Source organism: Rhodanobacter sp. OR87, from assembly GCF_000473345.1.
GTDB classification, from domain to species: Bacteria; Pseudomonadota; Gammaproteobacteria; order Xanthomonadales; family Rhodanobacteraceae; genus Rhodanobacter; species Rhodanobacter denitrificans.
Genome location: NZ_AXBJ01000008.1, coordinates 110,957 through 160,007, shown reverse-complemented (window position 1 = coordinate 160,007; position 49,051 = coordinate 110,957). Strand labels below are relative to the sequence as shown.

Genomic DNA, 49,051 nt, shown 5'->3' with positions numbered 1-49,051 from the left:
ACCAAAGCCCCCGAGCGTTGCCGTTGGGGGAGTGAGGCTGATAAAGACGAAGGCCTCCCCGGATGGGGAGGCCTTCTAAGGATAAAGCCCCTGGCGGTGACCTACTCTTGCATGGCAAAGCCACACTACCATCGGCGCATGCGCGTTTCACTTCTGAGTTCGGGATGGGATCAGGTGGGACCACGCCGCTATGGCCGCCAGGGAAGGGGTGGGAGCAGCGCTGACGCGCCGGCTCCGCATTTTTGAAGAGTCCGCCACGGATGGCGGGGTTTTGACTCTTCTTTTCGTGAGAGGGATCTCACGTGAGATAAATCGTAAACGAGTGACAAGCGTCGAGGTGAATTCGATATTTGGCAAGTGCCTTGGAACGATCGCTCTTTCGAAGGCTCCGGCCATGGATGGCCGGTAGCTTCGCAGAGGGACCTGCGTAAAACAAAGCCACTTGGGGTTATATGGTCAAGCCGCACGGCTCATTAGTATCAGTTAGCTGAACGCATTGCTGCGCTTCCACACCTGACCTATCAACCACCTGGTCTTGATGGTGCCTTAAGGAGAGTCAAGCTCTCGGGAGATCTCATCTTGGGGCGTGCTTCCCGCTTAGATGCTTTCAGCGGTTATCACTTCCGTTCATAGCTACCGGGCAATGCCTCTGGCGAGACAACCCGAACACCAGCGGAACGTCCACTCCGGTCCTCTCGTACTAGGAGCAGCCCCCCTCAAATCTCCAACGCCCACGACAGATAGGGACCGAACTGTCTCACGACGTTCTGAACCCAGCTCGCGTACCACTTTAAATGGCGAACAGCCATACCCTTGGGACCGGCTACAGCCCCAGGATGTGATGAGCCGACATCGAGGTGCCAAACACCGCCGTCGATATGAACTCTTGGGCGGTATCAGCCTGTTATCCCCGGAGTACCTTTTATCCGTTGAGCGATGGCCCTTCCATACAGAACCACCGGATCACTAAGACCTACTTTCGTACCTGCTTGATCCGTCGATCTCGCAGTCAAGCACGCTTATGCCTTTGCACACAGTGCGCGATGTCCGACCGCGCTGAGCGTACCTTCGTGCTCCTCCGTTACTCTTTGGGAGGAGACCGCCCCAGTCAAACTACCCACCATACACGGTCCCTGACCCGGATTACGGGCCGAGGTTAGAACGTCAAGCACTTCAGGGTGGTATTTCAAGGATGGCTCCATGCAAACTGGCGTCTGCACTTCAAAGCCTCCCACCTATCCTACACAGAAGAACTCAACGTTCAGTGTAAAGCTATAGTAAAGGTTCACGGGGTCTTTCCGTCTTGCCGCGGGAACGCTGCATCTTCACAGCGAATTCAATTTCACTGAGTCTCGGGTGGAGACAGCGCCGCTGTCGTTACGCCATTCGTGCAGGTCGGAACTTACCCGACAAGGAATTTCGCTACCTTAGGACCGTTATAGTTACGGCCGCCGTTTACTGGGGCTTCGATCAAGAGCTTCGCCTTGCGGCTGACCCCATCAATTAACCTTCCAGCACCGGGCAGGCGTCACACCCTATACGTCCACTTTCGTGTTTGCAGAGTGCTGTGTTTTTGATAAACAGTCGCAGCGGCCAGGTTACTGCGACCCTTCAATGCTCAGTCACGCACGTGACCACATCGAAGGGCGCACCTTCTCCCGAAGTTACGGTGCCATTTTGCCTAGTTCCTTCACCCGAGTTCTCTCAAGCGCCTTGGGATTCTCACCCTGCCTACCAGTGTCGGTTTACGGTACGGTTTTTCTACAGCTGAAGCTTAGTGGCTTTTCCTGGAAGCGTAGTATCGGTCACTTCGCCCAAAAGGGCTCGTCTCGGTGCTCGGCATAAAGGATCCCGGATTTGCCTAAGATCCATGCCTACCGCCTTTCCCCGGGACAACCAACGCCCGGTAGACCTAACTTTCTCCGTCCCCACATCGCACTGTAGAAAAGTGCTGGAATATTAACCAGCTTCCCATCGACTACGCATTTCTGCCTCGCCTTAGGGGCCGACTCACCCTGCGCCGATGAACGTTGCGCGAGGAAACCTTGGGCTTTCGGCGTGGGGGCTTTTCACCCCCATTATCGTTACTCATGTCAGCATTCGCACTTCCGATACCTCCAGCAGACTTTACAATCCACCTTCACAGGCTTACGGAACGCTCCTCTACCGCGTGCACTTGCGTGCACACCCCGAGCTTCGGTGCATAGCTTAGCCCCGTTAAATCTTCCGCGCAGACCGACTCGACCAGTGAGCTATTACGCTTTCTTTAAAGGATGGCTGCTTCTAAGCCAACCTCCTGGCTGTCTATGCCTTTCCACATCGTTTTCCACTTAGCTATGACTTTGGGACCTTAGCTGCGGGTCTGGGTTGTTTCCCTTTTCACGACGGACGTTAGCACCCGCCGTGTGTCTCCCGGATAGTCTGTCCTGGTATTCGGAGTTTGCCATGGTTTGGTAAGTCGCGATGACCCCCTAGCCATAACAGTGCTCTACCCCCAGGAAGATTCGTCCGAGGCGCTACCTAAATAGCTTTCGAGGAGAACCAGCTATCTCCGAGTTTGTTTAGCCTTTCACTCCTATCCTCAGCTCATCCCCATCTATTGCAACAGATGTGGGTTCGGTCCTCCAGTGCGTGTTACCGCACCTTCAACCTGGCCAAGGATAGATCACTCGGTTTCGGGTCTACTGCCAGAGACTATGCGCCCTATTCAGACTCGATTTCTCTTCGCCTCCCCTATACGGTTAAGCTTGCCACTGACAGTAAGTCGCTGACCCATTATACAAAAGGTACGCAGTCACCCTTGCGGGCTTCCACTGCTTGTACGTATACGGTTTCAGGGTCTATTTCACTCCCCTCTCCGGGGTTCTTTTCGCCTTTCCCTCACGGTACTAGTTCGCTATCGGTCAGTCAGGAGTATTTAGCCTTGGAGGATGGTCCCCCCATGTTCAGACAAGGTTTCACGTGCCCCGCCTTACTCAATTTCACACAAAGTGCCCTTTCGTCGACTGGGCTATCACCATCTATGGCCGGCCTTTCCATGCCGTTTGACTAGAACACAATGTGCTTTTGGGCTAGTCCCCGTTCGCTCGTCGCTACTCAGGGAATCTCGGTTGATTTCTTTTCCTCCGGGTACTTAGATATTTCAGTTCCCCGGGTTCGCCCTGCATGGCTATGTATTCACCATGCAGTACTCCTTGCGGAGTGGGTTTCCCCATTCGGACATTGCCGGATCAAAGCTTGTTGCCAGCTCCCCGACACTTTTCGCAGGCTGCCACGTCCTTCATCGCCTCTGACTGCCAAGGCATCCACCGTATACGCTTAGTCGCTTGACCATATAACCCCAAGTCGCCTCGGGGCATGCACCCTCCTCAGGTGCAGCCAAGTTACTTCGTTTTCGTGCCTTAACACTTGCCTCGGTTCGGTTCGAACCAAGACGCTTGTCACTCGTTTACTTGTTTTCAAAGAACGTCACACCGGCCTCAATGCCGGATGACTTCAAATCTTGTGTGTGCTGATACTTCACGCGGCGCTTGAGTGGTGGAGCCAGTCGGGATCGAACCGACGACCCCCTGCTTGCAAAGCAGGTGCTCTCCCAGCTGAGCTATGGCCCCATGGTGGGTCTGGGTGGACTCGAACCACCGGCCTCACCCTTATCAGGGGTGCGCTCTAACCACCTGAGCTACAGACCCATGAAAGGTGAACCCCAGAACCCGCGAGCCAAGCTACCTGGTCCCGCTTGACGTGGCCGTAAGCCTCGTTCGAAGCGGCTGTTGTGAAGAGTCCGGCCATGGATGGCCGGTCTTGATGTCTGCTCTTCGCAACAGGGACGTTGCGTAAAGCAAACCCTTCGCGTGAAGTACAGGTGTCTTGTGTGGACGTCTTGCGTGAAGACTCACGCCGTCGTTTCTTGAAAGGAGGTGATCCAGCCGCACCTTCCGATACGGCTACCTTGTTACGACTTCACCCCAGTCATGGACCACTCCGTGGGCGTCGTCCCCCTTGCGGTTAGACTAACGCCTTCTGGAGCAACCCACTCCCATGGTGTGACGGGCGGTGTGTACAAGGCCCGGGAACGTATTCACCGCGGCATAGCTGATCCGCGATTACTAGCGATTCCGACTTCATGGAGTCGAGTTGCAGACTCCAATCCGGACTGGGATCGGCTTTCTGGGATTGGCTCCACCTCGCGGTCTTGCAACCCTCTGTACCGACCATTGTAGTACGTGTGTAGCCCTGGCCGTAAGGGCCATGATGACTTGACGTCATCCCCACCTTCCTCCGGTTTGTCACCGGCAGTCTCCTTAGAGTTCCCACCATTACGTGCTGGCAACTAAGGACAAGGGTTGCGCTCGTTGCGGGACTTAACCCAACATCTCACGACACGAGCTGACGACAGCCATGCAGCACCTGTGTTCCGATTCCCGAAGGCACTCCCGCATCTCTGCAGGATTCCGGACATGTCAAGGCCAGGTAAGGTTCTTCGCGTTGCATCGAATTAAACCACATACTCCACCGCTTGTGCGGGCCCCCGTCAATTCCTTTGAGTTTCAGTCTTGCGACCGTACTCCCCAGGCGGCGAACTTAACGCGTTAGCTTCGACACTGATCTCCGAGTTGAGACCAACATCCAGTTCGCATCGTTTAGGGCGTGGACTACCAGGGTATCTAATCCTGTTTGCTCCCCACGCTTTCGTGCTTCAGCGTCAGTGTTGTCCCAGATGGCCGCCTTCGCCACTGATGTTCCTCCCGATCTCTACGCATTTCACCGCTACACCGGGAATTCCACCATCCTCTGACACACTCTAGCCACCCAGTATCCATCGCCATTCCCAGGTTGAGCCCGGGGATTTCACGACAGACTTAAGTAACCGCCTACGCACCCTTTACGCCCAGTAATTCCGATTAACGCTTGCACCCTTCGTATTACCGCGGCTGCTGGCACGAAGTTAGCCGGTGCTTATTCCTCAGGTACCGTCAGCCCCATAGGGTATTAACCCGTGGTATTTCGCTCCTGATAAAAGTGCTTTACAACCCGAAGGCCTTCTTCACACACGCGGCATTGCTGGATCAGGCTTGCGCCCATTGTCCAATATTCCCCACTGCTGCCTCCCGTAGGAGTCTGGGCCGTGTCTCAGTCCCAGTGTGGCTGATCATCCTCTCAGACCAGCTAGCGATCGTCGCCTTGGTGGGCCATTACCCCGCCAACTAGCTAATCGCACATCGGTTCGTCCTGCCGCGCGAGGCCCGAAGGTCCCCCGCTTTCTCCCGTAGGACGTATGCGGTATTAGTCCCGGTTTCCCGAGGTTATCCCCCACGTCAGGGTAGATCCCGATGCATTACTCACCCGTCCGCCACTCGCCACCCAAGGAGCAAGCTCCTCTGTGCTGCCGTTCGACTTGCATGTGTTAGGCATGCCGCCAGCGTTCAATCTGAGCCAGGATCAAACTCTTCACTTAAGTTTTCGATCAACCGAAGTCGATCTATCTTTCTGAAGCGTATGTTCCCAACCAATCAAAACTCATTACTGACTTTTTACTTGGTGGGACGCTTGCATTGCTTGGACAGGTCGCAACCCTCCAGCACAAGACGTCCACACAATTCACCTGCGCACACTGTCAAAGATCTTCACCTTGCCGACCACCGTTTCGGTGATCGCCCCGTGACCTTTCGTCCCGGGTGAGCCGCCCATTCTACATCGCTTTTTACGACCGTCAACACCCTCAGCCAACAAATTTTTCAGCGTGGGGTAGTGCGGAAGCCTTCGCGAAAGGGCGCCTCGTCGAAGGGGCGAGAATCATAGCGCCGAGCCGCACGTCTGGGAAGGGGGCGCGTGTACTTTTCTCGCGAAACGCTGCCGACTGGAGCGCTAGACTGCCCGCCACGTCTTCCCCTCTGCAACGAACCGCCACGATGACACGATGGATCGCTCCGATGCTGTTCCTGCTGGCCGGCTGTTCCGGCTCCGCTCCGGCGCAGCCCGGGATACCGGCGGTCGAGCTGCATGGGCAGCGTTTTTTGGTGGAGCGCGCCACCGACGATGCCGGTCGCCAGCGCGGCCTGATGATGCGCACCACGCTGGCGCCCGATCACGGCATGCTGTTCGTGTTTCCCCACACCGGGCCACAGGCGTTCTGGATGAAGAACACGCTGATACCGCTGGACATCCTGTATTTCGATACGGAGCGCCGACTGGTCTCGATGCAGCTGGATGTGCCGCCATGCAAGGCCGATCCCTGCCCGACCTATCCCAGCGACGCGCCGGCGATCTACGTGCTGGAGCTGTCTGCCGGCACGGCGCAGCGCATCGGGGCGAAGCCGGGCGACGTGTTGAAGATCGACGGCGAGATCGGGCCCGTGCGCTGAACGGCTTCACGCGGCGCGTCGAGCATGCCGACACGATAGGGAATCAGGTTTTCGGGACGCAGGTTTTCCAGTGCGTCCCAGTCGTCTTCGAACGGAATGAACTGTTGCATGGGATGTTCCCCGTATGGCGCGCTGCGTAGTCAGGCGCAGGAACATCAGAACAGGCGGCCCGGCCAATGCACTGACGGGATCGGGCCGTTTGCAGGCAGGAATCGGCGTTCAGTCGATCTCGATCATCTCGAAATCATCCTTGGTGGTACCGCAGTCCGGGCAGGTCCAGGTGTCGGGCACGTCCTCCCAGCGGGTACCGGCGGGAATGCCTTCCTCCGGCACGCCCGCGGCTTCGTCGTAAATGTAGCCGCAGACGACGCACATCCATTTGCGCAAGGCGGTTTCGGTGGAACTCTGGCTCATGATCGGGTTTCTTCGGGTCGCCTGGGGAATGGAGCATTCTCGCAACTCGACCGACAATACGAAAGCGCGGCGATACCGCCGCACCTCTGTCCTGACCCCCGAGGCAACGAAGATGCCGACACTCCTACCGGGCCGCGGCCTGTACGCCATCACCGACGGGCCGCGCGCCGATCTGCTTGACGTCGTCGCACAGGCGCTGGCCGGTGGCGTGAAGCTGCTGCAGTACCGCGATCTGAGCAACGACACGGCGCGCCGCCGCGCCGAGGCAACGGCGCTCGCGCAGCTGTGCCGCGCCCACCGCGTGCCGCTGATCATCGACCACGACATCGCGCTGGCCCAGGCGGTCGGCGCCGATGGCGTGCACCTGGGCCGGGACGACGACGACCCCGCTGCCGTGCGCGCGATGCTGGGCGCGCAGGCGATCATCGGCATGTCGTGTTACGGCTCGCTGCCGCGCGCACAGGCCGCTGCGCGTGCCGGCGCCAGCTACGTGTCGTTCGGTGCGTTCTTTCCTTCGCCGACCAAGCCGCTGGCGCCACGCGTCCCGATCGACCTGCTGAGGCAAAGCGCCGCGCTGGGCGTGCCGCGGGTGGCGATCGGCGGGATCACGCCGGACAATGGCGCCTCGCTGGTCGAGGCCGGCGCCGAGTACCTGGCGGCCATCACTGCCCTGTTCGCCGCCCCCGACGTGCGCGCCGCCGCACAGCGTTTCGCCGACCTGTACCCCTCCGATCGAGAATCCGCACGATGAGCAACCACGAACTCTTCCAGCGCGCCCAGAAGCTGATGCCTGGCGGCGTGAACTCACCGGTGCGCGCGTTCAAGTCGGTGGGCGGCGAGCCGTTCTTCACCGCGCGGGCAGACGGCGCCTGCCTGTGGGATGTGGAAGGCACGCGCTACATCGACTACGTCGGCTCGTGGGGTCCGATGATCGTGGGCCACAACCACCCGGCGGTGCGCGAAGCGGTCGAGCGCGCGGTGAAGGACGGCCTGTCGTTCGGCACGCCCTGTCCGGCCGAAGTGACGATGGCCGAGACCATCACCCGGCTGATTCCGTCGGTCGAGATGGTGCGCATGGTCAACTCCGGCACCGAGGCCACGATGTCGGCGATCCGCCTCGCGCGCGGCGCCACCGGCCGCAGCAAGATCGTGAAGTTCGAGGGCTGCTACCACGGCCACGGCGACAGCTTCCTGGTCAAGGCCGGCTCCGGCGCACTGACCTTCGGCGTGCCGACCTCGCCGGGCGTGCCGAAGGCGAATGCCGACCTCACCCTGACCCTGCCGTACAACGACCTCGACGCCGCGAAGGCATTGTTCGCCGAACAGGGCAACGAAATCGCCGGCCTGATCATCGAGCCGGTCGCCGGCAACATGAACTGCATCCCGCCAGTCGACGGCTACCTGCAAGGCCTGCGCGAACTGTGCACGCGCCACGGCGCGCTGCTGATCTTCGACGAGGTGATGACCGGTTTTCGCGTGGCGCTCGGCGGCGCGCAGGCGCATTACGGCGTGGCGCCGGACCTCACCACGTTCGGCAAGATCATCGGCGGCGGCATGCCGGTGGGCGCCTACGGCGGCCGCCGCGAGCTGATGGAGCAGATCGCTCCGGCCGGACCGATCTACCAGGCCGGCACGCTCTCCGGCAACCCGGTGGCGATGGCGGCGGGCCTGGCGATGCTGGAGCTGATCCAGGCGCCCGGCTTCCACGACCAGCTGGCCGCGCGCACCCGCCTGCTCTGCGACGGCCTGCAGTCGGTGGCCGACGGCGAGGGGGTGGCATTCAGCAGCAACCGCGTCGGTGGCATGTTCGGCCTGTTCTTCAGCGCCGAAGAAGTGCGCAGCTACGCGCAGGCCACCGCGGCGGACACGGCACTGTTCAACCGCTTCTTCCACGGCATGCTGAAGCGCGGGGTGTACCTGGCGCCTTCGGCGTTCGAAGCCGGCTTCCTGTCCAGCGCGCACACCGACCAGCACATCGCCGACACGCTGGAAGCCGCGCGCGGCGCCCTGCGCGACGCGAAGGGCTGATTACCAGCTGCCGGTATTGGGCATCGACGCCCACGGCTCGCGCGGCGGCAGGTGGCCTTCCTGCAGCAGCTCGATCGAGATCAGGTCGGGCGAACGCACGAAGGCCATGTGGCCGTCACGCGGCGGGCGGTGGATGGTGCAACCCATCGCCTGCAGACGCGCGCAGGTGGCGTAGATGTCCTCCACGCGGAAGGCCAGGTGGCCGAAGTTGCGCGCGCTGCCGTAGTCCTCGGTCGAGCCCCAGTTCCAGGTGAGCTCGATCTCGGCCTCGGGGCTGTCCGGCGCGGCGAGGAACACCAGCGTGTACTTGCCCGCGGGGTTTTCCTGGCGGCGCACCTCGCGCAGGCCGAGGCCTTCGCAGTAGAAACGCAGCGAGGCGTCAAGGTCGCGCACGCGCACCATGCTGTGCAGGTATTTCATCCAGGATGCTCCTGATGGGCGGGCTCAGCCTGCCGCAAAATCGCTCAACGCCGCGTGCAGGCGCGCGAGGCCGTCGGCCAGTTCCTCGTCAGTGATGGTCAGCGGCGGCACGAAGCGCAGCACGTCCGGCCCGGCCTGCAGCAGCAGCAAGCCGCGGGTGGCGGCGTGATCGAGGACCGCGCCGGCCTTGCCCTTGTACGCATCGGCCAGCACCGCGCCGATCATCAGCCCGCGGCCGCGCACTTCGGCAAACAACTGCAGCTCGTGATTGATCCGCGCCAACCCCGCGCGCAGGTCGTTCGCCTGCCGTTCCACGTTCATCAGCACCGCCGGCGAAGACAGCTTGGCCAGCGCGACACGCGCCACCGCGGCGGCCATCGGGTTGCCGCCGAAGGTGGTGCCGTGGGCGCCGTACTGCATCACCTCGGCCACCTTCGGCCCGGCCAGCATCGCGCCGATCGGGAAGCCGCCGCCGAGCGCCTTGGCCAAGGTCACGATGTCCGGCCTGACGTTCTCGTGGGCATGCGCGAACAGCGTGCCGGTGCGGCCCATGCCACACTGGATCTCGTCCAGCACCAGCAGCGCGTCATGCTGGTCGCACAGCTCGCGCACGCGCTTCAGGAAACCCGGCGCGGCGGGCAGCACGCCGCCTTCGCCCTGCACCGGCTCCAGCATCACCGCCGCGACGTCGCCTGCGGCGAAGGTCGCCTCCAGCGCCTGCGCGTCGTTGAAATCGAGGTGGCGGAAACCCGCCGGCAGCGGCTCGTAGCCCTGCTGGTACTTCGCCTGCGCGGTGGCAGTGACGGTGGCCAATGTGCGGCCGTGGAACGAGCCATTGAAGGTGACGATGACGCGCCGCTCCGGCGCCCGGCCCTGCGTCGCCGCCCACTTGCGCACCAGCTTGATTGCCGCCTCGTTCGCCTCGGCGCCGGAGTTGCACAGGAACACGCGCTCGGCGAACCCCGAGGCGTGCACCAGTTCCTCGGCCAGCCGTAGCGGGGGCTCGGTGTAGAACACGTTGCTGCTGTGCCACAGCTTGTGCGCCTGCGCGGTCAGCGCAGCGAGCAGGTCCGGATCCTGGTGGCCAAGCGCGTTGACCGCGATGCCGGCGCCGAAATCCACGTAGTCGCGCCCTTCGGTATCCCACACCCGCGCACCCTTGCCGTGGTCGAGCACCAGCTCGCGCGGCTTGTACACCGGCAGCCAGTAACGCTTGCCGAGTTCAACCAGGCCGGGAGGGTGTTTGTACATGGTGATTCTCGGGAGCGCCGCGTGGCGCAGGTGAAAGCGCAGGCGCGCATCGTAGAACCACGCTGCACTGCACACAATCGCAAAGAACGCTGTAACACTGCTGCACGAACTGTATCGCCGCCGTTACACCCGCCGCCGCGCAGCACCAGTCCGCGCTCCCGCGCGCAACCGAGGGCAGCCATCGCACCACGCTGTATCCGAAGTGACACGTCGCTCCGCTGCTGGTCCTGGATCGCAAGGCACAAAACGCGTCGCCACGGCCCTTCTTCGGCATGGCACGGGGATTGCTCGCGATTCGTGAGAATACGATGGGGAACGCCTTGGCCTCCGAGCCGCCGGCATCATCGACGACCGGTTACTGGCCCTGGCTGCGACGATCCCGTGACGCGAATAGCCGCGCAAGCGGCGAACGAGGGCGGTAACCCGGCGACCCTGTAGCCGGGCAGCAAAGGAACCCCCCGGCCCGTCCCCTGCGGGTCGGGGGGATTTCCTTCGCCCAACCCGCAACCGACGGAACCCGCGTTGCGCACCCGGCGCCCTACACGTTCTGGGCTGCCGCCGGCGGGCCGCGCCGCTGCATGCCGGCTGCCGGCCGGCCACCGTGCGGCGACGCGAGCTTGCGCAGGTGCTCCAGCTCCAGCCCGAGCTTCCGGCACAGGCGATACACGGTGACCCGCGAGACGTCGAGCCGGCGCGCGCATTCGCTGATGTTGTACCCGCTCTCGCGCAGACAGTTCAGCACCGCCTCGCGCTCGGCCGACACGCGGGTAAGGTCGAGGCTGCCGTGGGCGCCGAACGCCGCCGGCGCCACCTCCAGGTCCAGGTCGGCGGCACCGATCAGGCTGCCTTCGGCGACCACCGCCGCCCGCTGCACGCGGTTGAGCAACTCGCGCACGTTGCCGGGCCAGGCGAACGCGCGCATCGCCCGCCGCGCATCGCGGCCGAACGCGTGGGCACGGCAGGGGTGCCGCGCGCAGAACGCGTCGAGGAAATGCTGCGCGAGCCACTCGACGTCGCCGCCGCGCTCGCGCAACGCCGGCATGCGCAGGCGCAGCACGTTGAGCCGGTAGTACAGATCCTCGCGGAAGCGTCCCTGCGCGACAGCGGCCTCCAGGTCGACGTGGGTAGCAGCCAGCACGCGCACGTCCAGTCGTATCGGCTGGGTCGAGCCCACGCGCACCAGCGTGCCCTCCTGCAGCAGCCGCAACAGGCTGGTCTGGGCGTCCGGCGGCAGGTCGCCCACCTCGTCCAGGAACACGATGCCGCCGGCGGCCGCCTCAAAGTGACCGATGCGCCGCGCGATCGCTCCGGTGAAGGCGCCGCGCTCGTGACCGAACAGCTCGGACTGCACCAGGTTCGATGGCAGCGCGCCACAGTTGATCGCCACGAACGGCCGTTCGCGGCGCGCGGACAGGCCGTGCAGCGCGCGGGCCGCCACCTCCTTGCCGCTGCCGGTTTCGCCGGTGATCAGCACCGGAAGATCCACCGGCGCGTACTTGCACAGGCTGGTCGCGATGGCGCGCATCGCCGCACTGTGCGCCCCCGGGATGCCGGGCACGTCCGTGCCTTCCGCCGGCTGCGCCTGGCCATCGGCGATCTTCGCCAGCACGTCGAGCAGACACCCGCAATCGAACGGCACGGTGAGGAAGGCCGTGCTGGCCCGCAGGATGCGTTCCGCCCCGGGCGCGTCCGCCGCGGGGTCGCGGGGAACCAGGGCAAGCCACGGCAGCCACGGATAGTCGGCCATCAGCCGATCCATCGCCTGCACCGTCTGCGCACCGCCGCAGCGCAGGTCGGCCAGCGCCACCACGATGTCGTCGCGGCGCGTGCCGACGCCCTCCTGCAACTGCGCGTCGCCGATCCGCACCAGCCAGCCCTCCTCGACCAGCGCGGCGCACTCACCGTCGGTCGGGCTGCCGAACCAGACCACGCAACGCCTGGGCATCTGTCTATTGTTCATCTTGTGGCCCCTTGCCCCACGCCGACGTACGTCCGGGACGCGGCACGTCGTGGGTAGTTGGCCGATCCCGCGACTACGGTCGCCGCATCCTGCGTCCCCGATACTCCGAAAACATGATGCAAGTCACGGAATATACGCGCAGGAAAACGCGCGGATTGTGAAGAAGCGGGCACTGCTCGCCGCTGCCTGCAGTCCGTGCATCAGCCATGCCTCGCGGCGTGCCGGCAATGCACCGGCGCAATCGCAGGACCTGCGCCCGTCGATCCTCAACCCAGGAACAGGTCCGGCAGCAAGCGGGCGCCTGGCTGCACGGCGTAGCAGTCGAAATCGGCGACCCCGGCTTCGCGCAGGATCTCCTCGTCGATCGCGAAATGGCCGGTGTAACCGCGTGCCGGGCGGGTCAGGATGACATGGGCGGCGTCGGCCACGATCTCCGGCTTGCGGCAGTACTCGGCCCTCACGCCGTCGATCATGCCGATCGCCGCGGTGGCGATCACTGTACGCGGCCACAGCGCGTTCACCGCGATGCCCAGCGGGGCGAATTCCGGGCTCATGCCCAGCACGCACAGGCTCATGCCCATCTTGGCGATGGTGTAGGCGGTGTGCGGCGCGAACCATTTCGGGTCGAGGCTGGGTGGCGGCGACAGCATCAGCACGTGCGGATTGGCCGCCTTCTTCAGGTACGGCAGGCAGGCCTGGGTGACCAGGAAGGTGCCGCGGGTATTGACCTGGTGCATCAGGTCGAAGCGCTTCATCGGCGTGCCTTCGGTGCCGGCCAGCCAGATCGCGCTGGCGTTGTTGACCACGATGTCGATGCCGCCGAAACGTTCGGCCGCCTGCGCCGCGGCAGCCACCACCTGGGCCTCCTCGCGGATGTCCACCTGCAGCGCCAGCGCCCTGCCGCCGGCCGCCTCGACCGCCGCCGCGGCGGTATGGATGGTGCCGGGCAACTTCGGATTCGGCACGCCGCTCTTGGCCGCGATCACGATGTTGGCGCCGTCTCGCGCCGCGCGCAGCGCGATCGCCAGGCCGATGCCGCGCGAAGCGCCGCTGATGAACAAGGTTTTGCCGGCAAGGTCGGCCATGTGCGTCACTCCGTCAGGAAGGTGCCCAGTGTAGAACCCGCCCGGTCAGGGCTTCTGGAAGCGCGGCAGGATGTCGCGCAGCTCGGCCAGCCGCTGCGTCGGGTCGTGCAGTTCGAGCATGCGTTGCTGCTCGCCGGTATCCAGCGGCAGCAGTTCGGCCAGCCGGAAACCCAGCCAGCTGGCGTCGTCGTAGGCGCTGCGCGGCGCATCGCGCCAGTGCGGCGCCATGGTCTCGATCAACCGTTCCAGGATGGTCTGCAGCAGGGCAAACTCCACCGGCACCGGTTGTGCCGGCTCGCCCGACCAGAGCTCCACGTCGCCGCGCAGCAGGCCGTCGGAACGCACTCGGCTGCGCACCACCCGGAAACGCGAACCGCCTTCGGCGACGATGCCGAGCAGGCCGTCGTCGTCGCGATGGAAATCGCTGATCCGCGCGATCGTGCCGATCGCCGCCGGCACCGCCGGCTCGCCGGTTTCCCGTCCCTCGAGGATCAGGCACACGCCAAAGCCGGTGCCATGGCGCGTGCATTCACGCACCAGATCGAGATAGCGCGGCTCGAAGATGCGCAACTGCAGCTGGCCCCCGGGAAACAGCACGGAACCCAGCGGAAACAGCGGTATCTCGACGAGTGGCGGCTGCGCGTGGACGACCATGCGGCGAGTGTACCCAGAAGCCGCGGCGGCCACGACCCGATCAGGCCTGCCGCAGGCTCTCCACGAAGCGGCGCGGCGCCGCCTCGAAACCGCCGTTGGACATGAAGATCACCTGGTCGCCCGCCCGGACCTGTGCGCGCAGCGCGGCGATCAATGCATCGACGGTCGGTGCCGTGCCGCCGCGCCCGCCGAGTGCCGCGGTGACGCGACCGGCATCCCACGGCAACTCGGAGCGATGCAGGAACACCACCGCATCGGCGTCGGCCAGCGACGGCGCCAGCGCCTCCGCATGCGCGCCCTGCCGCATCGAGTTGGAGCGAGGCTCCAGCGCCACCAGGATGCGCGCGTCGCCGACCTTCGCGCGCAGCCCGGCCAGAGTGGTGGCGATCGCGGTGGGGTGGTGGGCGAAGTCGTCGTACACGCGCACGCCGTTCACTTCGCCGACCAGTTCCATCCGTCGCTTCACGCTCTCGAAGCTGGCGAACGCCGGCAGCAGCGCACGCGGATCGGCGCCTGCGGCCGTCGCCGCGGCGAGCGCGGCCAGCGCGTTCATCACGCTGTGGTGGCCCAGCAGCGACCAGCGCACCTCGCCGAGCCGCTCGCCGCCGCGGTGCACCGCGAAGGCCGAGCCGTCCGCCTCGATCAGCGTGGCCTGCCAGTCGCCGCGGCCGATGCCAAAAGTCTCCACCGGCGTCCAGCAGCCCATCGCCAGCACCTCGGCGAGGCGCTCGTCATGCGCGTTGACGATCAGCCGGCCGTTGCCCGGCACGGTGCGCACCAGGTGATGGAACTGGCGCTGGATCGCGGCCACGTCGGGGAAGATGTCCGCGTGGTCGTACTCGAGGTTGTTGAGGATCGCGATGCGCGGGCGGTAGTGCACGAACTTCGAGCGCTTGTCGAAGAACGCGGTGTCGTACTCGTCCGCTTCAATCACAAATGGCGCCGCCACCGGCGGCACGACACTCCGTTCTGCCGCCGGCGACCCTTGGGGAGTCCCCTTGCGGATGAGAAGGTGGCGCGCAGCGCCGGATGAGGGTCCGGGGCTCGCGTAGGCCTGCTTGCCCCCCAGCCGCGCGGAGACACCAAAATTGCCCGGCACACCGCCGACCAGAAACCCCGGCGCCATCCCCGCACTCTCCAGCAAATGCGCCAGCAGGCTGGTGGTGGTGGTCTTGCCGTGGGTGCCGGCCACGGCCAGCACGTCGCGCTCGGCCAGCACCGTCTCGCCCAGCCACTGCGGGCCGGAGATGTAGCGCAGGCGCGCGTCGAGCATGTACTCGACGGCCGGATTGCCGCGGCTCATCGCGTTGCCGACCACGGCCAGATCGGGGGCCGGCTGCAGGTGTTCGGCGGCGTAGCCGCTCATCAGACCGATGCCGAGCGCCTCCAGCTGGGTGCTCATCGGCGGGTAGACGTTGGCGTCGGAACCTTCGACCGCATGGCCCAGCTCGCGCGCGAGCGCGGCGACGCCGCCCATGAAGGTACCGCAGATGCCGAGGATGTGCAGACGCATGGCGGGCGCTTCCCTCTCCGGGCGCGGGAAGCGGACTCAGCCGTTCGCGGCGGCGGCTTCGTTCTGCAGCGCGCGTTCGATCCGCGCGGTGACCTCGGCCAGTTCACCGACGCCGTCCACCACCTGCAGCTTGCCGCGGCCGGCATAGAAATCCGCTACCGGCGCGGTCTGCTCGGCATAGATGGCCAGGCGCTTGCGCACGGTGTCCGGGTTGTCGTCGGCGCGGCCCTCCGCCTTGAAGCGGATTTCGCAGCGGCCGATGATCGCCTGGTTCGGCACCTCCAGCTTCACCACCGCGTCCAGCGGCTGGCCGAGCTTGGCCAGCAGGTGGTCGAGCGCGTCGGCCTGGGCCAGGTTGCGCGGGTAGCCGTCGAGGATGAAGCCGGCCTTCGCGTCGGCCTGGGCCAGGCGCTCTTCCAGCATGCCGAGCAGGATGTCGTCGGAGACCAGCTGGCCGGCGTCCATCACCGCCTTGGCCTTGAGCCCCATCGCGGTGCCCGCGGCGACGGCGGCGCGCAGCATGTCGCCGGTCGAGATATGCGGAACGCCCAGCGCCGTTTTCAGCCGGGCCGCCTGCGTACCTTTGCCCGAACCGGGCGCACCAAGTAGGACGAGTCGCATAATGCTCCACGAGTTCGGCGGGCCGCCGCACGCTGCAGCAGCCCGCCCGATGCACGAAATTGCCGTCAAATTAGCCGCTGCACCGGGTGCCGTCAAACAGCGACCTTCGTCGCACCCGGCCAAGTATTTGTTGCATAAAAAGATTTGCCGGCACCGTCGCCACGCTTCCACTGCCCGATCGAGGATCCCATGAGCCCGAGCCGCCATTCCCCCGCCGTCACCGGCAACCTGCTGTACGCCCAGTCCGGCGGCGTCACCGCGGTGATCAACGCCACCGCCGCCGGCGTGATCGAGGCCGCCCGCGGCAAGGGCGTGAAGGTGTATGCCGCGCGCAACGGCATCCTCGGCGCGCTGCGCGAGGAGCTGATCGACACCTCGAAGGAATCGGCCGCCGCGATCGCCGCGCTGCGCCACACCCCCGGCGGCGCGTTCGGCTCGTGCCGCTACAAGCTGAAATCGCTGGAGGACAACCGCGCCGAATACGAGCGGCTGATCGAGGTGTTCCGCGCCCACGACATCCGCTGGTTCCTCTACAACGGCGGCAACGATTCGGCCGATACCGCGCTGAAGATCTCGCAGCTGGGCAAGACGATGGGCTACGACATCCGCTGCATCGGCGTGCCGAAGACGGTGGACAACGACCTCGCCGTCACCGACTGCTGCCCCGGCTTCGGCTCGGTGGCGAAGTACACCGCGATCTCCACGCTGGAGGCCAGCCTTGACGTGGCCTCGATGGCCGAGACCTCGACCAAGGTGTTCATCCTCGAAGTGATGGGCCGCCACGCCGGCTGGATCGCCGCGGCCGCCGGACTGGCCGGCGAAGGTGCGGACGCGCCGCCGCACATCATCCTGTTCCCCGAGAACGCGTTCGACGAAGCGGCGTTCCTGGCAAAGGTGAAGGCCACCGTCGAGCGCGTGGGCTGGTGCACCGTGGTCGCCTCCGAAGGCGTGCGCAACGCGGCCGGCCAGTTTCTCGCCGAGGCGGGCACGCGCGACGCGTTCGGCCACAGCCAGCTCGGCGGCGTGGCGCCGGTGCTGGCCGCGCTGGTCAAGGAAAGGCTCGGCTACAAATATCACTGGGCGCTGCCCGACTACCTGCAGCGCTCGGCACGGCATGCCGCCTCGCAGGTCGATGCCGAACAGGCTTACGCGGTCGGCAAGGCCGCGGTCGACTACGCGCTGGTCGGCATGAACGCGGTGATGCCGGTGATCGTGCGCACGTCCGACGCGCCGTACCGCTGGAAGATCGAGCCGGCGCCGCTGGCGAAGATCGCCAACCGCGAGAAGAAGATGCCGAAGAACTTCATCAGCCGCGACGGCTTCGGCATCACCGCCGCCGCCCGCCGCTACCTCGCCCCGCTGATCCGCGGCGAGGCGCCGCTGCCGTACGGCAAGGATGGCCTGCCGCGCTATGTGCGGCTGAAGAACACCGCGGTGACGAAGAAGCTGGCGGCATTCGGGCGCTGAGTTCCACGGCTACCGTGACCGGCTTCACCGTGCTGAGCGCCACCTGAAAACCGGGGCGCCCGCATGGGCTTGCGTTCAGCCGCAGCTTCTTACGCTCCATCCTGCCCGGGTCGATCGCCGTGCTGTCGCGGCCACGACCCTCCACGGGAGGAGACTTGAGATGAAACTCATCCACCGCCTGCTCATTGCCCTCGCCCTGCTCGGCACCGGCAGCATCGCGCTGGCCGCCCCCGGCCCCGGTCCGGGCGACCACGGCCGATACGACCACGACCGGGGTCACGACCGTGGCCACGACCGCCGCCATGACGACCGCCGCTGGCACGACGACCGCCGCCACGGCGACTGGCGCCGGCATGATGACCGCCGCTACGGCTACAGACACCGCGATTACCGCTACGCCGGCCCGCGCTATTACCCGGTGCGCCACCATCGCTGGGAACGCGGCCACCGCTACTACGGTCCGACCTACGTCGTGCGCGATTACCGCTACTACCGCCTGCGCCCGCCGCCGCGCGGCTACCACTGGGTGCGTGCGGACAACGATTACCTGCTGGTCGCGATCGCCACCGGCATCATCTTGGACTACGCCCTGCGCTGAGTCCGCACACCGATGAATGATCCGGGGCCATGCATCCGTGCATGGCCCTTTTCGTTGATGGACGGCGCTGCGCCGCACAACGGCCTGCGCCGCCGCCTCTGCCTATACTCCCCGCGACCGCCCGTTCCGGACGGCCACTTACAACCCATGGGGAGGCTCCGATGCTGCAGCAGTATGGCTGGTGGATCGTCGTTGCGTGTGCGGTGGTGGCGGTTCTGTATGGCGCGCTGTCCGCGCGCTGGATCCTGGCGAAGTCGCCGGGCAACGAACGGATGCAGGAGATCGCCGCGGCCATCCAGGAAGGCGCACGCGCCTACCTCAACCGCCAGTACACCACCATTGGCCTGGTCGGCGTGGTGTTGCTGCTGCTGATCGGTTTCTTCCTGAACTGGCCGACCGCGATCGGCTTCCTGCTCGGCGCGATCCTGTCCGGTGCAGCCGGCTACATCGGCATGAACGTCTCGGTACGCGCCAACGTGCGCACCGCCGAGGCGGCGCGCAGCGGCCTCGGCGCCGCGATGGACGTGGCGTTCCGCGGCGGCGCGATCACCGGCATGCTGGTGGTCGGCCTGGCCCTGCTCGGCGTGGCCGGCTACTGGCTGGTGCTCGGCCACTTCGGCGTCACCGGCGAGACGGCGCTGCACGCGCTGGTCGGGCTGGCCTTCGGCAGCTCGCTGATCTCGATCTTCGCGCGCCTGGGCGGCGGCATCTTCACCAAGGGCGCGGACGTCGGCGCCGACCTGGTCGGCAAGGTCGAGGCCGGCATCCCGGAGGACGACCCGCGCAACCCGGCGGTGATCGCCGACAACGTGGGCGACAACGTGGGCGACTGCGCCGGCATGGCCGCCGACCTGTTCGAGACCTACGCGGTGACGGTGATCGCCACCATGCTGCTGGCAGGGCTGACCTACGCCGACAACCTGGCCGCGGTGCTGTACCCGCTGCTGCTCGGCGGCGTGTCGATCATTGCCTCGATCATCGCCACCTTCTTCGTCCGCGTGAAAGCCGGCGGCTCGATCATGGGCGCGCTGTACAAGGGCGTGATCGTCTCGGCGGTGCTCTCGGCCGTCGCGTTCTGGTTCGTCACCGGCAGCCTGCTGCCGCAGGGCCTGACCGCCGGCGACGGCAGCGTCATCTCCAGCCACGCGCTGTTCCACTGCGCGCTGATCGGCCTGGTGCTGACCGGCCTGATCGTGTGGATCACCGAGTACTACACCGGCACCCAGTACAAGCCGGTGCAGCACATCGCGGCGGCCTCGACCACCGGCCACGGCACCAACATCATCGCCGGCCTCGGCGTGTCGATGAAGTCGACCGCGATGCCGGTGATCGTGATCTGCGCGGCGATCTGGGGCGCCTACAGCCAGGGCGGCCTGTACGGCATCGCGATCGCCGCCACCGCCATGCTGTCGATGGCCGGCATGATCGTGGCGCTGGATGCCTATGGCCCGATCACCGACAACGCCGGCGGCATCGCCGAGATGGCCGACCTGCCGCCGGAAGTGCGCGGCGTCACCGACCCGCTGGACGCGGTGGGCAACACCACCAAGGCGGTGACCAAGGGCTACGCGATCGGCTCGGCGGCACTCGCCGCGCTGGTGCTGTTCGCCGACTACACGCACAACCTCGACGTCGCGGCCCAGGCCAAGGCATTGGCTGCGGGCACGGCGTATTCCCCGCTGACCTTCGACCTGTCCGACCACATGGTGATCATCGGCCTGCTGATCGGCGGCCTGATCCCCTACCTGTTCGGCGCGATGGCGATGGAGGCCGTGGGCCGCGCCGCCGGCGCGGTGGTGGAGGAAGTGCGCCGCCAGTTCCGCGACATCCCCGGCATCATGCAGGGCACCGGCAAGCCGGAGTACTCGCGCGCGGTGGACATGCTGACCAAGTCGGCGATCCGCGAGATGATCGTGCCGTCGCTGCTGCCGGTCGCGGTGCCGATCGTGGTCGGCCTGCTGCTGGGGCCGAAGGCGCTGGGCGGCGTGCTGATCGGCACCATCGTCACCGGCCTGTTCGTGGCCATCTCGATGACCACCGGCGGCGGCGCCTGGGACAACGCGAAGAAGTACATCGAGGACGGCCACCACGGCGGCAAGGGTTCGGAGGCGCACAAGGCCGCGGTCACCGGCGACACCGTGGGCGACCCGTACAAGGACACCGCCGGTCCGGCGGTGAACCCGCTGATCAAGATCATCAACATCGTGGCGCTGCTGCTGATTCCGCTGCTGTAAGCCACGCCCGCGCAACGACAGGAATCCCGCCCGCGTGGCGGGATTTCTGTTTCCGGCCCGCGCTCCTGACTTTGGTCACGGGCGGCCACACGCCCGGGCAGTTACGCTCGACCAACTGCGGGCCGCGCCCGCATTACGTTCACTCGCACCTGGGGGCACACGATGAAATCGGTCTGGCTGATGCTGGCACTCGGCGTCACACTGACGGGCATGAACGACAGCCATGCCCGCGACACCACCACCGCTCCCGCCGCCACTCCGACCGGCGACGACCCGTTCCTGTGGCTGGAGGACATCCGCGGCGCGCGCGCGCTGGACTGGGTGAAGCGGCAGAATGCGACGACCGCGAAACGGTTCGTCGACAACGCCGAGTTCGCCCATACCCGCGACCGCATCCTCGAGGTGCTCGACTCGGAAGCGCGCATCCCCTACGTCAATCGCATGGGCGACCACCTGTACAACTTCTGGCGCGACAAGGCGCATCCGCGCGGTATCTGGCGGCGCACCACGCTGGCCGAGTACCGCAAGACCGAGCCGGCGTGGGAGCTGCTGCTGGACATCGACGCGCTAAACCAGGCCGAGGGCAAGCGCTGGGTGTTCAAGGGCGTGCAGTGCCTGAAGCCGGCCTACGAGCGCTGCCTGATCTCGCTGTCGCCGGACGGTGGCGATGCCATGGCCGTGCGCGAGTTCAGCATCCCGCACAAGGCGTTCGTGAAGGATGGCTTCGTCTTGCCGGTGGCGAAGAGCGAAGTCGGCTGGATCGACGAAGACACCCTCTACGTCGGCACCGACTTCGGCCCCGGCTCGATGACCGAATCGAGCTACCCGCGCATCGCCAAGGAGTGGAAGCGCGGCACGCCGCTGGCGGCGGCCAGCACGGTGTACGAGGGCAAGCCGAGCGACCTGGCGGTCAGCGCGCACCACGACCGCACGCCGGGCTACGAGCGCGACTTCGTGTCCATCGCCAGGGATTTCTACCACAGCGACCTGTACCAGCGCCTCGGCGACAAGCTGGTCCGCGTCGAGGTGCCGGCCGACGCGGAGGCCGACGCCCATCGCGACTGGCTGCTGGTGCGCACCCGCTCGCCGTGGACGGTGGACGGCAGCACCTACCCCGCCGGCGCGCTGCTGGCCGCGCAGTACGACGCATTCATGGCCGGCAGGCGCCATTTCACCATGCTGTTCGAGCCCGACGCGCATACCTCGCTGGACTCGTACGCCTGGACCAGGAACCACCTGATCCTCAACCTGATGGACGACGTCAAGAGCCGGCTGGAGGTGCTGACCCCGCCGCAGGTGGCGACGCCCGGCGGCGACTGGAAACGCGCGGCGATGGCCGGCGCGCCGGCGATGAGCACGATCAACGTGATCGACACCGACCCCGACCACAGCGACGAGTACTGGCTCGACGTCACCGGCTTCCTGGCGCCGTCGTCGTTGCGCCACGGCGTACTGGGCGGCGCGGCGGCCGAGACGGTCAAGCAGGCGCCGGCGTTCTTCGACGCCGCGAAGTTCGCGGTCAGCCAGCACTTCGTGCAGTCGAAGGACGGCACCCGCGTGCCGTACTTCGAGATCGCCCCGAAGGATCTCAAGCTGGACGGCGCCAACCGCACCCTGCTGTATGGCTACGGCGGCTTCGAGGTGTCGCTGCAACCGCAGTACAGCGGCAGCGTCGGCCGCGCGTGGCTGGAACGCGGCGGCGTCTACGTGATCGCCAACATCCGCGGCGGCGGCGAGTACGGCCCGCAGTGGCACCAGGCCGCGCTGAAGGCGAACCGTCCGCGCGCCTACGAGGACTTCGCCGCGGTGGCCGAGGACCTGGTGAAGCGCGGCGTCACCTCGGCGCAGCACCTCGGCGCCGAAGGCGGCAGCAACGGCGGCCTGCTGATGGGCAACATGCTCACGATGTATCCGCAGCTGTTCGGCGCGATCGCCTGCGAAGTGCCGCTGCTGGACATGAAACGCTACATCCACCTGTCCGCCGGTGCCTCGTGGATGGCCGAATACGGCAACCCGGACACGGCGGACTGGAACTTCATCAAGACCTTCTCGCCGTACCAGAACGTGCGCAAGGACGGCCGCTACCCGCCGGTGCTGTTCTACACCGCCACCAGCGACGACCGCGTCGGCCCGGTGCAGGCGCGCAAGATGGCTGCGCGGATGCAGGCGCAAGGCCACCCCAACGTGTGGTTCTACGAGAATCTCGAAGGCGGCCACGGCGCCGGCGCGGACAACCGGCAGTCCGCGCACATGCACGCGATGGCCTACGACTTTTTGTGGGACCAGCTGCAGTAGGGCGATCCATCGCCGTCATGCCGCCGCCGCGAGCCGGTACCTGCCGGCTGGCGGCGTATGCAAAGATGGCCTGCAGCAAGCTTTCATGACCCGCCCATCGCCATGCGCTCACGCACCACCATCAGCCCCGAACTGCGCGAATGGATCCTCGCCACCACGCGGGCCGGGCACGGCGTGGCCGAGGTGCTGCGGCTGATGAAGGAGCACGGCTACGACCCGCGGCAGAGCCGCAGCATCGTCGCCGAGGTACTGAAACTGCCGCTGGCGACGCTGCTCGCCAGCACCGCCGGGGGCGCGCCGCAGGGCCTGCGCACGCAGCATCCCGAGGCGCCCGAAGTCCGCATCGACGGGCACGCCATCGGCGTCTCGCTCAGCGTCGAGGCGCCGGCGCTGCGGGTGCTGGAGAACATCCTGAGCACCCAGGAATGCGAGGAACTGATCGCGCTGGCGCGGCCGCGCCTGCAGCGCGCGCTCACCGTCGACAGCGAAGGCCGCCAGCAGATGGACCGGCGACGCACCAGCGAGGGCATGTTCTTCACCCTGAACGAGGTGCCGCTGGTCGGCCGTATCGAGCAGCGCCTGGCCGCCCTGCTCCGCGTGCCGGCGAGCCATGGCGAAGGGCTGCAGATCCTGCATTACCTGCCGGGCCAGGCATACGAGCCGCACTTCGACTGGTTCGACCCGGAGCAGCCCGGCTACGGCGCGATCACCGCGGTGGGCGGGCAGCGCATCGCCAGCGTGGTGATGTACCTGAACACGCCCGCGCGAGGCGGCGGCACGGCGTTCCCCGAGCTCGGACTCACCGTTACCACGCGGCGCGGTTCGGCCGTCTATTTCGCCTACGAAGGCGGCGACCCGAGTTCGCTGCACGCCGGCCTGCCGGTGCTCGATGGCGAGAAGTGGATCGCCACCAAATGGCTGCGCGAGCAGCCTTACAAGAGGCCGAAAAAGGCCTGACCGCCGGCGCGGCAAGCCTGTCGCTGCTGCATCGCAGCAGCGTTTGGCGTATCCTTGCGGACCTTCTTTTCCCCTTCATCGCCAAGGACAGTCCATGGGTCTGCACCTCGTCTCCGCCGGCCGCAACGTGCCGGAAGAAATCAACGTCATCATCGAGATCCCCAAGGACGCCGAGCCGGTCAAGTACGAGGTGGAGAAGGAGTCGGGCGCGATCTTCGTGGACCGCATCCTGTCCACCCCGATGCGCTACCCGTGCAACTACGGCTACGTGCCGCGCACCCTGGGCGGCGACGGTGACCCGCTGGATGCGGTGGTGATCCTGCCGCTGCCGCTGGCCGTCGGCTCGGTGATCCGCTGCCATCCGGTCGGCATGCTGAAGATGACCGACGAGGCTGGCAGCGACGAGAAGCTGGTGGTGATCCCGTCGCCCAAGGTGTTCCCGGGCTACGCGCACATCAACGACATGAAGGGCGTCTCGCCGCACTGGCTGGAACGCATCGGCCACTTCTTCGAGCACTACAAGGACCTGGAGAAGGGCAAGTGGGTGAAGGTCGAGGGCTGGGTCGGCGCCGACGAGGCGAAGGCCGAGATCCTGGCCGGCTTTCAGCGCTACCAGGACGCCATCAGCGGCTGAACCGCCGAGCGCAGGCTGTCGCAAGGCAGACCCCGCCACGGCGGGGTTTTTGTTTGCCCGGATCAGCCGCGCCTGAGCAGTTCGCGCAGGTCGATCAGTGCCGCATTCGCGCGCGACACGTAGTTCGCCATCACCAGCGAATGGTTGGCGAAGAAGCCGAACGGCGAGCCGTTCAGCACCATCGGACTGTGCAGCGGGCGCTGCGCCTCCTCCAGCTCGCGGATCACCTGTTCCAGGCTGACGTCAGCGTGCTTGGAACGCAGGATCGGGCCGAAGTCGCGCTGGAACGCCTTGAGCTGTTCCAGCAGCGTCCAGGTGTAGCCACGCGCCTCGTAGAAGTTGTCGTCGATCTTCGTCCACGGCGTCTTCACCAGCCGGCCGCCGCCGGGCGCGGCCACCGTGCCGGCAGCGGCCGGCTCGTCGGCGCCGGCCACGTCGCCGATGCGGATCTGGCCCACGCTGGCCGACAGCCGCTGCGACAGCGAGCCCAGCCGCGCCGAGGCCACCTGCAGGTAGTCGGCCAGGTTGTCCGCGCGCGCGTAGAAGTGCGCGTTGCTGTCGTCGGCGTCGCCGAGCCGTTGCAGATAGCCGTCCAGATGCCTGATCGCCTTGCGGTACTGGCTTTCCGAGCTGGGCAGCAGCCAGCGGTCGTTCGGGCTGTTGAGCAGCGGGTCGGCCTCGGCCAGGTCCTTGTCCTCGGTCGACTGCGTCTGCGAGCGGCTGAAGTCGTTGCGCAGCGCGCGCACCAGGTCGCGCGAGGCGGTCAGCGAGCCGAATTCCCAGTTGGGCAGGTTGTCCATCAGCACGCCGGGCGGCAGCTTGTCGTTGCTGAGGTAGCCGCCACGCTTGTCCAGCAGCGTCCGCACCGAGGTGATCAGGGTGACCGTGGTGGCCGCACCGGTGCTGGCCGGCCGCTTCAGCTCCTGCATCCGCACCTGGGTCACCGCCACCGGATCGAACAGCGCCGGCTCGGTGTCCCACCACCACATCAGCGCCGCCACGCCCAGCAGCAGCAACGCAAGCAGGGCCAGGATGGCGCGGCGGATGCCGTGGCGCGACGGGTTGGAGGTGTCCTGGGTCTGCATCGCTCGGCTCCTGCGGGGAATGGGCGAAGCTTACAGGCTCGGTGTGGCGCCGCGTGACCGCCCTTCGCCCCATCGCCAGTACCACCTCGTCACGCCGGTGCGGGTAGGATCGGGTGGCACCGCACATGCCCGCTGCGCTCTCCTCCCGGAGGGAGGGAAAGCCGGCCTTCGAACCACCCATGGAGTCGCCCATGAAAGCCGTCGCCCTCACCCGCCACCTGCCGATCGACGATCCGCAGGCGCTGCTCGATATCGAACTCCCCACGCCGGTGCCCGGCGAGCACGACTTGCTGGTGCGTGTGGAGGCGGTCTCGGTGAATCCGGTTGACACCAAGCTGCGCTCGCCCAAGCCGCAGGTCGAGGCGCAGCCGAAGGTGCTCGGCTACGACGCCGCCGGCGTGGTCGAGGCGATCGGCGACTCGGTCCATGGTTTCCGGCCGGGCGACCGCGTGTACTACGCCGGCGATGTCACCCGCCCCGGCAGCAACGCGCAGTTCCAGCGGGTCGATGCGCGTCTGGTCGGCCACGCGCCGCGGTCGCTGGACCTGGCCGAGGCGGCCGCGTTGCCGCTGACCGCGCTGACCGCGTGGGAGCTGCTGTTCCAGCGCATGCCGTTCGACAGCGAGCGCGGCGGCGACGGCAGGTCGCTGCTGGTCATCGGCGGCGCCGGCGGAGTCGGCTCGATCGCGATCCAGCTGGCGCGACGCGCTGGCTTCACGGTGATCGCCACCGCCTCGCGCATCGAGACCATCGCCTGGTGCCGCACGATGGGCGCCCACCACGTGATCGACCATCGCCACACGCTGGCGCCGCAGCTGGAGGCGCTGGGCTTCGGCCAGCTCGACGCCGTGCTCAACCTCGCCGACACCGACCGCTACTGGGATGCGATCGGCCAGCTGCTGGCGCCGCAGGGCCACGTGGGCCTGATCGTGGAACCCGCCGGCACACTGAAGATCGGCGATCCGTACAAGGGCAAGTGCATCGGCATCCACTGGGAGTTCATGTTCGCCCGCACGCGTTTCAACACCCCCGACATGGCCGAGCAGGGCCGCATCCTCGAACGGATCGCCAGCCTGATCGATGCGGGTGCGTTGCGCGGCACGCGTACCGCGACGCTGGTGCCGATCAATGCGGCGAACCTGCGCGAGGCGCACCGCCGGCTGGAATCGGGCCGCACGATCGGCAAGCTGGTGCTGGCCGGCTGGTGAGGCGGCGGCGCGCCTTGCCCCGACGTGCTCAGCCGCGCTTGCCGGCGGCCTTCCTGGCCGGCGACGACCTGGCCGGCTCGCCCTGCTTGCCGAGCTGCTCCAGCAGCGTGTTCATGTCCTCGGCGTGCTCTTCCTCCATCGCCAGGATGCCTTCCAGCACGCGGCGGGTGGTCGGATCGTCGGCGCCCAGGTAGGCGATCATCTCGCGGTAGCTGTCGATCGCGATGCGCTCGGCGACCAGGTCTTCCTTGATCATGTCGACAATGTCCTCGCCCTCGACGTAGTCGGCATGGCTGCGGCCGAGCAGGCCTTCCGGCGACAGGTTCGGCTTGCCGTCGAGCTGGGTGATGCGCTCGGCGATCAGGTCGGCATGGCCCTGCTCCTCGTTCGCGTGCTGCAGGAACTCGGCCTTGATCGCCTGCGAGTGGATGCCCGAGGCCATGTAGTAGTGGTACTTGTAGCGCAGCACGCAGACGATCTCGGTGGCCAGCGCATGGTTGAGCAGCTTGACCACGGTGGCCCGGTCCGCGCGATAGCCGGCGGTCATCGCGCCCTTGTCGATATCCTGCCGCGCACGCTTGCGGATGTTCTCGATATCGCTGACGAACGGCTTGGTCTTGGCCATGGCGGGCTCCTGCAGGCGTGGGGAAGGGGCGTCGACGGGTGCATCGTCGGACGTCCGGCCAGCCTAGGAACGCCCATGAAAAAGCCAGGTGAAGGAGACTTCACCTGGCTCGTTTCCGGCGTACCGCGTCAACGCGGCTGGTAGGCGCGCAGGAACATCTCGACGCCGGCCCGCGCGGTGCTCTCGATTTCCTCGGCATAGCTCTCGGGGCATTCGGTGCAGCCGAACATCTGGCGCATCATCAGGTTGCCCTTGATCAGGCTGAGGAACTGCCCGCTGGCGCGCGCCACGTCGTCGATGTCGAGCTGGCCGGCGTCAACCGCCTGCTGCAGCAGGCGTTCCATCAGGCCATGCGTACGCGCCGCGCCCTCTTCCCAGATCAGCTTGCCGTAGCGCGGGTTGCCCTGGCGGCAATCGCTGAGGATGGCGCGGAAGGTGCCTACGGTCTCGGCGTTGCAATCGAGATGGGCGTGGGTCAATGCCACCCGCAGCAGGGTGTCGCGGATGTCGGCGGCCGGGTCGAAGAAGTAGGTCTCCTCCGGCAGCAGGTCCTGGATGCGCGAACGGATCACTTCGCGGAACAGGTTGTCCTTGTCGCCGAAGTGGCTGTACACGGTGAGCTTGGATACGCCCGCATCCGCCGCGATCGCATCCATGCTGGTACCGGCAAACGCGTTGCGGATGAACAAGGCCTTCGCCGCCGCCAGGATCGCCGCACGCTTCTCCATGTCCTTCGGGCGGCCGGGGCCCTGGGATTTGACCTGCGCGCTGTTCATGCCACCACCTTCACGCCTTCACAAGAAAAATTGCCAAGCTTTATTATACGCAACAGTTCAATTATTTTCCAGAAACGGTACCGCGACGCCGCCAGTGTCCGTCGCTCGCACCCCGGACACCATGACGAAGGTCAGCGTATCGCGATGACTTCCGGCACTTCGTGACCCCGCGGGCAGCCGTCAGGCTTGCCAGCATCCCGGCGCGTCATTGTGGAGGCGGGCACCAGCGCTTATCCTTCTTGGTCTTTTTCGACCCCCACGGAATACGGCAGATGGCGATGAATATCGAGCAGGCACGGCTGAACATGGTGGAAAACCAGGTGCGCCCGTGGGAAGTACTGGACGGCCGCGTGCTGGACGTGCTCGGCCGCGTGCGCCGCGAGGACTTCGTCGCCGCCGAACACCGCCAGCTGGCGTTCGCCGACCTGTGCCTGCCGCTGGGCCACGGCGAGGTGATGATGAAGCCGGTGGTGGAAGGCCGCGTGCTGCAGGCGCTGGAACTGCTGCCCAGCGACCGCGTGCTGGAGATCGGCACCGGCTCGGGCTTCCTCACCGCCTGCCTGGCCAGCCTGTCCGCCCAGGTGACCAGCGTCGACATCCATGCCGATTTCATCGCGGCCGCCACGCAGCGTCTGCAGGCCGCCGGCATCGCCCATGCCACCCTGGCCGTCGGCGAGGCGGTCAACGAATGGCAGCCCGACGGCCTGTTCGACGCACTGGTGGTGACCGGTGCGGTGCATGCGATCCCGCCCCGCTGGCTGACCTGGCTCAAGCCCGGTGCGCGCGCGCTGGTGATCCGCGGCCAGTCGCCGGTGCAGCAGGCCACCTTGCTCACCCACGAAGGCGCCGGCCGCTACCGCGAAGAAACCCTGTTCGAGACCGACCTGCCCTACCTGACCCATGCCGAACCGCCGCAACGGTTCGTGTTCTGACCTTGGCCCCGCACCGATCCCCACGAGGCACCCCATGCGTTTGAAGCTGCTCACTCTTGCCCTGGCCCTGGCCGCCATCTCGCTGCCCAGCCACGGCGAGGATCTGCTCGATGCCTATCGCGATGCGCGCGCCAACGACCCGGTGCTGTCGCAGGCCGACGCCACCCGGCTGACCACCGCCGAAGGGGTGGATCAGGCGCGCGCGCTGCTGCTGCCGCAGATCGGCGCCAGCATGAGCCTCAACCAGACCAACGGCGGCAACCAGATCGGCCACAGCCGCTCGCGCTCGATCAACGGCACGCTCAGCCAGACCGTGCTCGACTTCAGCAAGTACGCCAACCTCAAGGCCGCCCACTCGGCGTCGGACGCGCAGGACGAGCTGTACCAGGCCGCCGCGCAGGAGCTCTACGGGCGGGTGGCCGCGGCCTACTTCGGCGTGCTGACCAGCGAGGACGAGCTGACCTACGCCAAGGCCAACGAGGACGCCTTCCGCCAGCAGTACGAGCAGTCCGACCAGCGCTTCAAGGTCGGCCTCTCGGCGATCACCGACGTCTACCAGGCCAAGGCCTACTACGAAGCCGCCAAGTCGCAGACCATCACCGCGCAGAACGCGCTCAACGATGCCCGCGAGGCGCTCACCCAGATCACCGGCAAGCCGACCGGCGACCTGAAGAAGCTGCGCGACGACCTGCCGATGCAGCCGCCGGCGCCGGCCGACCAGGACAGCTGGGTCAAGCAGGCGCTGGAAACCAGCCCCAGCCTGCTCACCCAGAAGTACAACGTGGAGACCGCGCAGCACAACATCAGCGCCGCGCGCGCCGGCCACCTGCCGACGATCACCGCCGGCGTCAGCTACGGCAAGGGCGCCGGCTGGTCCGACAGCAACGCGGGGGCACGCTACCGCGACCCGGCCTCGACCACGATCGGGCTGACCCTGAACGTGCCGATCTTCTCCGGCGGCCTCACCCAGTCGCGCGTGCGCCAGTCGATCTACCAGCGCGACGCCGCCACCGATGCGCTGGAAGCACAGCGCCGCCAGGTGGTGCGCGACACGCTCAATTACTACCGCTCGGTGATCGCCGGCATCGCCCAGGTGGAATCGGCCAAGGCCTCGGTGGAGTCGGGCCGCAAGGCGCTGGAAGCGACCCGCGCCGGTTTCGAGGTAGGCACCCAGACGATGACCAACGTGCTGCTGGCGATCCAGACCCTGACCTCCTCGGAAAGCAGCTACTCGCAGGCCCGCCACCAGTTCATCCTGAACAAGCTGCTGCTCAAGCAGACCGCCGGCACGGCCGAGCTGAAGGACATCGAGGCCATCAACGCGCTGCTGCAGTAAGCCGCTGGGCAGCGCACGCGAAGACGGCCGGGCCCGCGCCCGGCCGTCTTTTTTTTGCGCCGTCACTCCTGCAGCAGGGTGTCGATCAGCCGCATCACCCGCTGCACCGCACCGCGCTCGCGCTCGAAGACGGCCTGCGCGGCCCGCCCCATGCGCGCGCGCCTGCCCGCATCGAGCAGCAGCTTCAGCGCGGCCGGCCCCAGCCCTGCGGCATCGGCCACGCGCTCGGCGCCGCCTTCCTCGATCAGGCTGCGGGTGATCTCCTCGAAGTTGAAGGTGTGCGGGCCGACCAGCACCGGCACCGACAAGGCGGCCGGCTCCAGCACGTTGTGGCCGCCGATCGGGACCAGGCTGCCGCCGACGAAGGCCAGGTCGGAGGCCGCGAAGAACGGCATCAACTGCCCCATCGCATCGATCACGAACACCTGATGCGCGACCGACGGCACGCTTTCGAGGCTGCGCGTGGCGACCGTGAAGCCGAGGCTGCGCACCGCGTGCTCGACCAGCTTGAAGCGCTCGGGATGGCGCGGCGCCAGCAGCAGCAGCGCGTCGGGCAATCGCTTCAACACCTGCAGGTGCGCCTCCAGCACCGCCAGCTCCTCGCCCTCGTGGGTACTGGCCGCCATCCACACCGGCCGCCGCGGCCCCCAGTGCCCGCGCATCGCCGCGCCTTCGGCCACCGCGCCGTCCGGGATCGGCATGTCGAACTTCATGTTGCCGGTGACCAGCACCTGCTCCGGGTCGGCGCCGAGCAGGCGGTAGCGCGCCGCATCGGTGCGTGACTGCGCGGCAATCAGCCGCACGCAGCGCAGCGCCGAACGCAGCAACCCGCGCAGCGGCTTGTAGCCGCGCAGCGAGCGCTCCGACAGCCGCGCATTGACGATCATCAGCGGAATGCCGCGCCGGCGGCAGGCGAAATACAGGTTCGGCCAGATCTCGGTTTCCACGATCAGCGCCAGCCGCGGCCGGATCTTCTTCAGGAAGCGGCCCACCGAATACGGCAGGTCGTACGGCAGGTAGACGTGGAACACGCTGTCGCCGAACAGCTGCTGCACGCGCGCGGTGCCGGTCGGCGTGACCGTGGTGATCACCAGCGGCGCGTTCGGATAGTCGCGCCTGAGCGCCTTGATCAGCGGCTCGGCCGCATTCACCTCGCCCACCGACACCGCATGCACCCACAGGCTGCCGCGGAAACCGGGCGGGTCGAAGAAGCCGAAGCGTTCCGGCCAGCGCCAATGATAGGGTCGCGAGCGCACGCCTCGCGCCAGCAGCCGCAGCACCAGCAGCGGCGTCGCCAGGTACATCGCGAGGGTATAGAGATAGCGCAACGATAGGGATCCGTCGGTCCAGCGCGGCAGTATACGAGAGCAGGCGCGCCATCATGGCCGGGGCGCGGCGCGTTGCCGCTTCCCCGCCTCCACTACAATGGGCACGATGCCCGGCATGCTCCGTCCCACCTTCACCCGCTCGCTGCTCGCGCCGCGCCACTGGCCGGCGTGGCTGGGCGCGGGCGTGATCTGGCTGATCGCACGACTGCCGCCGCGCGCGCTGATGTGGCTGGGCCGGCAGCTCGGCGCGCTGGTGCGACGGCTTCCCACCGAGCGGCGGCGCATCGCCGCGGCGAACATCGCATTGTGCTTTCCCCAACTCGATGCCGCCGCGCGCGCCGCACTGGTCGACGCGAACCTGCGCGACATCGGCCTGATGCTGGTGGAGTTCGCGCTGGGCTGGATGGGCAGCGACCGCCGCATCGCCGCCATCCCGACCCGCATCGAGGGACTGGAGCACCTCGCCGCGGCACGCGCGCAGGGCAGGGGCGTGCTGCTGGTCGGCGGGCACTTCTCGCACCTGGAGCTGTGCGCGCGGCTGGTCTCGCAACGCATCCGCATCGCCGGCATGTACCGCCGGATGGACTCGGCCGTGTTCGAGTGGGCGGTGCTGCGCGCGCGGCTGGACTACGCCGACGCGATGTTCGAGAAGGACGACCTCCGCGGCAGCGTGAAGTACCTGCGCGGCGGCGGCACGCTGTGGTACGCGCCGGACCAGGACATGCGCAGCAAGGACACCGTGTTCGTGCCGTTCTTCGGCGTGCCGGCGGCCACCATCACCGCCACCCATCACCTGGCGCGGATGTCCGGCGCGCTGGTGATCCCGTTCTCCCACCGCCGCCTGCCCGGCGGCGAGGGCTACGCGCTGCGCCTGGGCGCGCCGCTGGACGGTTTCCCCGGCACTGACGTGGCCACCGACACCGCCCGCGTCAACGCCTGCATCGAACAGATGGTGCGCGAGGCGCCCGAGCAGTACCTGTGGGTGCACAAGCGCTTCAAGACCCGCCCACCCGGCGCCGCCGCGATCTACTGACCCGTCCGACAGCCGGGTGAAAGCCTGGCCCGCCAAAAATGGCGCCACTTTCGAGACCCGGGGCGACGCCGGCGACCCGCCTCGCCGCCGAGTGGCGACTTTTGCGCAACTGCTCCGACCCGTGGCGACCGCCAGCCCCTCCGGGCCTGCGGCACGAGCGGCACGGCACGGATCCGCGCGATGGTTCGCCGCTCGCTTGCGCCGCACCGGCACAGGAGTTGGAAGAGTGAGCGATGCCGCTGCGCAGGGCACACCGGCCCTGCCCATCCTGATGTACCACAACATCGCGCGCGCGCCGCGCGACCTGCGCGTGTACCGCAGCCTGTTCGTCAGCCCGGCCGCGTTCGCGCGGCAGATGTGGCTGCTGCGCAGGCTCGGTTACAGCGGGCTGTCCATGTCGGCCGCGATGCCCTACCTGCGGGGCGAACGTACTGGCCGCGTCGCCGTCATCACGCTGGACGACGGCTACGCCGACAACCTGGACGCCGCGCTGCCGATCCTGCAGCGCTACGGCTTCAGCGCCACCTGCTACGTCGTCAGCGGCAGCATCGGGCGATACAACCAGTGGGACGCCGAACGGCTGGGCGTGCGCAAGCCGCTGATGTCGGCGGAGCAGCTGCGCGACTGGCACCGCGGCGGCATGGAAATCGGCGCGCACAGCCGCAGCCACCCGCGCCTGACGCAATGCGACGACGCGCAGTTGCGCGAGGAGATCCACGGCAGCAAGGCCACGCTGGAGGATCGCCTCGGCGCCGCGGTCACGCAGTTCTGCTACCCGTACGGCGACGCCGACGATCGCGTGGCCGGCGTGGCGCGAGAGGCCGGTTTCGCCGCCGCCACCACGACCCGGCGCGGCCGGGCCCGCGCCGGCATGGACCTGTGGCAACTGCCGCGGGTGCAGGTGGCACGCCACCACCTGCTGCCGCAGTTCGCCCTGCGGGCACTGTCGCGCTACGAGGACCGCCGCTCGTGAAACTGCTTTTTGTCGGCACCAACCCCGAGAACACCGGGGCCGCCAGTCACTTCGTCGCCCTGGCGCAGGCGATGGCCGCGGCCGGGCACCAGGTCGGTGCGGTGGTCTATCCCGATGGCCTGATCTGGCAGGGCTTGTCCCAGTCCGAAGTCCGCCGGTACGGGGCGAAATTCCGCAACGTGTTCGACCTGCGTGGCTATGTCGCCGTCATCAAGGCAGCGCGCCAGCTCGAAGCGGACTGGCTGGTGGGCAACTTCGGCAAGGAATACTGGCCGCTGATCCTGATCGGACGGCTGCTGCGCATTCCGGTGGCGCTGTTCCGGCACCGCACGCCGCCGATGAAACGCATTTCCGCGTGGTTGATCCCGCGCCTCGCGCAACGTTTCCTCGCCGTCTCGCAGCATGCCCGCCAGGCCTACCTGGATCGAGGCGTCCCGGGCTCCCTGGTTCGGGTGCTCTACAACCCGGTCAACACCGCGCAGTGCCGGCGCGACCCGCGCCAACGCCGCGCGATTCTGCGCTCGCTCGGCCTGGACGAGGACGCGATCGTGCTCGGCTACAGCGGCCGCATGCACCGCGGCAAGGGCATCTTCCCGCTGTTCGAAGCGGCCAGCGCGGCGATGGCAGAACAGCCGCGGCTGCATTGCCTATGGCTGGGCGACGGTCCGGATGGGCCGGCCCTGCGCGCGCTCGCCGCTGCGGATGTAACTGCGAGCCGGCACCACTTCCTGGGCTGGATCAACGACATCCATCCCTATTACAGCGCACTCTCCATGCTGGCCTTCCCGTCGATTGCCACGGAAACCTTCGGCCGGGTCTCGGTCGAGGCGCAGGCCGCCGGCGTCCCCGTGCTGGGCAGCGACCTCGGCGGGATTCCCGAGACGCTGCAAACGGGCGTGACCGGCCTGCTGCTGCCACCGGGCGACGTGGCAGCGTGGCGCGAGGCGATCCTGAAGCTGTGCGATCCGGCCTTGCTGGCATCGATGGGTGCGGCCGCGCACGACTACGTGGAGCAGCATTTCAGCATGCGGGTGATCGCCTCCCGGTTTCTGCAGATACTGACCGGCGGTTGACCCCGCCGGGTCAGTCCCGCGGCCGCTGCCGCTCGTACAGCTTGGCGTATTTCAGGAACGCGTAGAACGCGTGGATGCGCGCCGCGATGAAGCCGGCCCAGCCGGAACGCCAGTGCCCGCGCAGCAGGTAGTAGCGCAGGAACGCCACCGTCGGGTACGCCACCATGCGCAGCCGCAGCCAGCTGACCTTGCGTTTGGCCAGGTCGGCCTGTTGCAGGCTGGAGTAGCGGTTCGCCTTGGCCACGCGGCCGGCGATGTCGGGCTCGCCATGATGATCGATGACCGCGTCGAGCACGCCCACCGGACCGTCCACCTGCACTTCCTCGTGCACTTCGTGGTCGCTCATGCGCGCACGCTGCCGGTCGAACAGGCGCACGTAGTGGTTGAGCCGGCCGCGCCGCGACTGCCAGCGCCAGAACTGCCACTCGCGCCGCCACAACCGGTAAGCCGCGTGGGCCGGCGCGCACAGCGCCTGCTGCAGGCACGCGGCGGCATCCGCATCCAGCGATTCATCCGAATCCAGCAGCAGCACCCAGCGATGGCTGGCCAGGTCGATCGCCGCCTGCTTCTGCGCGCTGTAGCCGGCGAACGGCTGCGCGTGGATACGCGCGCCGTAGTGCGCGGCGATCGCCGTGGTGGCGTCGCTCGAGCCCGAGTCCAGCACCACGATCTCGTCGGCCCAGCTCACCCCGCGCAGGCAGGCGTCGAGCGTGCCGGCGCTGTTGAACGTGGTCACCACCACCGACAACTGTTCACGCCCCATCGCTCGCCTCCACGGGGCGTGCTTCTTTGAGGAGTCCGGCACGGATGCCGGGCTCTTCTTCGCCGGCAGGGATGCCGGCAACGAATAAACTGGCACACCACAGCCCGAGCAGCCAGGCGAACAGCAAGCCCCACCACGCCGAATAGAACGCCAGGTGGGTGTTCAACGGAAACAGCATCACGCCCAGTGCCAGCGTGGCCGGGAACGCCCGCGCCCGCGCCGCCGCGCCAACCCGGCGCCACGCGCGCCACGCGAGCGCGACGCCGGCCAGCCACAGCAGCAGGCCAAGCGTGCCGGTCTCGGTGAGGATCTCCAGTACCAGCTGGTGCGCGTGACAGGCGCCCTCGCCCACGCCGCAGGCTTCGTCGGTGGCCACGAAGTGGTCGGTCGCCGGCGCGTACTGCGGATACGCGTAGCGGAAGCCACGCACGCCGACGCCGTTGATCGGGTGCGCCGCGAACATGCCGAGGCTGGCGTGCCAGATGTCGAGCCGGCCGCTGAGCGCGGTATCGAGCGATTGGTCGGTGCCATGCAGCACCAGCAAGGTACGCTCCATGCGCTCGTGGAACCGCGTCGAGACCTTCCAGGCGATGCCGCCGGCCAGTACCAGCAGCACCGCCGCGACCGCGCAGAGACCGGCAAAGCGCAGCGGCGAACGCGCCTCGCGCCAGGCGAAGCCCAGCGCCACCAGCGCGTAGCAGAGCCAGGCGGCGCGCGAGCCGGCCAGCAGCACCGGACCCAGCACCAGCGCGAACGCCAGCAGCAGGCCCGGCAGGCCCCAGCGCCGTCGCGCCGCCCACAGCGCGAACGGCGACAGCACCGCGAGCGTCGGCCCCAGCTTGAGATTGTCCGCGCCGAAGATGCCGGAAATACGCTCGGCCTCGGCGTGCCCGCCCAGGCTCCAGCCGGTCAGCGCCTGCAGCCAGGCATCGGCGCACCACAGCGCCAGCACCCAGGCCACCGCCACGTACAGCGCCTGCAGCTTGGACTCGCGGCGGATCGCGAAGCAGGCATACAGGCCCAGCGGCGCGTAGCGCAGCAAGGCGGCCGCCGTGCTCCAGCTCTTGCCTGGGCGGATCGCGTCGACGGCGGAGAACAGCGCCGCCGCCACGTAAGCGGCGAGCAGCCACAGCAGTAATTGTGCGCCGGGGTGCTGGCGCAGCGCCTGCGGTTCGCGCGCGAACAGCAGGATCACCCCGAGCAGGCACAGCGCGGTGCCCAGCTCGGCACTGCGCCCGAACGGCAGCAGCGCAATCACCAGCCAGAACGGCAGCAGCGGGGAACGCAACGCGGCCTTGAGCGAAGTAGCGAAGGAGTTCATGCGCGGACCGTGGCGAAGACGACCACGCATTGTAGGCGAGCGGATGCGCCCGCTGCCGCCTCAACCGGCGGCCACCTCGTCGTACAGCGCCAGCGTGGCCTGCTGCATGTCGACCAGGCGGTAGCTTTGCAGCGGCGAGATCGGCGGCGCCACCCGCAGCAGCTCCGCGGCGCGCTCGACCAGCCGCTCGCGATCGCCCGGCGGCACGCGGCCAGCCGGATACAGCTCCGCCAGCAATTCGCCGACGCCGCCGTGCGCGTAGCCCAGCACCGGGCGACACAGCGACAGCGCCTCGATCACCGTGCGCCCGAACGATTCGGGCCGGTTCGACAGCTGCAGCACCAGCGCCGAGATCGCGTAGATGTCGCGCACGTCGTGGCGCGGCGGCGTCAGCACCACCTGCGAGGTCATGCCGCGCACGCGGATCAGCTCGCGCAGTTCGGCCACGTAGGCCTCGCGGCCGGGCTCGATCACGCCCAGCAGCAGCAGTCGGGCCTCGATGCCGCGGCGCTTCAGGTCGGCCAGCAGCTCGACCGCATCGTGGTGCCCCTTCAGCCGTGTACCGCGCCCGGGCAGGGTCAGCAGCGGCGCGCCGGCCAGCGCCGGGAACTCGGCGAAGAAGGCCTTCTGCCAGGCGTCGTCGGGACGATGCCCATAGGGAAACGCTTCCGGGTCGATGCCGCGCGGGATCACCCGCACCCGGCCCGGCTCCAGCCAGCGGTAATGGCTCAGCACGTAGTCGCGCAGGGTCTGCGAGACCGCGATCACGCGCTCGCCACGCAGCAGGATCGCGCTGTAGCGGCCGGGCGAATTGAGCCCGTGCACGGTGGTGACGAAATGCGGCCGCGGCGTCATTCCCTTCAGCGCCCACCAGCCCAGCCAGGCCGGCAACCGCGACCGGGCATGCACGATGTCGGGCTTGAGCTCGCGCAGCACCCGGCGCAACGCGCCGAGCCGGGCCAGCGTAGCCAGCGACTTGCGGCCCAGGTCCAGCGTGATGTGCTCGCTACCCTCGGCCTGCAGCTGTTCGACCAACCGCCCGCCGGCCGAGATCACCACCGAGCGGTGGCCGGCCTGCACCAGCGCCCGTGCGATCTCCAGCGCCGAACGCTCCGCGCCGCCGGAATGCAGCGCAGGGATCAACTGGACCACGGTCAGCAGCTTGACGGGCACGACCATGCTGGACATGAGCTCGGGGCTGGAGGCTTTCATCCTCTGGGGACAAGCAAAAACAATGCCGCCAGCGGCGTGGACGGGCCGGGACGATCAGTCGCGCAGCACGTAATGCGCGGCACAGTAGGCGCAGACTGTCTCGCCGCCGTCATCGACGATCGGCAGGTACACCCTGGGATGCGAATTCCACAACGCCATGCCGGGCATCGGGCAGGACAACGGCAGGTCGGCGCGCGTCACTTCGTAACGATTTTCGGCATTTGCCGGCACCAGCGGCACCGTCGCGGAAAGGGGGGACGACATCAGCGGACTCCGGACTGGACATCAGGCCGCAAATGGTAGCAGGCTGCAGCCTTCTGTCGGGGGACAGCGCAGGGAACACCGGGGAAGCAGCCATGGCGAGAGCGCCATCGGGTTGCCGCCACGATCGTCATGAAGTGAGCACACCAACCTCAACCCGGCGCACGCACCGGGTCAACTGCATGAGCTTAGGAGCTGATCATGGATTTCGGAAAGATCATTGAGCGCATCAAGGCCATCCTGACCACGCCCAGGACCGAGTGGCCCGTCGCCGCTGCGGAACCGGCCAGCGTGCAGGGCCTGTACGCCGGCTACATCGCGATCGTCGCCGCCCTGCCGATCATCGCCGGCTTCATCAAGGGCAGCCTGATCGGCGCGGGCGCGTTCGGCATCACCGTGCGCACACCGATCGGCATGGGCATCGTCGGCATGGTGCTGCACTACGTGCTGGCGCTGGCGATCGTCTATGTGGTGGCGCTGGTCATCAACGCGCTGGCGCCCACCTTCGGCGGCCAGAAGGACATGGTGCAGGCGCTGAAGACCGTGGCCTACTCGTGGACCGCCAGCTGGATCGCCGGCATCGCGGTGATCGTGCCGTGGCTGGGCTGGCTGATCGCGATCGCCGGTGCGATCTACGCCATCTACCTGCTGTACCTGGGCCTGCCGCACACCATGAAGTGCCCGCCGGAGAAGGCCGGCGGCTACACCGCGGTCAGCGTGATCATCGCGATCGTGCTGAGCTGGATCGTCGGCGCAATCGTGGTCGGCGTGATCGGCACCGCGGCGATGACGGGCGCCTCGATGGGTGGCATGCACGTCACCGGCAGCAACGGCGACAGCGTCACCGTCGACAGCAACAGCGCGCTGGGCAAGCTCGCCGCGATCGGCCAGCGCGCCGAGCAGGCCGGCAAGGAACTGGACGCGGCGCAGAAATCCGGCGACAGCGCCGCACAGTCCGCCGCGATGGGCAAGATGATGGGCGCGATGTCGGGCGCCGACGGCACGGTCGAGGCACTGGCGCCAGACCAGATCAAGGCGTTCCTGCCCGACAGCCTGAGCAACCTCAAGCGCAACAGCCTGTCGGCCGAGCGCAACAGCGCGATGGGCATGCAGATCTCCCAGGCCAGCGCCGGCTACGCCGCCGACAACGGTCAGCACATCACGCTGGAAGTCTCCGACACCGGCGGCGCCAAGGGCTTCATGTCGCTGGCCGCCGCGATGGCGCCGGAGGAGGAGAAGCAGACCGAGCACGGCTACGAGAAGACCTACAGCGCCGACGGCAACCTGGTCCACGAAGAATGGGACACCCAGTCAAAGTACGGCGAATACAGCGTGGTGGTCGGCAAGCGCTTCACGGTGAAGGCGAACGGCAACGTCGACAGCATCGACCAGCTGAAGCAGGCGGTGGCCAGCGTCGACCTGGCCAAGCTGGAATCGCTGAAGAACGCCGGCGTGAAATCGAACTGACGCAGGTTTTCTGCGCCCACAAAAAAACCGCGCCGACGATGGCGCGGTTTTTTGTGGGTCACCGCAACCTACTTGGCCGCGGCCTGCTTCGGCACCGAGGCCTCGGTGGTGATGCGGATGGCCAGCTCGTCGCTGACGTTCGGCACGTAGGCGCCGACGCCGAAATCCGAGCGCTTGATGCTGGCGGTGGCGTCGAAGCCGATCGATGGCGCCTTGGTCATCGGGTGCGGGCCGATCTTGTTCAGCGTCGCGGCCAGCACCACCGGCCGGGTCACGCCGTGCACCGTGAGGTTGCCGCTGACCTTGAACTTGTTGCCGCCCAGCGGCTGCACGGCGGTGCTCTTGAAGGTCACCACCGGATACTTCCCGGCATCGAGGAAGTCCGGCTTCTTCAGGTGTTCGTCCAGCGCCGGCACGTGGGTGTCGAGGAGCTCCAGCGGCAGGGTCACGTCGACGCTGGACTTGGCCGGGTGCTGCTCGTCGAACACCAGCGTGCCCTCGCCCAAGCCAAGGTTGGCGGTGGGATTGGAGTAGCCGAAGTGGTTCCAGCTGAACAGGACCATGGTGTGGGCCGGGTCGAGCTTGTAGGTGACCGGAGCGGCCTGGGCCGCCACGACCGCGCCGAGCAGGCCGGCGAAAACGAGATACTTCAGTGCGCGCATGAACGTGGCTCCTGTAGATGATGGGGAAAATGGAAATCAGGCGATCGTGCAGGCTTCGTCGAACCCCAGCCGCGGGCTGCGCGCGAACAGGTTGCGGCTGGCGTCGCCGTAGCCGATGCTGATCAGGAAGTTCGACTTGATCGAGGTGCCGGCAAAGAACGCCGCATCCACGCCGGCATTGTCGAAGCCGGACATCGGGCCGCAGTCCAGCCCGACCGCCCGCGCCGCCAGCAGCAGGTACGCGCCCTGCAAGGTGGCATTGCGGAACGCAGTGGTGTCGATCAGCGGCTGGTTGCCGACGAACCAGCTCCTCGCGTCGGCGTGCGGGAACAGCTTCGGCAGCTTTTCGTAGAACGCGTGGTCGGTGGCCACGATCGCGGTCACCGGCGCCTCCATGGTCTTGGCGCGGTTGCCGTCGGACAGGAACGGCTCCAGCTTCGCCTTCGCCGCCCGCGACTTCACGAATACCACCCGCGCCGGCGAGGAGTTCGCGCTGGTCGGCCCGAACTTGGCCAGCTCGTAGATCTGCTGCAGCTGCTCGTCGCTCACTTCTTTCGGCAGCCACGCATTGAAGGTGCGGGCATGGCGGAACAACTGGTCCAGACTGGCCTCGGAAAGCAACTCGCTCATCGGTATCCTCTGTGGAAAGACGCGTCGTCAATGACGCCATTCAACCAGTTTATAGGTGGTCGCATGCGAACAGTTGACCCATAAGAGGAACGTACAGTGTTCATTCGCGAAACAATGCCGCGACGCCTGCGCCCATGCTGAAACTGCAAGGCGAATGCTGGGTGATCACCGACCACGCCGCCGGCAACCAGCGCCAGGCACTGGCGCTGGCCGAACACCTGCAGCTGCCGCTGCGCCACCTGGTGCTGCAGCCGCGGGCGCCGTGGTCGTGGCTGGCGCCACGGCTGGAACTGGGTGGCCGGCTCGCCCTGCCCATCCAGCAGCGCCGCTTGTTCACGCCGCCGTGGCCGGCGGTGGCGATCGGCTGCGGTCGCGCCGCCGCGCTGTTCACCCGCATGCTGCGCCGGCTGTCCGACGGGCAGTGCTACACCGTGCAGATCCTGAACCCGCGCATCGACCCCGCGCGCTGGGACACGGTGATCGCTCCCCGCCACGACCAACTCGACGGCCCGAACGTGCTGCGCCCGCTCGGCTCGCTGAACTCGGTGGACGACGAGTGGCTGGCCGACGGCCGCGAATCCTGCCCCCGCTTCGCCGAGCTGCCGCAGCCGCGCGTGGGCGTGCTGCTCGGCGGCCCGCGCCAGGGCATCGCACTGAACGCCGACTACGCCCACCGGCTCGCCGCACGCCTGCTCGAACGCCAGCACCGCGAGGGCGGCAGCCTGCTGGTACTGGGTTCGCGGCGCACCTCGCCGGCGCTGGTCGACGTGTTCCGCCAGGCCCTGCGCGGCGTGCCCGGGCTGCTCTGGGCCGGCCCCGACGACGGCCGCAATCCCTACCCCGGCGTACTCGGCTGGGCCGACCGGCTGGTGGTCACGCCCGACTCGGTGAACATGCTCTCCGAAGCCTGCGCCGTCGGCTGCCCGGTCGAGACCCTGGTCACCGCACCGCTGCCGGCGAAGCTCGCGCGCTTCCACCAATCGCTGCGCGAGGCCGGGCGACTGCGGGATCTGGATGAATCGACTCCTGCCACCCCACCATCACCGCTGCGCGAAACGGCCACGATCGCCGCCGCGCTGCGCGAGCGGATCGCACGGCGGCAGGCGACGCAACTGACGGGCTGAGAACGGTCCGGACAACGGCCGTCCTGCCCGCTTTCGCGGGAATGACGAGCAAAAACCGGCGTCCATGAAGCGTCCGCGATTCAGCCGAACGCAAAGCCCAGCGCGTCGGTGACCCCGCGCACGCTGGCGCACAACTGCGCCAGCTCGGCGTCGCGCGGCGCGATGCGCGAGCGCAGGTCGAGCGTGCAGGCCAGCGCGCGGCGCAGCAGGTCGGCGTGGGCCACGCCGAGGACTGCCGCCTGGTCGTTGTCGAGCAGCCCGGCGACGCGGCAGGCCTCGATCAGCCCGGCGTTCGCGGTGACGCCGAGCAGGGCCGGCTGCGCGGTCGCGTGCGCCAGCACCAGTCCCTGCAGCGCGAACTCGATGTCGAGCAGGCCGCCGTGGCCCTGCTTGAGGTCGAACCGGCGCTCGTCGGAACGGTCGCGCTCGGCGCGCCAGCGCGCCCGCATGCTGGCGACCTCGGCCAGCACGGTGGCGCGCTCGCGTGGCACCGCCAGGATCGCGCGGCGCACCCCGGCCAGCTCGACGTTGATTACGCCGTCGCCGGCCACCGGCCGTGCGCGCAGCAGCGCCTGGTGCTCCCACGTCCATGCGCGGCTCTGCTGGTAGGCCACGAAGGCGTCCAGGCTGCCAACCAGCAGGCCCTTGGAGCCATCCGGGCGCAGCCGCGTGTCGACTTCGTACAGGCGCCCGCCGCGGGTCAGCACGGTGAGCCAGTTCATCACCCGCTGGGCCAGGCGCTGGTACCAGCGCGAGCCCTCGATTGGCCGCGCGCCGTCGCTCAGCGCCTGCGCGCGGCGGCCGTCGTAGACGAACACCAGATCCAGGTCGGAAGCAAAGCCCAGCTCCTCGCCGCCAAGGCTGCCGTAGCCCAGCACGGAAAACCCGGAGCCTTCTCCCGGCAGGCGGCCGTGCTGGGCGACCAGCTCGCGCTCGGCCAGCGCCAGCACCGCGCCGACCACCGACTCGGCCAGCGCGGCCAGCCGGCGCGCGGTGGCCACCGCGTCGGCGCGGCCGTCGTTGAAGGCCAGCCCGAGGCGGAACGCGGTGGAAGCCTTGAACTCGTTGATCCGCTCCAGCTCCGCCTCGGCCTCGCGCTCCTCCAGCGTGCCCAGCACGCGCGCGATCTCGGCGGTGATGTCGGCGCGCTTGAGCGGCAATTGGTCGATGCGCGGATCGAGCACGTCGTCCAGCAGCAGCGGCTGCGCGATCACGCGCTCGGCCAGGAACGCGCTGTCGGCGAACAGCCGCACCAGCCGTCGCCGCGCCGCTGGCTGTTCTTCCAGCAGCGCGAGATAGGATGAGCGCCGCGCCACCGCCTGCATCAGTCGGCACAATCGCAGCAGGCTGGGCACCGGCGCGGTGGTGGCGCGGGCGGCGTCGAGCAGTTGCGGCATCAGGTGGTCGAGGCGCTCACGCGAGCGCGGCGACATCGCGCGCACCGCCGCGGCCTGCGGCAATTTCAGCAGGGCATCGGCCAGCTCGGCGCCGGGCGCGAAGCCGGAAGCTTCCAGCGTGGCGGCGTCCAGCGATTCGTCGCAGGTGTGCTGCCACAGCAGCTTGTCGGCCGCCGGCACGCGGGCGGCGCGGCCGCCCTGCGGCATGAGCACGGCGGCAAATTCCTCGCTGACGCTGGCGCGCTGTTTCGCCAGCGCCGCATGCAGGCTGTCCCAGTCGGGATAGTCGAGGCCGCGCGCGATGCGCTCGCGGCTCAGCGCGTCGGCGGGGATGTCGTGGGTCTGCGCGTCGCGCAGCATCTGCACGCGGTTCTCGACCCGGCGCAGCAGCACGTAGGCCTCGCGCAGCATGCCCGCGCGCGCCGCGCCGATGTGGCCGCGCGCCTCGCACGCAGTCAGCGCGCCGAGCAGGCCGCGTACGCGCAAGCTGGGCTCGCGGCCGCCGCGGATCAGCTGGGTCAGCTGCACGATGAACTCGATCTCGCGGATGCCGCCGGCGCCGAGCTTGAGGTTGTCGGCCAGGTCCTTGCGCGCCACCTCGGCGTCAATCAGCGCCTTCATCTCGCGCAGCCCCGCGAACGCGGTGTAGTCGAGGTATTTGCGGTACACGAACGGGCGCAGCAGCTCCTGCAGCTGCTTGCCGGCGGCGCGGTCGCCGGCCACCGGGCGCGCCTTGATCCAGGCGTAGCGTTCCCAGTCGCGGCCCTCGTTCTGGTAGTACTGCTCCATCGCGGCAAACGACAGCGCCAGCCGCCCGGCGTTGCCGAACGGGCGCAGGCGCAGGTCGACCCGTGCGCAGATGCCGTCCATGGTCGGCTCGTTCAGCAGGCGCACCAGCTGGCGCCCGAGCCGCACGAAGTACTCGCTGTTGTCCAGCGCGTGTGCGCCGTCGCTGTGGCCACCCTGCGGGTAGGCAAACACCAGGTCGATGTCGGAGGAGAAGTTCAGCTCGCTGCCGCCGAGCTTGCCGAAGCCGATCACCAGCAGCCGCTGCAGCGCGCCGTCGTGGTCGCGACTGGCGCCGTAGCGCGCGGCCAGCGCGCGTTCGGACCAGCCCAGCGCCAGCTCCAGCAGCACCTCGTACAGCACGCTGGTGGCCGACAGCGTTTCCGGCAATTCGTCCAGGGCATTGACGTCGCGAAACACCAGCCGCAGCGCCTCGGCATGGCGGAAGCGGCGCAGCACGGTCATGCAGGCGGCCTCGTCCGCCGGCAGCTTCAGGGCGTCGCTGCGCGCGCTGGCATCGCTGCCCGAGCGCAGCCGCTCCAGCCCGGCCGGCGCCAGCAGCTGCGGCTGGCGGCACCACACGTCGAACGCGAAATCGCTGGCCAGCAGGGTGCGCCGGATCCGCTCGGCCACGCCGGCATCGTCATGCAGCGGCACCCCGGCGGCGCGGCAGCGGGCAGCCAGGTCGCCGTAGCGGTCGTCGATCAGCGCCTGCAGCGCGGCGGATTCGGGATGGCTCATCCTGCCATTGTGCCGCATGCCGGGCGCCTGCCGGGACCACGCCGACGGACCACCGGCACCTACCCGCTGTTCATGCAAATGCCATTACATTGACCCGTCCAGACCATGACAGCAAACGCGGCACTGCCATGCCCTTGAACTCCGCCCACCCACTCGCACACTGGCGCGTCGTCGTTTCCCGCGTCGGGTTGCTGTTGTTGCTGGCGCTGGCCTTCGTGCTGCTGACCGGGCTGCTGGACGGCGGCATCGGGGTGACCCCGCTGCGCCTGTTCGACCAGGCGCGCTATCCGCTGGCCAACGCCTGGCCGGGCCTGCTGCTGGCCGGCCTGCTGCTGGCGATCAGCCGCCGCGCGCTGCTGTCGTTCGCGCTCGCGTTCCTGCTGCAGGGGCTGCTGTACGCGGTGAACGTGCTGAAGGTGGCGAACCTGGGCACGCCGCTGCTGCCGGACGATTTCCGCATCGTCGGCCAGTTGCACAAGGGCGGCATGCACATCCTGTCCGGCTACCTGCCGCACAGCCCGTGGCCGTACCTGGGCCTGCTCGCCGCGGTGGCGCTGATCGTCGCCGCGTGGCGGCTGGAGCCACCGCTGTTCGCGCGCCGCACGCGCGGCGCGCGCCTGCTCGGCGGCAGCGTGCAGGCGCTGGCGCTGGCCAGCATGCTGGTCGGCCTACCCGCCTGGGCGAAGGTCTACAACGCGAAGACACTGTGGCTGGAACCGTGGTCGACGATCTCCACCACCACCCATTCCGGCCTGGTCAGTGCGCTGATGCTGTTCCATCTCGAATACGGCAAGGGCGAGCACAAGCCCGACCGCGCCGAGGCGGCCCGGCTGATCGAGCAGTCCACGCCGGCCCTGCTGCAGTCGATGCAGGCGCCGGGCGCCGCTGGCGAGCTGCCCGACATCGTGGTGGTGCAGAGCGAGTCGTTTTTCGACCCGAGCATCATGCGCGGCTACGAGCACAGCAACTTCGCGCCGAACCTGCGCCGGCTCGCCGCACACGGCAGCAGCGGCAAGCTGCACGTGCCCACCTTCGGCGGCGGCACCATCCGCACCGAGTTCGAGTTTCTCACCGGGTTGTCGCTGCGCTACTTCGACAACCTGCAGTTCCCCTACCTGCAGATGAGCCACAAGGCGCTGCCGGGGCTGGTGCGCACGCTGAGCCGGCATGGCTACTCGACGCTGGCCCTGCACGGCAACGACCCGGCGTTCTGGAACCGCACCGCCGCGTTCAAGGCGATCGGCTTCGACCGCTTCGTGTCGCAGTCGTCGTTCCCGCCCACCGCGGCGAACGACGGCAAGTACATGGCCGACAGCGCGATGACCGACGAGATCATGGCCCAGCTGAAGGACGACGGCCCACCGCAGTTCATCTTCGCCATCAGCATCGAGGCGCACGGCCCGTACGACGTCGAGCCGGCCCGCATCGCCGAACGCGACGCGATCCCGGTGCCCGAGGGCATCGAAGGCCGCGACAAGCTGGAGCTGCAGACCTACCTCTACCACCTGAAGCACGCCGACGCCGAACTCGGCCGGCTGGTGAAGCTGCTGGCCCAGCGCCAGCGGCCCAGCGTGGTGCTGTTCTATGGCGACCACCTGCCCGCGCTGAGCAACAGCTACCAGATCGCCGGCTTCGTCGACGGCGGCGACATGCTGGGCCAGGCCGGCGTGTGGCTGCTGGTCGACCCGAAGCACCCGGGCAAGCGCCGCACCACCGACACGGCGTCATGGCTGCTGCCCGGCAAGCTGCTGGCGCACGTCGGCATCCACGACGATCCGTACTTCGCGCTGACCGAACTGGTCGGCCCGCAGCTGGCCGCGCTCACCGAGGCCCCCGGTGCGCCGCCGCTGGCCGAGGGCGACGCGCAGCAGCAACTCGACCAGGCCATGGCCAGCATCGACCAGCTGCGCATGAAGGACAAACTGGACAGCCTGTTGCCGCGGCCGGCGGCGCCGGCGGCGACCGGCGCCCTTGCCCATGGCGACGCCGCGCCGGGGCCGTCATCCGCTGCCGTCCGGTGACGCGCGGAACCCGGCGCTGGCGTCGGGATTGCCGTTCAGCGAACTGTCCCTCCAGCCCGCACGCGGCGATCCGCGCCGGTTACGAGCGCTGGCGTCGGGATTGCCGTTCAGCGAACTGTCCGGCAGCTGAAGACCGCGACCCCGTGTTCAGACGACAGTCTGCCAGCGACGCCTAGGTTCGACGTGCCCGCGGAGCAGCGTGCAGGGGCGTGCCCAGCGGCCTTTCCCCTATCGTGGAGGCTCATCCCATGCGCAAGACCATGCTTTCCGTCCTCGTCATCGGTGCCAGCGTATTCACCGCATCCGCCTTCGCCCAGGCCCATCTCGGCGGCGCCGCTCAGGTCGGTGCCAGCGCCCACGTCGGCGCCGCGGCGCCGAGCGCCCTGCACGCCGTCGACCAGACCACCGCGCAGACCGAACGGCGCCTACAGCGCACCGACTCCCGCCTGAAACGCCACACCCGCAAGGCCGTCGACACGAGCCGCTCAAACATCGACGACCACGCCGACGCCGACGCCGACGCGAATGCCAACGGCACGATCGGAGCGGGTGCCGACGACTCGCATGCCGATGCCAACGCCAACGTCGAGGCCGGCGCCGGCCTCGACACCGCCGCCACCGCCGGCAAGGCCGGCGAGATGGGCCAGGGCGTGGGTGGCGACGTGCGCGACGCCGCGCATACGGCGATCCAGTCCACCGACCGCGCCGCCGGCTCGGTCGGCGACGCGGTGAAGGGCGTCAACGCCAGCGGCAACGCCGGCGTCAGCGGCAACGCGAACACCCACGGCCACTGAGCCCACTGCCACCGGTACGGCATCTCGTCCATGCCGGCAAGGCAAAAGAAAAACCCCGCCAAGGCGGGGTTTTTCTTGTCGCGTGCCCTTCGACTTGGCCGCTGCGCGGCTACGCTCAGGGCGAACGGCTGCGGCCGGATCAGAAATCCATGCCGCCCATGCCGCCCATGCCGCCGCCCATGCCGCCGGCGCCGTGGTTGTGCTCTTCCTTCTTCGGCAGCTCGGCGACGATCGCCTCGGTGGTGATCGCCAGGCCGGCGACCGACGCGGCATGCTGCAGGGCCGTGCGGGTCACCTTGGTCGGATCCAGGATACCCATCTCGACCATGTCGCCGAACTCGCCGGTGGCGGCGTTGTAGCCGAAGTTGCCCTTGCCTTCCTTGACCTTGTTGAGCACCACGGACGGCTCTTCGCCAGCGTTGGCGACGATCGCGCGCAGCGGCGCTTCCAGCGCGCGGCGGGTGATCGCGATGCCGAGGTTCTGGTCGGTGTTGTCGCCCTTCAGACCTTCGACCGCCCTCAGCGCGCGGATCAGCGCGACGCCGCCGCCGGGGACCACACCTTCCTCGACTGCCGCACGGGTCGCGTGCAGGGCATCTTCGACGCGCGCCTTCTTTTCCTTCATCTCGACTTCGGTGGCGGCACCGACCTTGATCACCGCCACGCCGCCGGCCAGCTTGGCCACGCGCTCCTGCAGCTTCTCGCGGTCGTAGTCGGAGGAGGTCTCCTCGATCTGCGCCTTGATCTGCTTGATGCGCGACTGGATCTTCTCCGCCTCGCCGGCGCCGTCGATGATGGTGGTGTTTTCCTTGGTGATCACGATGCGCTTGGCGCGACCCAGGTCGCCGATGGTGGTCTTCTCCAGCGACAGGCCCACTTCCTCGGACACGACCTGGCCGTTGGTGAGGATGGCGATGTCCTCGAGGATCGCCTTGCGACGGTCACCGAAGCCCGGCGCCTTGACGGCGGCGACCTTGACGATGCCGCGGATGGTGTTGACCACCAGCGTG

39 protein-coding genes, 2 tRNA genes and 3 rRNA genes (1 of these 44 only partly in view) are annotated in these 49,051 nt (G+C 67.8%); 19 read left to right on the top strand and 25 right to left on the bottom strand.

Features of this window, described 5'->3' with window-relative positions; genetic code table 11:
- Window positions 1–88: 88 nt before the first annotated feature.
- From rrf to RHOOR87_RS19140, 5 genes are all read right to left on the bottom strand, one after another.
- Window positions 89–202, bottom strand: a 5S ribosomal RNA gene (gene rrf, locus RHOOR87_RS0109740).
- 250 nt (window positions 203–452) lie between these two features.
- A 23S ribosomal RNA gene (locus RHOOR87_RS0109735) occupies window positions 453–3,332 on the bottom strand.
- A 203-nt stretch (window positions 3,333–3,535) separates the two neighbouring features.
- Window positions 3,536–3,611: transfer RNA gene (locus RHOOR87_RS0109730), tRNA-Ala, on the bottom strand.
- Between the two features lies 1 nt (window position 3,612).
- A tRNA-Ile gene (locus tag RHOOR87_RS0109725) sits at window positions 3,613–3,689 on the bottom strand.
- Between the two features lie 221 nt (window positions 3,690–3,910).
- Window positions 3,911–5,455 (bottom strand): 16S ribosomal RNA (locus tag RHOOR87_RS19140).
- The 16S, 23S and 5S rRNA genes sit together here with 2 tRNA genes alongside, the layout of an rRNA operon.
- Window positions 5,456–5,930: 475 nt before the next feature.
- On the opposite strand from RHOOR87_RS19140, the gene RHOOR87_RS0109715 reads away from it, so the two are divergent.
- The gene (locus RHOOR87_RS0109715; RefSeq protein WP_037114820.1) at window positions 5,931–6,362 is read left to right on the top strand and encodes a DUF192 domain-containing protein; all 432 of its coding nucleotides are present in this window, start codon (window positions 5,931–5,933) and stop codon (window positions 6,360–6,362) included.
- Window positions 6,363–6,581: 219 nt separating this feature from the next.
- On the opposite strand, the gene RHOOR87_RS0109710 is transcribed toward RHOOR87_RS0109715, so the two are convergent.
- Window positions 6,582–6,776: a rubredoxin gene (locus tag RHOOR87_RS0109710; protein WP_015446637.1), complete on the bottom strand. Its 195-nt coding sequence runs from the start codon at window positions 6,774–6,776 to the stop codon at window positions 6,582–6,584.
- A 112-nt stretch (window positions 6,777–6,888) separates the two neighbouring features.
- On the opposite strand from RHOOR87_RS0109710, the gene thiE reads away from it, so the two are divergent.
- Window positions 6,889–7,527 (top strand): thiamine phosphate synthase, encoded by a 639-nt coding sequence (gene thiE / locus RHOOR87_RS0109705; protein ID WP_027484906.1) that lies wholly within the window; start codon window positions 6,889–6,891, stop codon window positions 7,525–7,527.
- A complete protein-coding gene (hemL, locus tag RHOOR87_RS0109700) occupies window positions 7,524–8,804 on the top strand; it encodes a glutamate-1-semialdehyde 2,1-aminomutase (protein WP_027484905.1) in 1,281 nt (426 codons plus the stop codon). The genes thiE and hemL overlap by 4 nt, the downstream gene beginning before the upstream one ends.
- Here the strand turns inward: hemL and RHOOR87_RS0109695 are convergent, their stop codons facing one another.
- The 7 genes from RHOOR87_RS0109695 to RHOOR87_RS0109665 form a co-directional block, all read right to left on the bottom strand.
- Entirely contained in the window at window positions 8,805–9,224 is a 420-nt protein-coding gene (locus RHOOR87_RS0109695) for a VOC family protein (protein WP_027484904.1), read from the bottom strand.
- Between the two features lie 24 nt (window positions 9,225–9,248).
- Complete coding sequence (locus RHOOR87_RS0109690; protein ID WP_015446636.1) at window positions 9,249–10,475, bottom strand: acetylornithine/succinylornithine family transaminase; 1,227 nt, start codon at window positions 10,473–10,475, stop codon at window positions 9,249–9,251.
- A 538-nt stretch (window positions 10,476–11,013) separates the two neighbouring features.
- Window positions 11,014–12,420 carry a sigma-54 dependent transcriptional regulator gene (locus RHOOR87_RS0109685; RefSeq protein WP_231381758.1) on the bottom strand — a complete coding sequence of 469 codons (1,407 nt, stop codon included), beginning with the start codon at window positions 12,418–12,420 and terminating at the stop codon, window positions 11,014–11,016.
- A 281-nt stretch (window positions 12,421–12,701) separates the two neighbouring features.
- Entirely contained in the window at window positions 12,702–13,520 is an 819-nt protein-coding gene (locus tag RHOOR87_RS0109680; protein ID WP_027484902.1) for an NAD(P)-dependent oxidoreductase, read from the bottom strand.
- 45 nt (window positions 13,521–13,565) lie between these two features.
- Entirely contained in the window at window positions 13,566–14,174 is a 609-nt protein-coding gene (locus RHOOR87_RS0109675) for an LON peptidase substrate-binding domain-containing protein (protein ID WP_027484901.1), read from the bottom strand.
- A gap of 40 nt (window positions 14,175–14,214) precedes the next feature.
- On the bottom strand, window positions 14,215–15,687 hold the full coding sequence (gene mpl, locus RHOOR87_RS0109670; protein WP_027484900.1) for a UDP-N-acetylmuramate:L-alanyl-gamma-D-glutamyl-meso-diaminopimelate ligase: 1,473 nt from the start codon (window positions 15,685–15,687) through the stop codon (window positions 14,215–14,217).
- Between the two features lie 36 nt (window positions 15,688–15,723).
- A complete protein-coding gene (locus RHOOR87_RS0109665; protein ID WP_027484899.1) occupies window positions 15,724–16,308 on the bottom strand; it encodes an adenylate kinase in 585 nt (194 codons plus the stop codon).
- A 189-nt stretch (window positions 16,309–16,497) separates the two neighbouring features.
- On the opposite strand from RHOOR87_RS0109665, the gene RHOOR87_RS0109660 reads away from it, so the two are divergent.
- From RHOOR87_RS0109660 to ppa, 6 genes are all read left to right on the top strand, one after another.
- Window positions 16,498–17,775, top strand: coding sequence for a 6-phosphofructokinase (locus tag RHOOR87_RS0109660; protein ID WP_027484898.1), 1,278 nt, complete (start codon window positions 16,498–16,500; stop codon window positions 17,773–17,775).
- 160 nt (window positions 17,776–17,935) lie between these two features.
- On the top strand, window positions 17,936–18,373 hold the full coding sequence (locus tag RHOOR87_RS0109655; protein WP_027484897.1) for an RcnB family protein: 438 nt from the start codon (window positions 17,936–17,938) through the stop codon (window positions 18,371–18,373).
- A gap of 161 nt (window positions 18,374–18,534) precedes the next feature.
- A complete protein-coding gene (locus RHOOR87_RS0109650; RefSeq protein ID WP_027484896.1) occupies window positions 18,535–20,607 on the top strand; it encodes a sodium-translocating pyrophosphatase in 2,073 nt (690 codons plus the stop codon).
- A gap of 210 nt (window positions 20,608–20,817) precedes the next feature.
- Window positions 20,818–22,902 carry a prolyl oligopeptidase family serine peptidase gene (locus RHOOR87_RS0109645; protein WP_231381759.1) on the top strand — a complete coding sequence of 695 codons (2,085 nt, stop codon included), beginning with the start codon at window positions 20,818–20,820 and terminating at the stop codon, window positions 22,900–22,902.
- A 102-nt stretch (window positions 22,903–23,004) separates the two neighbouring features.
- On the top strand, window positions 23,005–23,859 hold the full coding sequence (locus RHOOR87_RS0109640) for a 2OG-Fe(II) oxygenase (RefSeq protein WP_027484894.1): 855 nt from the start codon (window positions 23,005–23,007) through the stop codon (window positions 23,857–23,859).
- Between the two features lie 94 nt (window positions 23,860–23,953).
- Entirely contained in the window at window positions 23,954–24,493 is a 540-nt protein-coding gene (gene ppa / locus RHOOR87_RS0109635) for an inorganic diphosphatase (protein WP_027484893.1), read from the top strand.
- A gap of 62 nt (window positions 24,494–24,555) precedes the next feature.
- Here the strand turns inward: ppa and RHOOR87_RS0109630 are convergent, their stop codons facing one another.
- Entirely contained in the window at window positions 24,556–25,578 is a 1,023-nt protein-coding gene (locus tag RHOOR87_RS0109630; RefSeq protein WP_027484892.1) for a DUF2333 family protein, read from the bottom strand.
- 191 nt (window positions 25,579–25,769) lie between these two features.
- Between RHOOR87_RS0109630 and RHOOR87_RS0109625 the strand changes: the two genes are divergently transcribed.
- On the top strand, window positions 25,770–26,786 hold the full coding sequence (locus tag RHOOR87_RS0109625) for a zinc-binding alcohol dehydrogenase family protein (protein ID WP_027484891.1): 1,017 nt from the start codon (window positions 25,770–25,772) through the stop codon (window positions 26,784–26,786).
- Window positions 26,787–26,814: 28 nt separating this feature from the next.
- On the opposite strand, the gene RHOOR87_RS0109620 is transcribed toward RHOOR87_RS0109625, so the two are convergent.
- Together RHOOR87_RS0109620 and RHOOR87_RS0109615 are read right to left on the bottom strand one after the other, a co-directional pair.
- Complete coding sequence (locus RHOOR87_RS0109620; protein ID WP_007514198.1) at window positions 26,815–27,411, bottom strand: DUF892 family protein; 597 nt, start codon at window positions 27,409–27,411, stop codon at window positions 26,815–26,817.
- 128 nt (window positions 27,412–27,539) lie between these two features.
- A complete protein-coding gene (locus tag RHOOR87_RS0109615; protein WP_027484890.1) occupies window positions 27,540–28,187 on the bottom strand; it encodes a TetR/AcrR family transcriptional regulator in 648 nt (215 codons plus the stop codon).
- Between the two features lie 272 nt (window positions 28,188–28,459).
- Between RHOOR87_RS0109615 and RHOOR87_RS0109610 the strand changes: the two genes are divergently transcribed.
- Together RHOOR87_RS0109610 and RHOOR87_RS0109605 are read left to right on the top strand one after the other, a co-directional pair.
- Window positions 28,460–29,119: a protein-L-isoaspartate O-methyltransferase gene (locus tag RHOOR87_RS0109610; protein WP_027484889.1), complete on the top strand. Its 660-nt coding sequence runs from the start codon at window positions 28,460–28,462 to the stop codon at window positions 29,117–29,119.
- 34 nt (window positions 29,120–29,153) lie between these two features.
- On the top strand, window positions 29,154–30,455 hold the full coding sequence (locus tag RHOOR87_RS0109605; protein ID WP_027484888.1) for a TolC family outer membrane protein: 1,302 nt from the start codon (window positions 29,154–29,156) through the stop codon (window positions 30,453–30,455).
- 62 nt (window positions 30,456–30,517) lie between these two features.
- Here the strand turns inward: RHOOR87_RS0109605 and waaA are convergent, their stop codons facing one another.
- A complete protein-coding gene (gene waaA, locus RHOOR87_RS0109600; RefSeq protein WP_027484887.1) occupies window positions 30,518–31,783 on the bottom strand; it encodes a lipid IV(A) 3-deoxy-D-manno-octulosonic acid transferase in 1,266 nt (421 codons plus the stop codon).
- A gap of 115 nt (window positions 31,784–31,898) precedes the next feature.
- Here waaA and lpxL point away from each other — a divergent pair, with 115 nt between their 5' ends.
- The 3 genes from lpxL (at window position 31,899) to RHOOR87_RS0109585 (ending at window position 34,862) form a co-directional block, all read left to right on the top strand.
- Window positions 31,899–32,816, top strand: a complete 918-nt coding sequence (lpxL, locus tag RHOOR87_RS0109595) for an LpxL/LpxP family Kdo(2)-lipid IV(A) lauroyl/palmitoleoyl acyltransferase (RefSeq protein WP_231381757.1) — start codon at window positions 31,899–31,901, stop codon at window positions 32,814–32,816.
- Between the two features lie 271 nt (window positions 32,817–33,087).
- Entirely contained in the window at window positions 33,088–33,789 is a 702-nt protein-coding gene (locus RHOOR87_RS0109590; protein WP_051357951.1) for a polysaccharide deacetylase family protein, read from the top strand.
- A complete protein-coding gene (locus RHOOR87_RS0109585; protein WP_027484884.1) occupies window positions 33,786–34,862 on the top strand; it encodes a glycosyltransferase family 4 protein in 1,077 nt (358 codons plus the stop codon). The genes RHOOR87_RS0109590 and RHOOR87_RS0109585 overlap by 4 nt, the downstream gene beginning before the upstream one ends.
- Before the next feature lie 10 nt (window positions 34,863–34,872).
- Here RHOOR87_RS0109585 and RHOOR87_RS0109580 read toward each other — a convergent pair whose 3' ends face one another.
- The 4 genes from RHOOR87_RS0109580 to RHOOR87_RS0109565 form a co-directional block, all read right to left on the bottom strand.
- The gene (locus RHOOR87_RS0109580) at window positions 34,873–35,625 is read right to left on the bottom strand and encodes a glycosyltransferase family 2 protein (protein ID WP_007514183.1); all 753 of its coding nucleotides are present in this window, start codon (window positions 35,623–35,625) and stop codon (window positions 34,873–34,875) included.
- Window positions 35,615–36,946 carry an O-antigen ligase family protein gene (locus tag RHOOR87_RS0109575; protein ID WP_027484883.1) on the bottom strand — a complete coding sequence of 444 codons (1,332 nt, stop codon included), beginning with the start codon at window positions 36,944–36,946 and terminating at the stop codon, window positions 35,615–35,617. Before RHOOR87_RS0109575 ends, RHOOR87_RS0109580 begins: the two co-directional genes overlap by 11 nt.
- 60 nt (window positions 36,947–37,006) lie before the next feature.
- The gene (locus tag RHOOR87_RS0109570; protein ID WP_007514179.1) at window positions 37,007–38,134 is read right to left on the bottom strand and encodes a glycosyltransferase; all 1,128 of its coding nucleotides are present in this window, start codon (window positions 38,132–38,134) and stop codon (window positions 37,007–37,009) included.
- Window positions 38,135–38,212: 78 nt separating this feature from the next.
- Window positions 38,213–38,422 (bottom strand): zinc-finger domain-containing protein, encoded by a 210-nt coding sequence (locus RHOOR87_RS0109565; RefSeq protein ID WP_007514177.1) that lies wholly within the window; start codon window positions 38,420–38,422, stop codon window positions 38,213–38,215.
- A gap of 198 nt (window positions 38,423–38,620) precedes the next feature.
- Here RHOOR87_RS0109565 and RHOOR87_RS0109560 point away from each other — a divergent pair, with 198 nt between their 5' ends.
- The gene (locus tag RHOOR87_RS0109560) at window positions 38,621–39,886 is read left to right on the top strand and encodes a Yip1 family protein (protein WP_027484882.1); all 1,266 of its coding nucleotides are present in this window, start codon (window positions 38,621–38,623) and stop codon (window positions 39,884–39,886) included.
- A 68-nt stretch (window positions 39,887–39,954) separates the two neighbouring features.
- Here the strand turns inward: RHOOR87_RS0109560 and RHOOR87_RS0109555 are convergent, their stop codons facing one another.
- Both RHOOR87_RS0109555 and RHOOR87_RS0109550 read right to left on the bottom strand, forming a co-directional pair.
- Window positions 39,955–40,548: a YceI family protein gene (locus RHOOR87_RS0109555; RefSeq protein ID WP_007514173.1), complete on the bottom strand. Its 594-nt coding sequence runs from the start codon at window positions 40,546–40,548 to the stop codon at window positions 39,955–39,957.
- Between the two features lie 36 nt (window positions 40,549–40,584).
- Window positions 40,585–41,178 (bottom strand): malonic semialdehyde reductase, encoded by a 594-nt coding sequence (locus RHOOR87_RS0109550; protein ID WP_007514171.1) that lies wholly within the window; start codon window positions 41,176–41,178, stop codon window positions 40,585–40,587.
- A 134-nt stretch (window positions 41,179–41,312) separates the two neighbouring features.
- Between RHOOR87_RS0109550 and RHOOR87_RS0109545 the strand changes: the two genes are divergently transcribed.
- Entirely contained in the window at window positions 41,313–42,302 is a 990-nt protein-coding gene (locus RHOOR87_RS0109545; protein WP_027484881.1) for a mitochondrial fission ELM1 family protein, read from the top strand.
- 80 nt (window positions 42,303–42,382) lie between these two features.
- On the opposite strand, the gene glnE is transcribed toward RHOOR87_RS0109545, so the two are convergent.
- On the bottom strand, window positions 42,383–45,226 hold the full coding sequence (glnE, locus tag RHOOR87_RS0109540) for a bifunctional [glutamate--ammonia ligase]-adenylyl-L-tyrosine phosphorylase/[glutamate--ammonia-ligase] adenylyltransferase (protein WP_043795463.1): 2,844 nt from the start codon (window positions 45,224–45,226) through the stop codon (window positions 42,383–42,385).
- 128 nt (window positions 45,227–45,354) lie between these two features.
- Here glnE and RHOOR87_RS0109535 point away from each other — a divergent pair, with 128 nt between their 5' ends.
- Both RHOOR87_RS0109535 and RHOOR87_RS0109530 read left to right on the top strand, forming a co-directional pair.
- Window positions 45,355–47,247 carry an LTA synthase family protein gene (locus RHOOR87_RS0109535; RefSeq protein ID WP_027484879.1) on the top strand — a complete coding sequence of 631 codons (1,893 nt, stop codon included), beginning with the start codon at window positions 45,355–45,357 and terminating at the stop codon, window positions 47,245–47,247.
- Between the two features lie 248 nt (window positions 47,248–47,495).
- Window positions 47,496–48,041, top strand: coding sequence for a hypothetical protein (locus RHOOR87_RS0109530; RefSeq protein ID WP_027484878.1), 546 nt, complete (start codon window positions 47,496–47,498; stop codon window positions 48,039–48,041).
- 139 nt (window positions 48,042–48,180) lie between these two features.
- Here RHOOR87_RS0109530 and groL read toward each other — a convergent pair whose 3' ends face one another.
- On the bottom strand, window positions 48,181–49,051 hold the 3' portion of the coding sequence (gene groL, locus RHOOR87_RS0109525) for a chaperonin GroEL (protein ID WP_007514159.1). The gene runs 779 nt beyond the window's last position; only the last 871 of its 1,650 coding nucleotides appear in the window; its start codon lies off the right edge, out of view; its stop codon occupies window positions 48,181–48,183.

Coding starts and splice junctions, on each gene's coding strand:
- RHOOR87_RS0109545 (WP_027484881.1), top strand. CDS start 41,313: ATGCTGAAACTGCAAGGCGAATGCTGGGTGATCACCGACCACGCCGCC.
- RHOOR87_RS0109610 (WP_027484889.1), top strand. CDS start 28,460: ATGGCGATGAATATCGAGCAGGCACGGCTGAACATGGTGGAAAACCAG.
- RHOOR87_RS0109660 (WP_027484898.1), top strand. CDS start 16,498: ATGAGCCCGAGCCGCCATTCCCCCGCCGTCACCGGCAACCTGCTGTAC.
- RHOOR87_RS0109615 (WP_027484890.1), bottom strand. CDS start 28,187: ATGAACAGCGCGCAGGTCAAATCCCAGGGCCCCGGCCGCCCGAAGGAC.
- RHOOR87_RS0109690 (WP_015446636.1), bottom strand. CDS start 10,475: ATGTACAAACACCCTCCCGGCCTGGTTGAACTCGGCAAGCGTTACTGG.
- hemL (WP_027484905.1), top strand. CDS start 7,524: ATGAGCAACCACGAACTCTTCCAGCGCGCCCAGAAGCTGATGCCTGGC.
- RHOOR87_RS0109685 (WP_231381758.1), bottom strand. CDS start 12,420: ATGCCCAGGCGTTGCGTGGTCTGGTTCGGCAGCCCGACCGACGGTGAG.
- thiE (WP_027484906.1), top strand. CDS start 6,889: ATGCCGACACTCCTACCGGGCCGCGGCCTGTACGCCATCACCGACGGG.
- RHOOR87_RS0109680 (WP_027484902.1), bottom strand. CDS start 13,520: ATGGCCGACCTTGCCGGCAAAACCTTGTTCATCAGCGGCGCTTCGCGC.
- RHOOR87_RS0109590 (WP_051357951.1), top strand. CDS start 33,088: ATGTACCACAACATCGCGCGCGCGCCGCGCGACCTGCGCGTGTACCGC.
- glnE (WP_043795463.1), bottom strand. CDS start 45,226: ATGAGCCATCCCGAATCCGCCGCGCTGCAGGCGCTGATCGACGACCGC.
- RHOOR87_RS0109530 (WP_027484878.1), top strand. CDS start 47,496: ATGCGCAAGACCATGCTTTCCGTCCTCGTCATCGGTGCCAGCGTATTC.
- ppa (WP_027484893.1), top strand. CDS start 23,954: ATGGGTCTGCACCTCGTCTCCGCCGGCCGCAACGTGCCGGAAGAAATC.
- RHOOR87_RS0109625 (WP_027484891.1), top strand. CDS start 25,770: ATGAAAGCCGTCGCCCTCACCCGCCACCTGCCGATCGACGATCCGCAG.
- RHOOR87_RS0109535 (WP_027484879.1), top strand. CDS start 45,355: ATGCCCTTGAACTCCGCCCACCCACTCGCACACTGGCGCGTCGTCGTT.
- RHOOR87_RS0109645 (WP_231381759.1), top strand. CDS start 20,818: ATGAACGACAGCCATGCCCGCGACACCACCACCGCTCCCGCCGCCACT.
- RHOOR87_RS0109575 (WP_027484883.1), bottom strand. CDS start 36,946: ATGAACTCCTTCGCTACTTCGCTCAAGGCCGCGTTGCGTTCCCCGCTG.
- RHOOR87_RS0109560 (WP_027484882.1), top strand. CDS start 38,621: ATGGATTTCGGAAAGATCATTGAGCGCATCAAGGCCATCCTGACCACG.
- RHOOR87_RS0109630 (WP_027484892.1), bottom strand. CDS start 25,578: ATGCAGACCCAGGACACCTCCAACCCGTCGCGCCACGGCATCCGCCGC.
- RHOOR87_RS0109695 (WP_027484904.1), bottom strand. CDS start 9,224: ATGAAATACCTGCACAGCATGGTGCGCGTGCGCGACCTTGACGCCTCG.
- RHOOR87_RS0109580 (WP_007514183.1), bottom strand. CDS start 35,625: ATGGGGCGTGAACAGTTGTCGGTGGTGGTGACCACGTTCAACAGCGCC.
- RHOOR87_RS0109710 (WP_015446637.1), bottom strand. CDS start 6,776: ATGAGCCAGAGTTCCACCGAAACCGCCTTGCGCAAATGGATGTGCGTC.
- mpl (WP_027484900.1), bottom strand. CDS start 15,687: ATGCGTCTGCACATCCTCGGCATCTGCGGTACCTTCATGGGCGGCGTC.
- RHOOR87_RS0109650 (WP_027484896.1), top strand. CDS start 18,535: ATGCTGCAGCAGTATGGCTGGTGGATCGTCGTTGCGTGTGCGGTGGTG.
- lpxL (WP_231381757.1), top strand. CDS start 31,899: ATGCTCCGTCCCACCTTCACCCGCTCGCTGCTCGCGCCGCGCCACTGG.
- RHOOR87_RS0109665 (WP_027484899.1), bottom strand. CDS start 16,308: ATGCGACTCGTCCTACTTGGTGCGCCCGGTTCGGGCAAAGGTACGCAG.
- RHOOR87_RS0109640 (WP_027484894.1), top strand. CDS start 23,005: ATGCGCTCACGCACCACCATCAGCCCCGAACTGCGCGAATGGATCCTC.
- RHOOR87_RS0109550 (WP_007514171.1), bottom strand. CDS start 41,178: ATGAGCGAGTTGCTTTCCGAGGCCAGTCTGGACCAGTTGTTCCGCCAT.
- RHOOR87_RS0109675 (WP_027484901.1), bottom strand. CDS start 14,174: ATGGTCGTCCACGCGCAGCCGCCACTCGTCGAGATACCGCTGTTTCCG.
- RHOOR87_RS0109570 (WP_007514179.1), bottom strand. CDS start 38,134: ATGTCCAGCATGGTCGTGCCCGTCAAGCTGCTGACCGTGGTCCAGTTG.
- RHOOR87_RS0109555 (WP_007514173.1), bottom strand. CDS start 40,548: ATGCGCGCACTGAAGTATCTCGTTTTCGCCGGCCTGCTCGGCGCGGTC.
- RHOOR87_RS0109565 (WP_007514177.1), bottom strand. CDS start 38,422: ATGTCGTCCCCCCTTTCCGCGACGGTGCCGCTGGTGCCGGCAAATGCC.
- RHOOR87_RS0109655 (WP_027484897.1), top strand. CDS start 17,936: ATGAAACTCATCCACCGCCTGCTCATTGCCCTCGCCCTGCTCGGCACC.
- RHOOR87_RS0109715 (WP_037114820.1), top strand. CDS start 5,931: ATGCTGTTCCTGCTGGCCGGCTGTTCCGGCTCCGCTCCGGCGCAGCCC.
- RHOOR87_RS0109620 (WP_007514198.1), bottom strand. CDS start 27,411: ATGGCCAAGACCAAGCCGTTCGTCAGCGATATCGAGAACATCCGCAAG.
- RHOOR87_RS0109605 (WP_027484888.1), top strand. CDS start 29,154: ATGCGTTTGAAGCTGCTCACTCTTGCCCTGGCCCTGGCCGCCATCTCG.